Annotated in this window: 49 protein-coding genes and 1 pseudogene (2 of these 50 running past the window's edge); 9 read left to right on the top strand and 41 right to left on the bottom strand. The window is 68.0% G+C overall.

Features of this window, described 5'->3' with window-relative positions:
* On the top strand, positions 1 to 553 hold the 3' portion of the coding sequence (gene dkgB, locus J7J08_RS12940; RefSeq protein ID WP_214906224.1) for a 2,5-didehydrogluconate reductase DkgB. The gene continues 251 nt to the left of window position 1, outside the view; only the last 553 of its 804 coding nucleotides appear in the window; its start codon lies off the left edge, out of view; its stop codon occupies positions 551 to 553.
* A gap of 222 nt (positions 554 to 775) precedes the next feature.
* Here dkgB and J7J08_RS12935 read toward each other — a convergent pair whose 3' ends face one another.
* Entirely contained in the window at positions 776 to 1474 is a 699-nt protein-coding gene (locus tag J7J08_RS12935; RefSeq protein WP_214906222.1) for an alpha/beta fold hydrolase, read from the bottom strand.
* A 176-nt stretch (positions 1475 to 1650) separates the two neighbouring features.
* Between J7J08_RS12935 and J7J08_RS12930 the strand changes: the two genes are divergently transcribed.
* The gene (locus tag J7J08_RS12930) at positions 1651 to 2175 is read left to right on the top strand and encodes a hypothetical protein (protein WP_214906219.1); all 525 of its coding nucleotides are present in this window, start codon (positions 1651 to 1653) and stop codon (positions 2173 to 2175) included.
* Between the two features lie 145 nt (positions 2176 to 2320).
* On the opposite strand, the gene J7J08_RS12925 is transcribed toward J7J08_RS12930, so the two are convergent.
* Positions 2321 to 5089, bottom strand: a complete 2769-nt coding sequence (locus J7J08_RS12925) for a bifunctional acetate--CoA ligase family protein/GNAT family N-acetyltransferase (protein ID WP_251006633.1) — start codon at positions 5087 to 5089, stop codon at positions 2321 to 2323.
* A gap of 247 nt (positions 5090 to 5336) precedes the next feature.
* On the bottom strand, positions 5337 to 6707 hold the full coding sequence (gene mgtE, locus J7J08_RS12920) for a magnesium transporter (RefSeq protein ID WP_214906216.1): 1371 nt from the start codon (positions 6705 to 6707) through the stop codon (positions 5337 to 5339).
* Between the two features lie 325 nt (positions 6708 to 7032).
* Between mgtE and J7J08_RS12915 the strand changes: the two genes are divergently transcribed.
* Positions 7033 to 8835, top strand: coding sequence for a monovalent cation:proton antiporter-2 (CPA2) family protein (locus tag J7J08_RS12915; protein ID WP_214906212.1), 1803 nt, complete (start codon positions 7033 to 7035; stop codon positions 8833 to 8835).
* A gap of 75 nt (positions 8836 to 8910) precedes the next feature.
* Here the strand turns inward: J7J08_RS12915 and J7J08_RS12910 are convergent, their stop codons facing one another.
* From J7J08_RS12910 to J7J08_RS12810, 21 genes and pseudogenes are all read right to left on the bottom strand, one after another.
* Entirely contained in the window at positions 8911 to 12252 is a 3342-nt protein-coding gene (locus tag J7J08_RS12910) for an ankyrin repeat domain-containing protein (protein ID WP_214906210.1), read from the bottom strand.
* Positions 12245 to 12511, bottom strand: coding sequence for a YcgL domain-containing protein (locus tag J7J08_RS12905; RefSeq protein ID WP_214906207.1), 267 nt, complete (start codon positions 12509 to 12511; stop codon positions 12245 to 12247). The genes J7J08_RS12910 and J7J08_RS12905 overlap by 8 nt, the downstream gene beginning before the upstream one ends.
* Positions 12512 to 12750: 239 nt before the next feature.
* Positions 12751 to 13188: an excinuclease ATPase subunit gene (locus J7J08_RS12900; RefSeq protein WP_214906204.1), complete on the bottom strand. Its 438-nt coding sequence runs from the start codon at positions 13186 to 13188 to the stop codon at positions 12751 to 12753.
* A gap of 85 nt (positions 13189 to 13273) precedes the next feature.
* Positions 13274 to 14554 (bottom strand): beta-ketoacyl-ACP synthase, encoded by a 1281-nt coding sequence (locus J7J08_RS12895; RefSeq protein ID WP_214906202.1) that lies wholly within the window; start codon positions 14552 to 14554, stop codon positions 13274 to 13276.
* On the bottom strand, positions 14554 to 15285 hold the full coding sequence (fabG, locus tag J7J08_RS12890; protein WP_214906199.1) for a 3-oxoacyl-ACP reductase FabG: 732 nt from the start codon (positions 15283 to 15285) through the stop codon (positions 14554 to 14556). The genes J7J08_RS12895 and fabG overlap by 1 nt, the downstream gene beginning before the upstream one ends.
* Positions 15282 to 15743 (bottom strand): hotdog family protein, encoded by a 462-nt coding sequence (locus tag J7J08_RS12885; RefSeq protein WP_251006632.1) that lies wholly within the window; start codon positions 15741 to 15743, stop codon positions 15282 to 15284. Before J7J08_RS12885 ends, fabG begins: the two co-directional genes overlap by 4 nt.
* Entirely contained in the window at positions 15740 to 16927 is a 1188-nt protein-coding gene (locus J7J08_RS12880; RefSeq protein ID WP_214906197.1) for a beta-ketoacyl-[acyl-carrier-protein] synthase family protein, read from the bottom strand. The genes J7J08_RS12885 and J7J08_RS12880 overlap by 4 nt, the downstream gene beginning before the upstream one ends.
* Entirely contained in the window at positions 16924 to 17475 is a 552-nt protein-coding gene (locus J7J08_RS12875; protein WP_214906194.1) for a DUF3261 domain-containing protein, read from the bottom strand. Before J7J08_RS12875 ends, J7J08_RS12880 begins: the two co-directional genes overlap by 4 nt.
* On the bottom strand, positions 17463 to 18704 hold the full coding sequence (locus J7J08_RS12870; protein ID WP_214906191.1) for an NAD(P)/FAD-dependent oxidoreductase: 1242 nt from the start codon (positions 18702 to 18704) through the stop codon (positions 17463 to 17465). The genes J7J08_RS12875 and J7J08_RS12870 overlap by 13 nt, the downstream gene beginning before the upstream one ends.
* A 44-nt stretch (positions 18705 to 18748) precedes the next feature.
* Positions 18749 to 21104: pseudogene (locus tag J7J08_RS12865) on the bottom strand (MMPL family transporter).
* Position 21105: 1 nt separating this feature from the next.
* Positions 21106 to 21732 (bottom strand): outer membrane lipoprotein carrier protein LolA, encoded by a 627-nt coding sequence (locus tag J7J08_RS12860; protein ID WP_214906188.1) that lies wholly within the window; start codon positions 21730 to 21732, stop codon positions 21106 to 21108.
* Positions 21729 to 22151, bottom strand: a complete 423-nt coding sequence (locus J7J08_RS12855; RefSeq protein WP_214906185.1) for an acyl-CoA thioesterase — start codon at positions 22149 to 22151, stop codon at positions 21729 to 21731. The genes J7J08_RS12860 and J7J08_RS12855 overlap by 4 nt, the downstream gene beginning before the upstream one ends.
* Positions 22138 to 23700, bottom strand: a complete 1563-nt coding sequence (locus tag J7J08_RS12850) for an aromatic amino acid ammonia-lyase (protein ID WP_214906182.1) — start codon at positions 23698 to 23700, stop codon at positions 22138 to 22140. Before J7J08_RS12850 ends, J7J08_RS12855 begins: the two co-directional genes overlap by 14 nt.
* Entirely contained in the window at positions 23690 to 24637 is a 948-nt protein-coding gene (locus tag J7J08_RS12845; RefSeq protein ID WP_214906179.1) for an acyltransferase, read from the bottom strand. The genes J7J08_RS12850 and J7J08_RS12845 overlap by 11 nt, the downstream gene beginning before the upstream one ends.
* Positions 24634 to 25410 carry a glycosyltransferase family 2 protein gene (locus tag J7J08_RS12840; protein ID WP_214906176.1) on the bottom strand — a complete coding sequence of 259 codons (777 nt, stop codon included), beginning with the start codon at positions 25408 to 25410 and terminating at the stop codon, positions 24634 to 24636. Before J7J08_RS12840 ends, J7J08_RS12845 begins: the two co-directional genes overlap by 4 nt.
* Positions 25403 to 27091, bottom strand: a complete 1689-nt coding sequence (locus J7J08_RS12835; RefSeq protein WP_214906174.1) for an AMP-binding protein — start codon at positions 27089 to 27091, stop codon at positions 25403 to 25405. Before J7J08_RS12835 ends, J7J08_RS12840 begins: the two co-directional genes overlap by 8 nt.
* On the bottom strand, positions 27084 to 27635 hold the full coding sequence (locus J7J08_RS12830; protein ID WP_214906171.1) for a hypothetical protein: 552 nt from the start codon (positions 27633 to 27635) through the stop codon (positions 27084 to 27086). Before J7J08_RS12830 ends, J7J08_RS12835 begins: the two co-directional genes overlap by 8 nt.
* A 22-nt stretch (positions 27636 to 27657) precedes the next feature.
* Positions 27658 to 27915, bottom strand: coding sequence for an acyl carrier protein (locus J7J08_RS12825; RefSeq protein WP_068854458.1), 258 nt, complete (start codon positions 27913 to 27915; stop codon positions 27658 to 27660).
* A gap of 19 nt (positions 27916 to 27934) precedes the next feature.
* Positions 27935 to 28195: a phosphopantetheine-binding protein gene (locus tag J7J08_RS12820; RefSeq protein WP_214906170.1), complete on the bottom strand. Its 261-nt coding sequence runs from the start codon at positions 28193 to 28195 to the stop codon at positions 27935 to 27937.
* Complete coding sequence (locus tag J7J08_RS12815; protein WP_214906168.1) at positions 28182 to 28985, bottom strand: lysophospholipid acyltransferase family protein; 804 nt, start codon at positions 28983 to 28985, stop codon at positions 28182 to 28184. Before J7J08_RS12815 ends, J7J08_RS12820 begins: the two co-directional genes overlap by 14 nt.
* Positions 28978 to 29712 (bottom strand): beta-ketoacyl synthase chain length factor, encoded by a 735-nt coding sequence (locus tag J7J08_RS12810; protein WP_214906165.1) that lies wholly within the window; start codon positions 29710 to 29712, stop codon positions 28978 to 28980. Before J7J08_RS12810 ends, J7J08_RS12815 begins: the two co-directional genes overlap by 8 nt.
* Positions 29713 to 29812: 100 nt before the next feature.
* Here J7J08_RS12810 and J7J08_RS12805 point away from each other — a divergent pair, with 100 nt between their 5' ends.
* Positions 29813 to 30835 carry a pteridine-dependent deoxygenase gene (locus J7J08_RS12805; RefSeq protein ID WP_251006629.1) on the top strand — a complete coding sequence of 341 codons (1023 nt, stop codon included), beginning with the start codon at positions 29813 to 29815 and terminating at the stop codon, positions 30833 to 30835.
* Between the two features lie 58 nt (positions 30836 to 30893).
* On the opposite strand, the gene cydB is transcribed toward J7J08_RS12805, so the two are convergent.
* Positions 30894 to 31907 (bottom strand): cytochrome d ubiquinol oxidase subunit II, encoded by a 1014-nt coding sequence (cydB, locus tag J7J08_RS12800; protein WP_214906162.1) that lies wholly within the window; start codon positions 31905 to 31907, stop codon positions 30894 to 30896.
* 1 nt (position 31908) lies between these two features.
* Positions 31909 to 33306 carry a cytochrome ubiquinol oxidase subunit I gene (locus tag J7J08_RS12795; RefSeq protein ID WP_214906159.1) on the bottom strand — a complete coding sequence of 466 codons (1398 nt, stop codon included), beginning with the start codon at positions 33304 to 33306 and terminating at the stop codon, positions 31909 to 31911.
* Between the two features lie 174 nt (positions 33307 to 33480).
* Here J7J08_RS12795 and J7J08_RS12790 point away from each other — a divergent pair, with 174 nt between their 5' ends.
* The 3 genes from J7J08_RS12790 to hemF all read left to right on the top strand — a co-directional run bounded on the left by J7J08_RS12790 (position 33481) and on the right by hemF (position 37524).
* On the top strand, positions 33481 to 35847 hold the full coding sequence (locus tag J7J08_RS12790; protein ID WP_214906157.1) for a S9 family peptidase: 2367 nt from the start codon (positions 33481 to 33483) through the stop codon (positions 35845 to 35847).
* A gap of 103 nt (positions 35848 to 35950) precedes the next feature.
* A complete protein-coding gene (locus J7J08_RS12785) occupies positions 35951 to 36559 on the top strand; it encodes a tetraspanin family protein (protein ID WP_214906154.1) in 609 nt (202 codons plus the stop codon).
* Between the two features lie 59 nt (positions 36560 to 36618).
* Positions 36619 to 37524 carry an oxygen-dependent coproporphyrinogen oxidase gene (gene hemF / locus J7J08_RS12780; protein WP_214906151.1) on the top strand — a complete coding sequence of 302 codons (906 nt, stop codon included), beginning with the start codon at positions 36619 to 36621 and terminating at the stop codon, positions 37522 to 37524.
* A 39-nt stretch (positions 37525 to 37563) separates the two neighbouring features.
* Here hemF and J7J08_RS12775 read toward each other — a convergent pair whose 3' ends face one another.
* The 3 genes from J7J08_RS12775 to polA form a co-directional block, all read right to left on the bottom strand.
* Positions 37564 to 38115 (bottom strand): hypothetical protein, encoded by a 552-nt coding sequence (locus J7J08_RS12775; RefSeq protein ID WP_214906149.1) that lies wholly within the window; start codon positions 38113 to 38115, stop codon positions 37564 to 37566.
* Between the two features lie 212 nt (positions 38116 to 38327).
* Positions 38328 to 38807, bottom strand: coding sequence for a YetF domain-containing protein (locus J7J08_RS12770; RefSeq protein WP_214906146.1), 480 nt, complete (start codon positions 38805 to 38807; stop codon positions 38328 to 38330).
* Positions 38808 to 39276: 469 nt separating this feature from the next.
* Positions 39277 to 42048 carry a DNA polymerase I gene (polA, locus tag J7J08_RS12765; protein ID WP_214906143.1) on the bottom strand — a complete coding sequence of 924 codons (2772 nt, stop codon included), beginning with the start codon at positions 42046 to 42048 and terminating at the stop codon, positions 39277 to 39279.
* Between the two features lie 95 nt (positions 42049 to 42143).
* Here polA and J7J08_RS12760 point away from each other — a divergent pair, with 95 nt between their 5' ends.
* On the top strand, positions 42144 to 42428 hold the full coding sequence (locus J7J08_RS12760; RefSeq protein WP_214906141.1) for a DUF2782 domain-containing protein: 285 nt from the start codon (positions 42144 to 42146) through the stop codon (positions 42426 to 42428).
* A 129-nt stretch (positions 42429 to 42557) separates the two neighbouring features.
* Here J7J08_RS12760 and J7J08_RS12755 read toward each other — a convergent pair whose 3' ends face one another.
* The 11 genes from J7J08_RS12755 to J7J08_RS12705 form a co-directional block, all read right to left on the bottom strand.
* Complete coding sequence (locus J7J08_RS12755) at positions 42558 to 43004, bottom strand: universal stress protein (RefSeq protein ID WP_214906138.1); 447 nt, start codon at positions 43002 to 43004, stop codon at positions 42558 to 42560.
* 71 nt (positions 43005 to 43075) lie between these two features.
* Positions 43076 to 44272 (bottom strand): hypothetical protein, encoded by a 1197-nt coding sequence (locus J7J08_RS12750; RefSeq protein WP_214906135.1) that lies wholly within the window; start codon positions 44270 to 44272, stop codon positions 43076 to 43078.
* Positions 44273 to 44485: 213 nt separating this feature from the next.
* Positions 44486 to 44767, bottom strand: coding sequence for a hypothetical protein (locus tag J7J08_RS12745; RefSeq protein ID WP_214906298.1), 282 nt, complete (start codon positions 44765 to 44767; stop codon positions 44486 to 44488).
* A 155-nt stretch (positions 44768 to 44922) separates the two neighbouring features.
* Positions 44923 to 45477 carry a hypothetical protein gene (locus J7J08_RS12740; RefSeq protein ID WP_214906133.1) on the bottom strand — a complete coding sequence of 185 codons (555 nt, stop codon included), beginning with the start codon at positions 45475 to 45477 and terminating at the stop codon, positions 44923 to 44925.
* A gap of 92 nt (positions 45478 to 45569) precedes the next feature.
* Complete coding sequence (locus J7J08_RS12735; protein WP_214906131.1) at positions 45570 to 45893, bottom strand: low molecular weight protein tyrosine phosphatase family protein; 324 nt, start codon at positions 45891 to 45893, stop codon at positions 45570 to 45572.
* Positions 45894 to 45908: 15 nt separating this feature from the next.
* Positions 45909 to 48101, bottom strand: coding sequence for a DNA helicase II (gene uvrD / locus J7J08_RS12730; RefSeq protein ID WP_214906129.1), 2193 nt, complete (start codon positions 48099 to 48101; stop codon positions 45909 to 45911).
* Between the two features lie 86 nt (positions 48102 to 48187).
* Positions 48188 to 49600 (bottom strand): FAD/NAD(P)-binding protein, encoded by a 1413-nt coding sequence (locus J7J08_RS12725; protein WP_214906127.1) that lies wholly within the window; start codon positions 49598 to 49600, stop codon positions 48188 to 48190.
* A gap of 21 nt (positions 49601 to 49621) precedes the next feature.
* Positions 49622 to 51040: a cardiolipin synthase gene (gene cls, locus J7J08_RS12720; protein WP_214906125.1), complete on the bottom strand. Its 1419-nt coding sequence runs from the start codon at positions 51038 to 51040 to the stop codon at positions 49622 to 49624.
* Positions 51041 to 51158: 118 nt separating this feature from the next.
* The gene (rpmG, locus tag J7J08_RS12715; RefSeq protein WP_170272460.1) at positions 51159 to 51326 is read right to left on the bottom strand and encodes a 50S ribosomal protein L33; all 168 of its coding nucleotides are present in this window, start codon (positions 51324 to 51326) and stop codon (positions 51159 to 51161) included.
* 10 nt (positions 51327 to 51336) lie between these two features.
* Complete coding sequence (rpmB, locus tag J7J08_RS12710; protein WP_005411638.1) at positions 51337 to 51573, bottom strand: 50S ribosomal protein L28; 237 nt, start codon at positions 51571 to 51573, stop codon at positions 51337 to 51339.
* A 436-nt stretch (positions 51574 to 52009) separates the two neighbouring features.
* The gene (locus tag J7J08_RS12705; RefSeq protein WP_214906123.1) at positions 52010 to 52504 is read right to left on the bottom strand and encodes a hypothetical protein; all 495 of its coding nucleotides are present in this window, start codon (positions 52502 to 52504) and stop codon (positions 52010 to 52012) included.
* 166 nt (positions 52505 to 52670) lie between these two features.
* Here J7J08_RS12705 and J7J08_RS12700 point away from each other — a divergent pair, with 166 nt between their 5' ends.
* Positions 52671 to 53885: a glycosyltransferase gene (locus J7J08_RS12700; protein ID WP_214906121.1), complete on the top strand. Its 1215-nt coding sequence runs from the start codon at positions 52671 to 52673 to the stop codon at positions 53883 to 53885.
* A 158-nt stretch (positions 53886 to 54043) separates the two neighbouring features.
* On the opposite strand, the gene J7J08_RS12695 is transcribed toward J7J08_RS12700, so the two are convergent.
* Positions 54044 to 56721, bottom strand: partial view of a CusA/CzcA family heavy metal efflux RND transporter gene (locus J7J08_RS12695; protein ID WP_214906289.1) — the 3' portion only. 487 nt of this gene lie beyond the right edge of the window; only the last 2678 of its 3165 coding nucleotides appear in the window; the start codon falls outside the window, past its right edge — the gene reads right to left on this strand; its stop codon occupies positions 54044 to 54046.

Genomic DNA, 56721 nt, shown 5'->3' with positions numbered 1-56721 from the left:
CAAGCTGCGCACCGACCACCTCGACCTGACCCTGATCCACTGGCCGTCGCCGGACGATGCGGTGCCGATGGCCGAGTACCTGGGTGCGCTGGCGCAGGCCAAGGCCGAAGGCTTGACCCGACAGATCGGCATTTCCAATTTCACCATCGACCTGACCCGCCAGGCGATTGCGATCCTGGGCGCCGATGCGATTGCGACCAACCAGATCGAGGTACACCCGTACCTGCAGAACCACGCGTTGATTGCATTCCTGCGCGAACAGGGCATCCATGTGACGGCGTACATGAGCCTGGCCTACGGCGAGGTGCTGAAGGACCCGGTGATCCAGGCGATTGCAGCGCGGCATGACGCCACGCCGGCACAGGTGGCACTGGCGTGGGCGTTGCAGCAGGGCTTCGCGGTGATCCCCTCCTCGACCCGGCGCGAGAACCTGGCCAGCAACCTGCTCGCTGCGGACCTGCGCCTGAGCGAGGAGGACATGGCGCAGATCGCCACGTTGGATCGCGGGCAGCGGTTGGCGAATCCCGAAGGGATCGCACCCGCGTGGGATTGATCGGTCGAGGTAACGGCGCTGCGCAATGCAGTGTGGACGCGCGAAATCGGTAGGGTCGGATCCCTATCGACCGCCGACCATGGTAATCGGCGCGACGAACGCATGTCCTCTGCCGAAGCGCGCCTTTCGACGGAGGTCATGCCACAACAGAATGTGGCACCGTTATCGGCAGTCGATTGGGATGCGACCCTACCAACGGTTGCCCCAGTGCGTAAGAGTCGCTCAGGCCAACAACCAATCGCGCATGGCGGCACTTACTTCTTCGGGCTTTTCCATCGGGGCCAGATGCCCGCAATCGGGCATCACGACCAGGGTTGAGCCGGGCACCAGCGCATGCATCTCCTCGCTGATCGCCAGCGGGGTGATGCGGTCGTTGGCACCGCAGACGATCAGGAGTGGATCGCGGTAGCCGTGCAGCACGTCGTGGCCGTCCACGCGGTCCAGCGCGCTCTGGCGCAGGAACACCTCGGCGCCGAGGCGGGCGGTCATGTCGCGCACGCGCTGCACCAGGACGTAGTCGTCCAGCCGCGAGGTGTCGATGTAGCTGCGCATGAGCTTGTCGCCGAAACCGTGGAAGGTGCCGGGCAACCGCACGCTGGAGCGTTGCGACTGGCGTTGGGCGGCACGTTCGGGCGAATCCGCGTGGAAGGAGGTGTCGATCAGCGCCAATCGCAGCACGCGCTCGGGGGCTACGCGCAGGATCTGCTGGGCCACGAACCCGCCCAGCGAGAAGCCCGCCAGCGCAAAACGTTCCGGAGCCTGGGCCAGCACGTCTTCGGCCACCGCCTGCATTGTCTCGCCATGGGTCTGGTCGCCGACGCTGCAGTCGGCGATGTCGGAAAGGGCGGCCACCTGCTCGCGCCACAGTTCGGCGTCGTTGAGCAGGCCAGGCAGCAACAGCAGGGGAATGCGTTCGGTCATGCCGCCATTGTCGGCGATCCCAGCGGCGGTGGCGTGTCGCCTGCGGCCCGGTGTGTTGCAATCGCCCGTTCCGTCGGTACTGTGAAAACAGCGACTTACATGCGCTGCGTGATGCAGTACCCGTGGGTGATGCGCTGCTGACTAGGCTGAAGCGCTTTCAACCACGTGAGCCCTGCATGTACCCCATTTCAGGCACCAACTCCGCCACCGCCGCCGCCGCCCCGCGCTCCCTTGAACCCGCCGCGGTACAGATGCCAGGCGCCAAGGCCGGGACTGCGGACGCCTCCGCAGATGCACCTGCGCCCCGGCCTGCACTGCCGCTGGAGTTCATCGTGCAGAAAGAGCAGGCGTACTTCCGCGCGATCACGCCGGAACTTGAAGTCGCGGTGGCCAAGGCCGGGCTGCAGACCAGCGACAGCCGCGCGGCTGCGCTCGGCAGGCAGCTGATGTACATCACCAACCCCTGTGCGATTGGCGCGCTGTCGCTGTCGCAGTTCCGCCTGCAGCATGTCAGTGCCGATGCGCGGGGCTATGCACTGGTCGCTGCCCTGCCCGCCCCGGGCGAACCGCAGTTCGGGATCGGTTCGCTGGCCTATCAGGTGTTGCTGGGCAATGACTGCGCGCCCAAGGACGACGGCTTGGGCGGCATGCCACTGGCGCACGCCGCCCGCTTCCTGACCCTGGCCACCCAACCCCGGTGAATCGTCGCGCGGCACCCTGCAGACCGCACGGTGCCGCGCGGACGGTAGGATCGGTTCCCGAACGATCGCCTATACCGGTGCGACGTTCTGTAACGCATGACCATGGACGAAGACGCCTCTGCGTTACAGGTCATGCGTTATCGGCTCAATCACCGTGGTCGGCAGTCGTTTGGAAACCGGCTCTACCGAGCGTGTCACCTTCCGGCGGCAGCGCGACGCTGGCGTCCTGCACCGGCAGGGTGACCACCATCACAGTGGGGTCGTCCGGATCCAGCTTGGTCTTGAAGCCCAGGCTCTGGCACATCGCCAGCATGGTGCTGTTCTCGCGCAGTACCTGGCCTTCAACGATGTTCAGGCCCAGCCACTGGGCGTACTCGATCATGATGGTCATCAACCGCCAGCCGATGCCGTGGCCCTTGAGGTCGGAGCGGATCAGGATGCCGTATTCGCCGCGGTCGTAATCCGCATCGGCATGCAGGCGCACCGCGCCGAGCATGTCACCGCTGCGCGGGTCGATCGCCACCAGTGCGATGGAGCGGGCGTAGTCGAGCTGGGTCAACCGGGCAATGAATTCGTGGCTGAAATGCTTCACCGACTGGAAGAAGCGCAGGCGCAGGTCGTCGTCGGTGACCCGGGCAAAGAACGCGCGGAACAGCGCATCGTCCTCCGGCCGCACCGGGCGCACGAACGCGGGCGCGCCGTCAGACAGGGTGATGGTGCGCTCCCACTCCTTGGGATACGGGAACACCGCGAAACGCGGGTGGCCGCGGCCTTTGTGCAGCTTGCGCGAGGGCGCGATGGCCACGCGCGCGTCCAGCGCGGTCACGCCGTCACGGTCGGCCAGCAACGGGTTGATGTCCAGCGTGCGTACTTCGGGAATATCGGCGGCCAACTGGGCCAGCTTCACCAGGATCAGCGCGACGGCGCGTTCGTCGGCGGCCGGGACATCGCGGTAGGCCTTGAGGATGCGCGACACGCGGGTGCGGCCGATCAGCTCGTGGGCCAGCCGCAGGTCCAGCGGCGGCAACGCCAGTGCCTTGTCGTCGATCACTTCCACGGCGGTACCGCCACGGCCGAACACCACCACCGGGCCGAAGGTCGGGTCATCGGCGATGCCGGCGATCAGCTCGCGCGCCTTGGGCCGCACGATCGTGGGCTGCACCAGCACGCCATCGATGCGCGCATTCGGGCGCAGTTCGTGGGCGCGGGCCAGGATCGAGCTGGCGGCGGCCTGCACCGCCTGCAGGCTGCCCAGGTTGAGGCGCACGCCATCGACATCGGACTTGTGCGGAATGTCGGCCGAGAACACTTTCACCGCCACCGTGGCGCCCTGCTCCAGCAGCGGCTGGGCCAGGTCCATGGCTTCATGCGGATCGCGCGCCTGCATGACCGGCGCGGACGGAATGCCGTAGGCCGAGAGCAGCTGGTGGGTGGCGATGGGATCCAGCCACTGCTGGCCGGCGGCGAGTGCGGTATCCACGATGGCGCGCGCGGCGGCGGTATCGACCACGAAATCCTGCGGCAGGCTGGGTGGGGTCTCCATCAGCGCGGCCTGCGCGTCACGGTAGCGCACCAGGTGCTGGAAGCCGCGCACGGCGTCGGCTTCGGTCGGGTAGGTTGGCACGCGGGCGGCGTTGAGGGTGGCGGTGGCGCGGTCGTCGTTGCCCAGCCACACCGCGAACACGGGTTTGTCGCGGTGGTGGCGCGGGCGCAGGCCGAGGGTGCGGGTCAGCGCCTGCGCGGCATCTGCGGACGAGGTGAAGGCGGTGGGCACGTTGACCACCAGTACCGCGTCGTTGCCGGTGTCGGACATCAGTGCATCGATGGCGGCGGCGTAGCGTTCGCCATCGGCGTCGACGATGATGTCGACCGGGTTGCTGCGCGACCAGCCTTCGGGCAGTACCGCATCCAGCGCGGCGATGGTGCCGGGCGAGAGTTCGGCCAGGCTGCCGCGCAGGGCCAGCAACTGGTCCACCGCCAGGCGCCCCACCCCGCCCCCGTTGCTGAGGATGGCCAGCCGGCGGCCCGGGAACGTGCCCAGGCGGCCGAGCGTTTCAGCGGCGGTGAACAGTTCGTCCAGCGCGCTTACCCGCAGCAGGCCGGCGCGGTTGAACGCCGCGCCGTACACCGCATCGGAACTGGCCAGCGCCTGCACGTGGGTGTCGCCATCGGGATCGATGCGGATGTGGCGGCCGGACTTGACCACCACCACCGGTTTGGCGCGCGCGGCGGCGCGGGCAGCGGACATGAACTTGCGCGCGTCGCGGATGTGTTCGACGTAGAGCAGGATGGCGCGGGTGCGGTAATCGGTGGCGAAGTAGTCGAGCAGGTCGCCGAAGTCGACGTCGAGCGCATCGCCGAGTGACACGACGGCGGAAAACCCCACCGAACGCGCCACGCCCCACTCGACCAGCGCCGCGGCAATGGCGCTGGATTCGGAGATCAGGGCGAGGTCGCCCGCCTGTGGGAAGTGCGCGGCGATGCTGGCGTTGAGGCGCGCATGCGGAGCGATCACGCCAAGGCAGTGCGGGCCGAGGATGCGCAGGCCCTTGGGGCGCGCGGCGGCTTCGACCTGTTCGGTGAGCGAACCCGGGCCGTGGCCCAGGTTGGCGGTGAGGATGATGGCGGCGGCCACGCCGCGTTCGGCGGCAGTGGCCACCACCTGCGGCACGATGCTGGCCGGGGCGGTGATGACGATCAGCTCGGGAACCCAATCGAGGTCCTTCAGCCGTTTGACCGTGCTGATGCCGTCGATCTCGCCGTAGCGCGGGTTGATCCAGGCGACCTTGCCGGGAAAGCCGGTGGCGCGCAGGTTGCGCATGACCGCGCGGCCGGCGGAACGTTCGCGCGGACTGCCGCCGACGACGGCCACCGATTGCGGGCGGAACACGGATTGCAGGTGGTAGGTGCTCATGGGGTCGAACAGTCACCGGGACACGTGCTGACACGGTACACGCACGACGGTACCGATGGGAGGACGCCGTGCGTCGCACCGTAGGGTCGGTTCCCAAACGACCGCCGATCGTGGTGATCGGTGCTGGGACGCATGACCCTGCCCGGAGGGACGCCTTCGTTTCAGGTCATGCGTTACTGGGTGTTGCCCTGTTATCGGCGGTCGTTTGGGAACCGACCCTACCCGCCCGGCGTACTGCACGCGGCCGTTACAGCAATGTGCCGCGCAGGATCATCGCCGCGATGCTGAAATAGATCACCAGCCCGGTCACGTCGACCAGGGTGGCCACGAACGGGGCCGAGGCACTGGCCGGATCGAAGCCGAGTCGCTTGAGGATGAAGGGCAGCATCGAACCGGACAGCGAGCCGAAGGTGACGATGCCGACCAGCGCCGCGCCGATGGTGAGCGCCAGCAGCTGCCAGTGTTCGCCGTAATCGTGCAGGCCGAGCAGCTGCCAGGACACGATGCGGATGATCGCCAGCACGCCGAGGATGGCGCCCAGGGTGATGCCGGTGGGCACTTCGCGCAGGGCGACCTTCCACCAGTCGCGCAGGCGCAGTTCGCGCAGGGCCAGGCTGCGGATCAGCAGCGAGGTGGCCTGCGAGCCGGAATTGCCGCCCGAGCTCATGATCAGTGGAATGAACAACGTGAGCACCACGGCGCGGGCCAGTTCCTCCTCGTAATGCTGCATGGCGCTGGCGGTGAGCATTTCGCCCAGGAACAGCACGCTCAACCAACCGGCGCGCTTGCGCAGCATCTCGAAGAAGCCGATCTGCATGTACGGTTTTTCCAACGCCTCCATGCCGCCGAACTTGTGCGCGTCTTCGGTGGATTCTTCGATCAGCGCATCCAGGATGTCATCCACGGTGACGATGCCCAGCACGTGCTGGCGCGCATCGACCACCGGGATCGCCAGCAGGTCATGGCGACGGATGAGCTGGGCCACTTCTTCCTGGTCGAGCATGGCATCGACGGTGACCGGTGGATTGACCTGCGCTACCTCCAGGATCGGCTCGTCGGGTAGGCCGGTGATCAGCCGGCGCATGGTGACCACCTGCTGCAGGGCCTGGCTGCGCGGGTCCAGCACGTAGATGGCGTACACGGTTTCACGGGTGCGCTCGACGTCGCGGATGTGCTGCAGGGTGCGGCCCACGGTCCAGTCCGCGGGGACGCTGACGAATTCGGTGGTCATCAGCGCACCGGCGGTGTGTGCCGGGTAGCTGAGCAGCTGCTGGATGGCCTGGCGCGATTCGGCGCTGAGCAGCGGGATCAGCCGTGCACGTTCGTCCTGGTCCAGCTCATGGACGATGTCGGTGGCACGGTCGTCGGCCATCAGCCCAAGCAGTGCGGCCGCCTTGGCCACCGGCAGGGTGGCGACCAGGTCGCCACTGCGGTTGAGCTCGGGCTGTTCGAGCATTTTCACCGCGCGCGGCAACGGCAACGCGGCCAGGGTGTCGGCAGCGCGCGACAGCTCCAGGGTGTTGAGGTATTCCACCGCGTCGGCGGTGTTGAAGTCCTGCAGGGGTGCGCTCAGGGCGGCGGCATCCGCCACCGGGCGCAGGAGGTCTTTCTGGTTCATGGGGTTCGCCTTGTGGATCGCGATTGCGCGACGCCAATGCTGGCGAACCGTCCCGTGTCAGGCGGTGGCCATCGCTGGCGTCGAGCAAGGTCGACTTCTACTGTCGCTGGACATGGGGTTTGGACTCCGGAGGGGTGTTTGCGCTGCTGGCCGCCCGACCAATGGTCGGGCGCTACCGGACTGCGCCGGCGGAGTCTGGACCCATGGGCAGGCAGGGTCAACCCCCGGCCCGCCCGCGTTCGGGCACGGTTGAAGGTCATTGACGCGCCGGGCCGCATAATGGGCCGCCGGCGACGGGCCGACGCTTCCACACACAGGCTTCCCCATGCAAAGCGGTGCGCTGGAACTGGCCCTGGTGCTGCTGCTGGCCGCAGTGATCGCCGTGCCGGTATTCAAGAAGCTCGGGCTGGGCGCGGTGCTGGGTTACCTGGCCGCCGGCGTGGTGCTGGGCCCGGATGGGCTGGGCTTCGTGCAGGATGCGGACCGGATCCTGGGCGCGGCCGAGATCGGCGTGGTGATGCTGCTGTTCGTGATCGGCCTGGAACTGTCGCCCACGCGGCTGAAGGTGATGCGGCGTTCGGTGTTCGGGGCGGGTACGGCGCAGGTGGCGCTGAGCGCGCTGGTGTTGGGCAGCCTGCTGATGCTGGACCACTTCCAGTGGAAGGCCGCGCTGATCGTGGGCATTGCGCTGGCCTTGTCATCCACCGCCGTAGGCCTGCAGCTGCTGTCCGAGCACAAGGGCATCAGCAGCGATTACGGGCGGCTGGGGTTTGCGATCCTGCTGTTCCAGGACCTGATCGCGATTCCGTTGCTGGCGGCGATTCCGCTGTTGGGGGGCGCCAGGAACGAAACGCTGCACTGGAGCGATGTGGCGCTGGCATTGGGTGCACTGGCGGTGGTGATCCTGTGTGGGCGGCCGGTGCTGCGCTGGCTGTTCAACACCGTGGCGCGCACGCGCAGCCCGGAAGTATTCACCGCGATGGCACTGCTGGTGGTGCTGGGCACGGCGTGGTTCATGCAGAAGGTGGGCCTGAGCCCCAGCCTGGGCGCGTTCCTGGCGGGGGTACTGCTGTCGGACTCGGAATTCCGGCACGAACTTGAATCGCAGATCGAACCGTTCAAGGGCTTGCTGCTCGGCCTGTTCTTCATCGCCGTGGGCATGGGCATCGACCTGGACCGGGTGATCGCCGAGCCGGCTGTCATTGTCATTGGCGTGGCCGTCCTGCTGGTGGTGAAGTTTGGGATGCTGTTCGGCATCGGCAAGCTGGCCAAGCTCAGTACGCGGCACGCGCTGCTGCTCGGCAGCGTGTTGTGGCTGGGCGGCGAGTTCGCGTTCGTGGTGTTCAACGAAGCACAGCGTGCAAACCTGCTGGGCAGCGCCAACCACGACCGGCTCGTGGCGATCGTCGGTGTGTCGATGGCGCTGACGCCGTTGCTGCTGATCGCGTTGCTGCGACTGCTGGGCCGCGAACACGAGCAGACCCATGAACGACCCGCAGCCGACACGATCGACAACGGCGGCACCGAGCCTGCGGTGATGATCGCCGGCATGGGCCGCTTCGGCCAGGTGGTGGCGCGCCTGCTGACCGCACGGAAGATTCCGTTCGTGGCGCTGGAAGCGAACCCGGACACCGTGTCGGACCTGCGCCGGTTCGGCAACAAGCTGTATTACGGCGACCCGACCCGGCCGGAGATCCTGCGCGCGGCCGGCGGCGAAAACGTGCGGGTGTATGTGGTGACGCTGGACGACCCCGACGCGAACCTGCGCGCCACCCGGTTGATCCGGCGCATGTACCCGCAGGCCGTGGTGCTGGTCCGCGCACGCAACCGCCAGCATGCGTGGCGGCTGATGGACATGTCCGCCGAACCGTTCCGCGAGGTGTTCGGCACCAGCCTGGAGCTGAGCGAACGGGTGCTGACCGCATTGGGCATTCCCACCGACACTGCCCGTGCGCACGTGGAGCGTTTCCGCGAACACGATGAAAAATTGCTGCGCGACCAATACCTGGTCTACGACGACGAGGCCGCGGTCATCCAGACTTCACGCGACGCGCGGGCCGACCTGATGCACCTGTTCGAGGCCGATGCCGGCAGCGACGGAAAGGCAGGCACCGAACGTCGCGATTGACCGCGTGACGACCAACGGTCGTCACCTACCGGCGGTAGCGCACGACCGTTGGTCGTGCGCCCCGTGCCGTCGGTATCAACCGTTATCCCGCAGGAACCGCGCCATCGACGACACCCCCGGCACGCGCGGTTCGAATTCCCCGGCCACGTCGATGAAACCGCGCATCACCGCGATCTCGCGCGGGCTGCGGTTGAGCGCATCGCGCACATCCGGGTCGGCGCCGGCGCGCAGCAAACGCTGCACCAGCAACGGCAGGCCGTGCAGGGCGGCCAGGTGCAACGGCCCGAATCCACGCGGATCACGTGCGTCCAGCGAGACTTCCTCGTCCAGCAGCCGCTCCACCGCTGCCAGCACGATCTGCTCATCGCAGGCCGTGCCCGGCTCTGCACGCGCGCCCAGCAACAACAGCAGCGGCGTGACCGAACCGGCCGCGGCCTGATCCGGCTCGGCACCCGCCAACAACAAGGTATCCAGCAGCGCCAGCAGGCGCGACCGATCGCGCGCGCCAAAGCCGTACAATGCCGCACAATGCAGCGGCCCCAACTGCTGCGCATCGCCGGCATGCACGTCGGCACCGGCGGTGAGCAGGCGCGCGGCGATGTCCGGCAAGCCCAGCGCCGAGGCCAGCATCAGTACGGTGACCCCGCCCGGCAGGCGGTATTCAAGTTCCGCACCGGCATCCAGCAGCGCCGAGACGATGTCGATCTGGCGCATGCTCACCGCCGCCGACAGCGGCGTGGCGCCACTGGCGGCAGCGTGCTGCGGGTTGGCGCCACGCGCCAGCAGCAGGTCGACCACGGCCAGGTGACCGCCACCGGCCGCACGCAGCAGCGCGGTGCAGCCTTGCGCATCCACCACGTCCACCGCAAAGCCCAGGTCGTTCAGGCGGCGCACGGCGTCGGCATCGCCGGCCATCGCGGCAGCGGGAAGATCCGCCGCGCGCAGGGCGCGCTGCGGCAACGGCCACACGCGCCAGTCCAGCCAGTCGGCGAGGTCGCGGCGGCCGATCGACAGCGCCACGCCCAGTGGGGTCTGGCCGTCGGCGGCGCGCGCTTCGGGCGAGGCGCCCTGCTGCACCAGCAGCTTCAGGGAGCCTTCGCGGGCCAGCGCGGTGGCCAGGTGCAGCGCGGTCATCCCGTGGCTGTCGCGCGCTTCGCGGTCCACGCCCAGGGTGAGCAGCGCCTGTTGCAGGCGCAGCCAGCCCAGGCGTACGGCCAGCGACAACGGCGGGTCGCCCGCTGGCGAGGCGGCGAAGGGATCGGCACCGCGTTCAAGCAGTTCCAGTGCCATCTGTTCCAGGCCACGCGCGGCCTGGTCGTGCTGGGCGCAGGCACTGAGCAGGCGCGCCAGGCCACCGGCGCCGGCCGGCGACACGCCCCGGCGCAGCAGCACCTGCAGTGCGGGCACCGCATCGATGCCCCGCGCGAGCAGCGCGAACATCGGGGTATCGCCACAGGCATCGAGTACTTCCGGGGCGGCGCCATGCGCCAGCAGCCACTCCACCGCGTGCGGGTCCAGCGCCAGTTCGCCGTCGTGCAGCAGTCCGCCCAGTTCTTCCGGGCTGCACAGGCGGGCAAGCGACGCCATGCCCTCCACGTTGCCGAAGCCCAGCGCTTCGCGCAGCAGGTCCAGCGGCGGGCGGTCCGGCAGTGCCGGGCTGCCCTGCTCCACATCGCCGTCGCCGGCGCTGGCCAGGCCGTCGCTCACCGCGGCGGGCAACGGGTAGCTGCGGTCCAGCAGCGAGACGATCGCCCAGCGGCCGGCGGCGGCGGCGATATCCACCGCGCGACGGCCCTGCGGATCGGGTACGTCGGCGGCAATGCCCAGGTCGAGCAGGCGGCGGACCAGCAACGGCGACACGTTGTCGGCCATGCAGGCCAGCAGCACCGCGTTGCGGCCTTCCACATCGACCGCATGCAGGTCAGGCGTGTGCGGCAGCAGGTGTTCGACCACGCCGGCACGGCCGGCGCGCGCTGCTTCCAGCCACGGCGTGCGCGACAGCGCATCGCGCGATTCGAGGTTGGCGCCCGCCGCCAGCAGCACGTCGATGATGTCCACGTGGCCGGCCAACGCCGCTTCATGCAGGGCGCTGCGGCGCTGGCGATCACGGGCATCGGCCCGCGCCTTGTGCTTGAGCAGCAGCTGCACCCCCGCCGGATCGTCTTCTTCGGTGCCGGCCGCGGCCAGCAGCACGGGCGTGCCATCGGCCGGTTCGGTGCGCGCCCCGCGCTCAAGCAGGAACCGCGCCAGCCGCCAGTTGCCCACCTGGCAGGCCACCGCCAGCGGCGACCAGCCATCCTGGTTCAGCGCATCCACTTCGGCGGCGGCATCGCGCAGCAACGCAGCGACGCCGGGATCGGAACTGCGCGCGGCGTGGTGCAGCGGGGTGTTGCCCTCGCTGTCGACCGCGCGCGAATCGGCGCCGTTGGCCAGCAGGGTCATCACGGCTTCGGGGCGGCCGTGCCAGCTGTCGCGGGTAGCCGCCAACAGCGGGGTCATGCCCTTGTGCGGGGTGTTGACGCCCACGCCACGCGCGATCAGTTCGCGCAGCAGGCGCAGGTCGGGCAGCACGGCGGCCAGCACCACCAGGCTGCGCTGGTCGCGCCAGCCTGGATCGGGCAGGCCCTGCGGGTCGGCACCGGCGGCCAGCAGCTGCAGGGCCCGGTCGACCCGGCCACTGCGCGCGGCTTCGTACAGCGCCGGCAGGCGTTCGTGCTGGGCCAGCCGCTCCAGCGGCTGGGTCGGGTCTTCGTGCTGCGCGGCGGCGGCGAACGGATCGCTGTCCTGGTCGAGCACGCTGCGGTTGCCCAGCGGGTCGGCCGGTGCGATGCGCTGCAGGGCCAGGTGGGCCAGCGGCGAACCGATCAATACCGCCAGCGCGAACGGCCAGCGCATGCCATCCGGTACCAGCCCCGGCCAGGCCGGCAACACCACCAGCGCGCAGATCGCCAACACCAGGGCGGCGACGGTCAGGCCGCGCCACGCGCTGAGGTCGCGTCCGGCCAAGGTGCGCCAGTGGCGGGCGAGGCTGCCATCACTGCGCTCGATGTCGTTCCACAGCGGCCAGGTGCGCCAGACGCCGAGCAGCGCGGCACTGACCGCCACGCTCAGGCCAAGTACGGCGGCCAGGCTGCCGCTGTCGTGCAGGGCGCCGAGCGGCCAGGCCACCAGCAGGGCGAGCAGGGCCGGTCCCAACGACCACAGCGCGAGCAGCGCGGGCAGGTCCTGGCGCCCCAGCTGGGGCAGCGCCGGCACCGCGCGGCTGCGCCGCCACCATGACACGCCGAGCGCGAACGCTGGCTGCGCCAGCCCGGCACCCAGCGCAGCCAGCACGCCGCCCAGCACCACGGCCAGCGACAGCAGGCCGCCCAAGGCGAAGGCGATGGCGGCAGCGCGGGTGCGCGGAATATCAGTCATTGCGGCGCGGCACCTTCACGGGCGCGACCGGCGGCGGTGGCATCTGCAGGTGGAATCCGCGCTCGATGAGATTGGCGCGCACCTGCTCGGCGTCGGCCAGGGCGAGGCGACGGTTGGGGGTCAGGGCGACTTCCAGCACGAATGCGAACGGCGCCAGCGTGGCCTTCAGCGCATCGGGGATGGCATCGAAGGCGTCGCGGGCGGCGAGGTAGACGTAAGTGTCCTGCTTGCGTTGGCTTTTGTAGACGTAGGCTTGCATTGCCCGCGGGGCTTGGCCCTGGGAATAGATACGCTGATTGTGGAGTAAACCAGGCAACTACGAAAGCTGGACAGGCGCCGGGATGTCGGTTGGAGGCGCGCGCGGCAGATTCAGGTTCATCAATGTCGCGATGGTGTTCAGGTAAAGCGGCCACCGTTGATGCGTGGTGACCGCTATGTTCACCGGGTAATGCGTGGGCCGGCCAACGGCCGGCGCTACCCGTGAAATAACGCGTTGCGTTATTTCACTTTTGCGTAGGTGCCCTTCAGGGCGACGCCGGCCAGGATGGCGCCTGCGTAGCATTCATAGTTGGTGGTGCTCTTGAACTCGTTCTTCTTGTAGTAGCTGACGATGTCGACCACGGCATTGGCGCCGCGCGACTTGGCGCCATCCTGCAGGGCCTTCAGCGCCGACAGGGCCACCCAGTTGCAGGCCACGCTATCGCTCTTGTTGGCGGCGTTGGTCTTCTTGTTGGTCACGTCTTCGCCAAGGCGCTGCTGGACGTTGACCTTCTGGCCCGCCAGGAAGAAGCGGACGCTGCCGTCGATGCCGGCATCCTTGGCTTCCTGGGAATGGATCAGGTCGTGCAGCGACTGCTCGACACGGGTATCACGGGCGTGGGCGGTGCTGGCCAGGCTGAGCAGGGCGGCTGCGGCAATCAGGGCAAAACTACGCATTCAACTATCTCCTTGTTGGTGAAGCACAGGGTGCACGGGGAAGCGGTTTTTCCGGGGCTGTCGGGTTGGCGCCAAGGGCAGCCGACTAACCGTCGGCTCTACCGCCGGTTGTTGCGCCGGTCGTGTCGTTTGGCCAGCGGCGGAAGATCAACGAGGTATTGATGCCGCCGAAGGCAAAGTTGTTGCTCATCACGTACTCGGGCTGCATCTGGCGGCCTTCGCCGCGGATGAAGTCGAGCGCGCCGCAGCGCGGGTCCACGTCGTGCAGGTTCAAGGTCGGGGCGAACCAGCCTTCGCGCATCATTTCGATGGTCACCCAGGCTTCGAACGCGCCGCAGGCACCCAGCATGTGGCCGACGTAGCTCTTCAGCGAGCTGATCGGCATGCCCGCGCCGAACACCTGCGCTGTAGCCTGGGTTTCGGCGATGTCGCCGTGTTCGGTGGCGGTGCCGTGCGCGTTGACGTAGCCGATCTGGCCCGGTTCCAGCCCGGCGTCTTCCAGCGCCAGGCGCATGGCCCGGGCCATGGTCTCGGCGGTGGGCTGGGTGACGTGCTGGCCGTCGCTGTTGGTGCCATAGCCGACCACTTCGGCCAGGATGGTGGCACCGCGCGCCTGGGCGTGTTCGAGCTCCTCCAGGATCAGGGTGCCGGCGCCCTCGCCCAGCACCAGGCCATCCCGGTTGGCATCAAACGGGCTGGGCGTGGTCTGCGGCGCATCGTTGCGCACGCTGGTGGCGAACAGGGTGTCGAACACGGCGGCGGCGGTGGCGTCGAGCTGTTCGGCGCCGCCGGTGACCATCACCGTCTGCTTGCCGCTGCGGATGGCTTCGTAACCCGAGCCCACGCCCTGGCTGCCCGAGGTGCAGGCACTGGAGGTGGTATAGACGCGACCCGACAAGCCGAAGAACACGCCGATGTTGACCGGCGAGGTGTGGCTCATCATCTTCAGGTAGGTGGTGGCGCTGATGCCTTCGGTGGTGTGCTCGTGGAGCATGCGGCCGAATTCGGCGGTGGCTTCGTGGCTGCCCGAGGACGAGCCATAGGCCACGCCGGCCAGGCCGCTGCGCAGCACCGGGTGGCCCAGCAGGCCGGCCGCTTCCAGCGCCAGTTCGGTGGCGCGCACCGACATCACCGCGACCTTGCCCATGCTGCGGGTGGTCTTGCGGTTGTAGTTGGAGGGCAGGTCGTAGTCTTCGGCCGGCGCCGCCAGCCGCGTGTTGAGGCCATCGAAGACTTCCCAGCCCGGGATGTAGCGCACCGCGTTCTGCCGTGCATGCAGGCGCGCGCGGATGCTCGGCCAGTCGTGCCCCAGCGGGCTGATGGCCGCTGCACCGGTAACCACGACGCGACGATCGGGTCGGCTCATCAGACCATGCCTCCGTTGACCGAAATCACCTGGCGGGTGATGTACCCGGCCGCTTCAGACAGCAGGAATGAGACCGCATGCGCGACCTCGTCCGGTTGGCCCATGCGCCCGGCGGGAATGAGTTTCAGTGCGTGCTCGAGCACTTCCTCGTTGACCATCTCGGTTTCGATCAGGCCCGGCGCCACGCAGTTGACGGTGATCGCGCGGCTGGCCAGCTCCAGCGCCAGCGCCTTGGTGGCGCCGATGATGCCGGCCTTGGCCGCGCTGTAGTTGGTCTGCCCGCGGTTGCCGACCAGCCCCGATACCGACGACAGGGTGACGATGCGGCCGGGCTTGCGCCGCCGCACCATCGGCATCACCAGCGGGTGCAGCACGTTGTAGAAGCTGTCCAGGTTGGTGTGCACCACGGCATCCCAATCCTCGGCCGGCATGGCCGGGAAGGCGCCATCGCGGGCGATGCCGGCATTGCAGACCACACCGTAATAGGCCCCATGCGCCTCGACATCGGCTTCCAGCGCGGTACGCGCGGCATCGCGGTCGGATACGTCGAACATCAACACCCGGGCCTGCCGACCCAGCGCCTGGATGTCGGCGACCACCGCCTGCGCTTCTTCGATACGGCTGCGGCAATGCACCACCACGTCGAAGCCGTCGCGCGCGATCCGCAGCGCCACGGCGCGGCCGATGCCCCGGCTGGCGCCGGTCACCAGCACCGTCTGATTCCCTGTCATGCCTCTCCACTCTCCAGATAAGCCATCGCATCGCGTGGTTCGAACACCGATACGTTGGCAACCGCCAATTCAACATCGCCTGCCAGGATCCGGCAGGCGAACATGCCCAGCCCATTTTCGCCCATCAGCTCGCACTGTGCCTCCACCCGCAGGCAACTGCCCGGCGTGAAGGCCGGCTGGTGCGCGGTATAGCGGCGCGTGCCCAGCAGGAAACCGATCGACGGCTCGCGCCCTTCGGCGCGCGCGCGGCAACCGGCCCAGGCCGCGATGGCCTGCGCCATGTACTCCACGCCCACCCAGGCCGGCACGCCGTCCGGGGTGGAGAACAGGCCGTGGGGGGGGACATCCACTTCCACCACGATGGATTCGGGCTGCCAGTCGACCACCCGGTCGATCAGGCGCAGGCTGTCACGGTGTGGCAGCACGCTTTCGATGTCGGTGGGCAGTTGCATGCTCATCCCCGCGCCAGCGCCAGCACGGCATTGCTGCCGCCGAAGGCGAACGAGTGGCTTAGCACGTGCTGCAGCGGCCGCGCCGCGCGCGTGCCCGGCGCGACCAGGGCCAACGCCGGCAAGGCCTCGTCGGGCTGACCATCCCACCAGTGGGTGGGCAGGCGCTGGTCGGGGTTGTCGGCCAGGGTCATCCAGCACAGCGCCGCTTCGATTGCACCGGACGCGCCCAGGGTGTGCCCGGTCAGCGGCTTGGTCGAGCTGGCCGGCACCTGCGTACCCAGCACGCTGGCCACCGCCAGGCTTTCCATGGCGTCGTTGTGGCCGGTGGCGGTGCCGTGCAGGTTCACGTAGTCGATCTGGCCGGGCGCCAGCCCGGCGCGGTCCAGCGCCTGCTGCATGGCATCGATGGCGCCGCGCGCCTGCGGGTCCGGCGCGGACATGTGGTGCGCGTCGGACGATTCACCCCAGCCGGACAGCCGCACCGGGCCGGGCTCGCGGGTCATCAGGAACAGCGCCGCGCCCTCGCCGATGTTGATGCCGTTGCGGTACCGCGAGAACGGGTTGCAGCGCGCCGCCGACACCGACTCGAGCGCGCTGAAACCGGCCACGGTGAAGCGGCACAGCGAATCGGCGCCGCCGGCCACCACGGCATCGACCACGCCGGCGCGCAGCAGGCGCGCGGCCGACATCAGCGCCTTGGCGCTGGACGAGCATGCAGTGGAGAGGGTCCAGGCCGGGCCCTCGCTGCCGATCCGCTCGCGCACGAAGCGCGCCGAGGTGCCCATCTCCTGCTGCGCATAATGGAAATCGTCCGGCCAACGGCCCTCGTCAGCCTGCAGGCGCAGCGCGCCTTCGGATTCACCGATACCCGAGGTGCTGGTGCCGATGATCACTGCGACCCGTTCGGCGCCGTACCGCGCGATGGCCGCGTCCACTGCCGGGCGGATCTGCAGCAGGGCGGCTTCCAGCAGCGCGTTGTTGCGCCCGCGCAGCGCCACCGGCAGCGCCGACAGGTCCGGCAGCGGCCCGCTCACTTCGCCCAGCGCCAGGGTGCGGCCGGCGATCATGCGGTCGTTGTCGCGCAGGCCACCGGGCTGGTCGGCGAACAGGCCGTCGCGCACCTGCGCGCGCCCGCTGCCCAATGCGCAGACCACGCCCACTTCATTCAGATATACCGCGGTACTGCTCACTGTCGTGCCGGTCCCATGTCCAACGATTCGATCACCAGTTCATAGCCTTCGGCCAGGTTGCGCAGGCGCAGGCGGCCGCCGTCCAGCGGTTCCAGCACCAGCCACGCCTTGCCGCCCTGCTCCAGGCGGCGGCCACCGTCGGCCTCCACCAGGCGCCAGTCTGCCGGCAGCTTCTCCCGGATGGCATCGGCCGGCCACAACGCGAACTGAAGGTCGTCCAGCACGCGCTCGCCGCGCACCTGCGGCGGCAGCCACGGGGCGCGGGTCTGTTCCAGGGTGTGACCGTCCCAGACCATGCGTACGCCGGTCTGGCCCATGGCCTGCACCGCAAGGCGCACCTGCTCGCCATCGGCTTCGAGCAGCGCATCCAGCTCGCGCTCGTGGCTGCCGAAGCGGAACTGCAGGCGTTGCTGCAGCTGCAGCGGTTCGGCCAGCGCCGACGGTGCCAGCTGCAGGGTCGGCAGCTGCACCCGCGGCGCGGGCATGCGGGTACTGGCGCAGGCGGCCAGCAGCACGCTCAGCAGCAGGGTCGGGATCAGCCGCTGCACAGTTCCTCCAGCACCCGCAGGCGACGGCCGCTGTCATCGGCCACATAAGGGTTGTTGGTGTCCCAGGCATAGCCGGCCAGGATCGAGGAGATCATGCGGCGCACGTCGGGCTGCTGCTGGGGGTGGTAGATGATCTGCTGGAAGCCACCGGCGTACCACGCTTCGACGAAACGGCGGAAGGTCTTCACACCGGCGCGCAGCGGAATGGCGAACTCGTGCTCCCAGTCCACCTGCTCACCCGCATGGCGGCGCGCCAGGCACTCGCTGGCCAGCTGCGCGGACTTGAAGGCGATGGTCACGCCGGAGGAGAACACCGGGTCGAGGAACTCGCCGGCATTGCCGAGCAGTGCGTAGCCTTCGCCCCACAGCGAATTGACGTTGGCCGAATAACCGGTGATGGTGCGCACCGGTAGCACCGCCCATTCGGCGTTCTTCAGCAGGCGGGTCAGGTTCGGATCTTCGCCGACGATGGCCTGCAGCTTTTCCAGGTCGGTGCCTGGGTACTTCTCGAAGAAGCTCGGCTCGGCCACCACGCCCAGCGAGCAGCAGCCGTTGGAGAAGGGAATGGTCCAGTACCACACGTCCACGTGTTCGGGATGGGTGGTGATCAGGATCTTGTTGCGGTCGAAGCCGGCATCGGCCGGAATGCGGTCGCGCACGTGGCAGAAGATCGCGCCGCGCACCGGGAAGTTCGACGGCGATTCCAACTTCAGCAGGCGCGGCAGCAGGCGCGCGAAACCGCTGGCATCGAGGATGAAGCCGGCTTCGATGGTGTACTCGCTGCCGTCCGGGCGGCGTACCTGCACGCGCGCCGGGCTGCCCGGCTCGACCGACAGCACTTCATCGCCAAAGCGCAGGGTGGTGCCCATGCGTTCGGCGCCGCGCGCCAGCACTTCATCGAAGTCGGCGCGCTGCACCTGGTAGGTGGTGCCCCAGCCGGGCGAGAACTTGTCGCGGAAGTCGAACTCGGTGGTGCGCTCGCCGCACACGAAGGCCGCGCCGTTCTTGTACTGGAAACCGGCTTCCACCACGTCCTGCAGCAACCCGGCCGCTTCGATGTATTCCATGCTCTGCGGCAGCAGGCTTTCACCAATGGAGAAGCGCGGGAACTGCTGGCGCTCCAGCATCAGCACCTGGCGGCCCTGCCGGCGCAGCATGGCGGCGGCCACGGACCCGGCGGGGCCGGCACCGATCACCAGGATTTCGGTTGTTTCCAGTGCTGCGTTCATCGATGCATCCTTGATCAGAAAAGGTGGGGGTTCGGCGCGGTCGCTCAGTGCGGTGCGTCGTGCGGTGGCGGGCGGAACAGCGGCGAGATCAACCAGACCAGGCCGATGCCGAACAGCAGGGTGAGACCGAACGCGCGCAGCGCCGGCGTGGCCGACAGGCCAAGCAGGCCGAACGACAGCCAGGTACTGGCCGCGCCCACGCAGACCGCCAGCCAGGCGCTGGCATCGCCACGGTGTTCAATCAGGAAGATGCCGTAGTCGATGCCCATGCCCAACAGCAGCATCAGTGCCAGGATGTTGAACAGCTGCAGCGGCTGCCCGAACAGGCCCAGCAGGCCCAGGGTGAGCGCACCGGCGGCCAGGGTCGGGGCGAACACGCGCCAGGCCTGCGCGCGGTAGCGCCAGTACAGCACCGCGAACACCAGCACGACGCCCACCAGCAGCAGAACGCTCATCAGCTTGCGGTAGTGCTTGAGCAGCGCGGAGAAATCGGCGGTGCGGTCGACCCAGCGCACACCATCGATGCCCTTGGCCTGTGCTTCGAGCAGGGTCAGCGCATCGGCACGGGAGAGATCATCCACCATCACCACCGAGGCCATGCCCTTGCCCACTTCGCCCAGCCACAGGTGGCGGAACGGCATGGCGGCGGGCGATGCAAGGAACGCATCGGCGTGCAGGTCCTGCGCGGCATAGTCCGGGCGCTGCAGGGCTTCGCCCACGGCCTCGCCCACGGCGGCCAGCACCTGCGGTTCGACCCGCGCGGTCAGTGCGGCATCGGCGTGCTGGCGCTGCACCGACGGCAACCACTCGCTGATGGCGCGGTAACCGCCGATCTGCCTGTTGGCCGACAGCGCGCGCAGGCGTTCAATCAGCGCTTCCTCGCGTTCCAGCACCTGTTCGGCGGTGTCGCCCTGCACTAGGTAGAACTGCGCCGGGCTGGGCATGCCCAGCATCTGGCTGATGCGGATCTGCTGGTTGATCAGCGACATCGGTGAGGACTGCAGGCTGCGCAGGTTGTCATCGGCGGTCAGGCGCGCCATGCCCAGCCCCGACACCAGCACCACCACGCCCAGGAACAGGCCCACCGGGCGACGCCCGTGCAGGCGCGGCCAACGCTCCAGGGTGGCGCCCAGCCAGCGCGCGAAGCGGGTGCTGCGGATGTCGCCGCCATCCAGCCACGGGAACCAGAAGATCACGGTCAGGAACGCGGCGGCCAGCCCCACCACCGAGAACAACGCCATCTGGCGCAGGCCGGGGAACGGCGCCAGGCCCAGCGCGAGGTACGCCAGCGCACTGGTCACCAGGGCAAGCCACAGGCCAGGCAGCAGGTGCCGCAGCAGTTTCCAGCGGCGGTCGGCCGGTTCGGCCTGTCGCGAGGCGAACCAGTGGATGCCGTAATCCTCGGCCACGCCAACCAGCGAGGCACCGAACACCAGGGTGAGCACGTGCACCTTGCCGAACACCAGCACCGTCACCGCCAGTGCGACGCCGCAGCCGATCAGCAGCGAGGCGGCCACCAGCAGGATCGGGCGCAGCGAGCGGAACGCCAGCCACACCAGCAGCAGCACCGCCGCCAGCGAGCCCCAGCCGATGGTGTTGATTTCCCGATTGGCCTGCACGGCGGCGGCTTCGGCGTGCAGCGGCACACCGGCGCGCAGCACCTCCAGCCCGGGTGCATGCTTTGCCGCAGCAGCGGCGGCGGCATCGAGCAGCGCCTCGATATGGCGTTCGCCATCGAGCTGGAACGCCGAGCCCAGCGTTTCGTACTGGATGACCGACCAGTGCTTGCCATCAGCCTCGAGCAGGCCGTCGTCGCCCATGCGCAGGCCGGAACCAAGCGCACGTTCCTGCCACCACTGCGGCCACAGCGACAGCGGGTCCTGCCGCCATTCGGTCAGGCGCGGTGCGCCCATCGGGCCGTACAACGCGGCCAATGCGGATTCGGCGAGCGCGTCCGCGGATTCGTCCTGCAGGCGCTGGCGCTGCTGGTCGGTCAGCAGGCGGTTCCGGTACGGCGCGTAGAACGCACGCGCCTGGTCGAACCAGCCTTCGATGGAGCCGCTCTNNGGCAGAGCCCCGCTCTACCGCGTTTGGTGGCGGAGTGATGGTGGCGCGGAAAGCGGCTTCGGCGGCCCTGGTCTGGGCCGCATCGGCGCTGCCCAGCAGCACCACGATCTGCCGCGCATTGGCATCGGCGATGCGCCGGGTCACATCCGACAGCAGGCGGTCGTGCGCGTCCTGCGGCAGCAGCGCCAGGATGTCGGTGTCGATCCGCGACGCCTTCGACCACAGGTGCCACTGCTGCACGCCCAGCCCGACCAGCACCAGCAGCCACGCCACCGCCAGCCAGCGCCAGGCGCGCTGCAGCCGGCCGTTCTCGCGCCAAGCCGAATGCAACATCTCATTCAAACCGGCGGCCCTCGTCGACGCTCAGCTGCGCCGGGGTTTCGCTCAGGGCGGCGAAGTGGATGCGGGTGACATCCTGGTTCGCTTCGGTGATCTGCACCTCGCGCACGTAGCGGTCGCCACTCAGTTCGAGCGCACTGAATACCTTGGCCAGCATCGGCGAGCGCGGGGTGAGGTGCATGCGCCAGCCGTTGTCGGGTAAGGCGTCGACCTTCACCGTGAACTGCGTGGACAGCGCCTGCGCGTCGCCGCTCATCAGCGCGAACATGATCGCGTTGACCGAACGCATCGCCGGCTGCTGGCGGCCATCCAGTTCGACCCGACTGCTGCCGTCGCGCTGGCGGCTGAGGATGCGGTCGCGGGTAACCACCACTTCAGAGGGGAACGGCTTGAGCGTGGTCCAGATCACGCCACGGTCCTGGGCCAGCACGAAGCGGCCCTGCGAGCGCAGCGGGTTCTTGAAACCGGCCACCTGCTTGTCCTGGCTGAACTCGCCGCGCAGCACGTTGACCTTGGCCACGCGCTGCTTGACCAGGTCCACGTCGGCGGCCGGTGCGGCCAGCACCGGGCTGGCCACGGCCAGCAGCATCAACACGCCCAGCGTGCGGAGCAAACGAATCATGGTGCCTGCACTCCCAGCCGTTCCCACAGCACCGACGGGCACAGGTACAGCATTTCGTTGGTGGCCGCGTCGACCGCGACCTGGATGGTGTGGGCGCGGGTGAGCACCTGGCCACTGTCGGCGTCCAGGATCTCGTAGGCGATCTTCAACCGGTTTTCCCACTCGGTGATGGTGGCGCGCACGCGCAGCGCCTGGCCGTACAGCAACGGGCGGATGTACTTCACGCGCGCGTCGACCACCGGCCAGAGGTAGCCGGAATCCCGCATCTGCGGGTAGTCGTAGTCGTAGCGCTGCAGCAGCGCGCAGCGGGCGATCTCGAAATACTTGAAGTAGTTGCCGTGCCACACCACGTGCATGGGATCGCAGTCATGGAAAGTCGGCGACAACGCCACGTCGAAGCTGAGGTCAGGGGCGGTCATACAGGCTCCAGCGCTGGCCACGGATATCGTCGAGCAGGCTGCGCAGCTCGCCGTCCAGCGCGCGGTCTTCCTCGACCAGTGCGATGCGCCCGCACAGGTCCTGGTACATGGCGGCCAGGTCACCGTGCAGGGTGGCATTCATGCCGACCCGCTCGCGCAGGGCCACGCCCTGGCGTGCAGCGATCAGCATGCCGGCCACCACCTGTTCGGTGAGCTCGATCACGCGCAGGCAGTCGCGCGCGGCGATGGTTCCCATGCTGACCTTGTCCTGGTTGTGGCATTCGGTGGAACGCGAGAACACCGAGGCCGGCATGGTCTGCTTGAGCGCTTCGGCGGTCCAGGCCGAGACGCTGATCTGCAGCGCCTTCAGGCCATGGTTGATCGCCGCGCGCTCGCCGGTGGAGGCCGACAGGTTGGCCGGCAGGCCGTGGTTGAAGCGTGCATCCACCACCAGCGCCAGCTGGCGGTCGAGCAGGTCGGCCAGGTTGGCGATGGTGGTCTTCAGCGCATCCATGGCGAAGGCGATGTGGCCGCCGTAGAAATGGCCACCGTGCAGGATGCGTTCGCCATCGGCATCGATCAGCGGGTTGTCGTTGGCGCTGTTGAGTTCGGTTTCGATGAACTGGCGCAGGAATGGCAGCGCGTCCTGGACCACGCCGATCACGTGCGGGGCGCAGCGCAGCGAGTAGCGGTCCTGCAGGCGTTGTTCGTTGCGGGGCGGGCGGTCGCTGTGCAGGTCGTCGCGCAGGCGCGCGGCGATCTGCATCTGGCCCGGATGTGGCTTGGCGGCGAACAGCATTTCATCGAAGTGGTGCGCGTTGCCGTCGCTGGCCAGCACGTTGAACGCGGTCAGGCGGGTGGCGAGCTTTGTCAGGTAATCGGCGCGGTCGTAGGCCAGGCAGGCCAGCGCGGTCATCACCGCGGTGCCGTTCATGATGGCCAGGCCTTCCTTGGGCCGCAGCCGCAGCGGCGCCATGCCGATCTCGGCCAGCACCTCGGCAGCCGGGCGGCGCGCGCCCTGGTACATCACCTCACGCTCGCCACACAGCACCGCGGCCACGTAGGACAGCGGGGTCAGGTCCCCACTGGCGCCAACCGAGCCTTCGGCTGGAATCAGCGGCAGCACGTCGTGGCGCAGCAGCGTGGCCAGGCCCTGCAGCAGCGGATGGCTCACCCCCGACATGCCGCGCACCAGCGAGGCCAGCCGTGCGGTGATCACCGCGCGGGTTTCCTGTTCGTCCAGGAAGCGGCCCAGGCCACAGCCATGATAGGTGAACAGATGGTGCGGCAACTCGGCCACCAGCGCCGGCGGAATGTTCACCGTGCACGAATCGCCGTAGCCGGTGGTCACGCCGTAGATCACCCCGTCCTCGCGCAACAGGCGGTCGAGGAAATCGGCGCCGCGCTGGATGCGCGCGGTGAACGCCGGGTCGTCGCTGACGACGGCTTCGGCCTTGCCCTGCGACAGTGCGACCACGTCTTCGATGGTCAGCGGCGCATCGCCAAAGCGGAGAGTCCGGGCCGGGGTGGAGACTGCATTACGTGCCATGAGATGCCTGATCCCAGAAGGGGAAGAAGTTGAACCAGTCCAAGGGGGCTTCGGTGACCTGGCGTTCCAGCCACCGGGCGAAATGTTCGGCCTGCGCGGTCAGCGCGGCATCGCGCGAGCCACGCGGCAGGGTGATGCGGTCGCTGAAGTGCTCGAAGCGAACGCGGTAACCGCTGGCTTCATGCAGGCAGGCCATGGTGTACACCGGGCATGCCAGTGCCGACGCGAGTACGTAGGCGCCGATCGGGAACTGCGCGGTGTGGCCGAGGAACGGTGCCGGCACGGTGCGCCCACCCCGAAGCGGCACGCGGTCGCCGACGATGGCCACGAAGCCGCCGGCTTCGACGCGGCGCTGCAGCTCCACGGCGGTGGCCGGGCCCATGTCGGTGACCTGCATCAGCTCGACCGAGGCCAGCGGATCCAGCCGCTGCATGAGCCGGTTGAAGCGCTGCGCATGCGCGGTGTGCACCAGCACGGTGATGTGGAAGCCAGGCACCTGCTCGGCCAGCACCTGGCACAGCTCCAGGCAGCCGATGTGCGCGGTAAGGATCAGCCCGCCTTCACGGCGCGCGATTTTTTCCAGCATCAGGTCGCGCTGCAAGTGGATGCGCTCGGGAGGATAGCGCCCCCCCAGGCCAAGCAGCTTGTCCAGCAGCGTATCGGCGAACAGCGCGAAGTGCTTCAGGCTGGTCCAGCGCCCGGGCGTAAAGCCCAGCACCCCCGTATGCGCCTGCAGCCGCTGCAGGTACTGCAGCGAGGCGCGGCGCGCCACGCGATTGCCCAGCCAGTGGCACAGCACCACCGGATACACGCACAGGCGGAACGGCCAGCGCCCGAACCAGCGGTGCACCCAGCACAGGAACAGCACCCCGGCGGCCGAGGTGGTTTCACCCAGGTCGGCCCAGTGCGGGGCGTTGGCCGGTGCCGGCGCGCTCATGCCGCAGCCGCTCCGCTGGCACGGCGCCACAGCAGGCGCGGTGCGCGCCGGAGCATGCCGAAGAACAGCCGGGTATGCATGCGGCTGATGCGTACGTTGTCGCGCCACACATCGAAGTGCGACACGCCATCGCTGGGATAGGTGACCTGGGTGGGCACGCTGATCACCGCCACGTCGCGCCAGAACAGCCGTACCAGGATTTCGCTGTCGAAATCCATGCGCCGGCCGATGGTTTCCTCGCCCACCAGCCGGGTGACGGGGGCGAGCGGATACAGCCGGAAGCCGCACATCGAATCGCGGATCTGCAGCGACAGCGTGTTGATCCAGACCCAGATGTGGGTGGCGTAGCGGCCGTACAGGCGCGCCTTGGGCACGCTGTCGTCATAGGCCGGAATGCCGCAGATCACCGCCGTCGGGTGCTGCGTGGCCAAGGCCACGAAGCGCGGAATGTCGGCAGGATCGTGCTGGCCGTCGGCATCGATCTGCAGCACGTGGGAGTAGCCGCGCCGGTCCGCCTCGGCGAAGCCGGCCAGCATCGCGCCGCCCTTGCCCTGGTTCACCGCCAGGCGCAGCAGCGTGACCTGTGCCGGGTGCGCCTGTACCAGCGCCTGCAGTACCTGCGCGCAGCCCGGGTGCGACCCGTCATCCACCAGCAGGCACGGCAGCCCGCTGGCGCGCACGCCCTGCACCACCGCGCCGATGGCGTGTTCGTGGTCGTAGACCGGAATCACCACCAGCGTGGAAGACGCCGTTACGGACGGCGACTCATGCATCGCCGAACACCACCCGGCCACTGGCATGCACGCCGTGGTCGGATACATAGCGGAAGCTCAGCACCGATTTGAGCGCATCCCAGCCCAGCGTCAACTGCAGCCGGTCGCCCGGCCGTGCCACGTGCTGGAATTTCAGGGCGTCCATCCGCTCGAAGCGTGGCGGCATGGCGAAGGCTTCGCGCGCGTAGTGGATCGCCCAGTCCAGCTGGACCACGCCGGGCAGGATCTTTGCCTGCGGGAAATGGCCGTCGAAGACGATCAGCGCCGGGTCCAGCGGCAGCAGCAGCAGCGCTGCGTCGGCATCGCGCTGCTGCCACTGCGCCGCCGGCAGCAGCGGCCGGAACAGCGCTTCCAGCGAAGCAGCGGTGATCTTGCCCTGTGCGTTGTACGGCAGCTCATCAATGAACCGCCAACGCCGCGGGCGGGTTACCGCGTCATGGCTGTGGGCCAGGTGCGCGCCCAGCCGCTGCGCGTGCTGTCGGCGCTGCGCATCGCTCCACTGCGCCACGCCCCCCCCGTGTGGGACCACCACGGCGGCAAGCTGCTCGCGCGCGCCCGGCAACACCAGCACGCGCACGTCCTGCACCTGCGGGTGTGCGCGCAGCTGCTGTTCCAGCGCGTCGAGCGAGACCCGGCGTTCTTCGATCTTGACGATGCGGTCGGCCCGCCCGAGCAGGCGGAAGCTGCGCCCGGCATCGGCCTCCACGCGGTCCTGGGTCTGCCACCAGGCGTCGTCGGCCAGATGCGGCGAGGACACCGCCAGGCAGCCGTCCTCGATCCGCCAGGACACGCCCGGCAATGGATGCCACTGCGGTTGTTCGGCGCTCCAGCGGCGCCAGGCGATGCCGCCGGTTTCGCTGCTGCCGAACACCTCGGTGGGCGCCACGCCAAGCAGCGCGCGCGCCTGCAGCGCGGCCTCGCTGGGCAGCGGGCCGCCGGAGGAAAACACCGCGCGCAGCCGACCGTTGAGCGACGACCAGTCCAGCTGTTCGGGCAGGCGCTTGAGGTGCGCCGGGGTGGCGACCAGCACCGACGGCTGCTGCGCCAGCGCGCTGACCAGGTCTTCATGGAAGAAACGGCGCGGCTGGATCGCGCGGCCCGACGCCAGCGGCCACAGCACGCGGAACAGCAGGCCATAGATGTGCTGGTGCGAGACGGTGCCGTGCACCTGCGCGCCATCAAGCTGTTCACCGAAGGCGGCCTGCAGTGCATCGACCTCGCGGCTCAGCTGGCGCATGCGCTTGCTGATCGCGCTCGGGGCGCCGGTGCTGCCGGAGGTGAACACCACCAGCTCCAGCACGTCTTCGTCCAGCGTTGCCAGCTCGCCCTGCGGGTCGGCCGCGTCAAGCGGTTGCAGCGGCGCGTAATGCGCCGGCACGTTACCGGCGAAGCCGGCGACGCACGGGCCCAGCCCCTCCAGGGTGGCCGGCAGGTTGTCGCCGCCCAGGAACACCCGCTTGCCGGCATGCCAGGCGCCAAACAGCGCGGCGGCAAAGTCCAGGGTGTCGTCGAAATACAGCGCCCAGTCGCGGCCAGGCGCGGCGGCGAACGCCAGCTGCCAGCGCAGGACCAGGGTGCGGAACTGCGGATGCGGCAGCGCACGGCCATCGGCGTCGAAACCGACGATGCGTTCGGGTTGGGGCAGCTGCACCAACCGGTCCAGCGCGATCCACTCATCCATGCGCATGCGCCGCCTTCACCCGCCGCCGCACCAGCCATTCACCGCCAAACAGGACACCCATCATCACGTACGCCAACAATCCGTTGTAGAGCGCCCAGACCTGGTTGGAGGCCCAGAACGCCGTGAGCAGGGCCAGGCCCCCGTTGAGAACGAAGAAACCGCACCACACCTGGGTGACGCGGCGGGTATAGACCACGGCGAACGGCGGCAGGTCCGGCTCGGTCAACCGCGCCAGCCGTTCCACCGCGCTGGGCGGGAAGCGCAGGCTGGTGGCGAAGATCACCAGCATCACCGCATTCACCAGCGCCGGGTACAGCTTCAACGGCAGGGCCTGGTTGAACGCGGTGGCCAGCAACGCCAGCAGCCCGGCGCCGATCGCTGCGGCCCACCACACCGGCTGGCGGGTGGTCAGCGCGCGCAGCGCGGCCAGGGCGAACAGCAGCAACGCCATCCAGCGCGGCTCGAAGCGGCCCAGCGAGAGGTACACCACCAGCGGGTAGGCCAGCGACAGCACTGCAAACGCCGCGACGCGTACCCGGACCATGGTCGATCTTCAGCGGCGGCCGTCAGGCGGCCGCTTGCCCGGGCAGCAGCCCATGCACCACGTCGACGATGTCCTGCACGGTGCGGACCGCCTTGAAGGCTTCCGGCTGCAGGTTGCGGCCGAGCAACGGCTTGAGCTGCACGATCAGGTCCACGGCATCGATGCTGTCGATGTCCAGGTCGTCGTACAGGCGGGCCTGGGGCGTGATGCGCACCGGTTCGATCTCAAAGCTGTCCTTGAGGATCTTGACGATGCGATCGAAAAGTTCGTTCTTGGTCATGGCAAATCCTGGCACGCCGTTACGACGGCTGACGTGCGGCGACAAACTCGCTCAGTGCACGGACGCTGGAAAAATGGCGGCGGGTTTCTTCCGAATCGGCGGACAGGCTGACACCGTACTTTTTCTGCAGGGCCAAACCAAGTTCAAGCGCGTCGATCGAATCCAGGCCCAGCCCCTCCACGAACAGGGGTGCTGCGGCGTCGATGTCGTCCGGAGTGATGTCTTCCAATGAAAGCGATGAAATGATCAATTCCTTGATCTCGTGCTCAAGTGCCTGCACGGCTTGGTTCTCCAGCGAAGTCAAAGTAGTGGGCAAGGTGATCGGTCACGCGCCGGGCCGCCAAGGCATCCCCCCTGGGCGTGTCGTCGGCCCCCGCCAGGAAGGGGGCGATCGGGAGATCTTCCCCGACTTCCAGCTGAACGTGAAAACGCCGTGATGGCACACGATACCATTTCTGGCCCTTGGTCAGGGTAGGCGGGGTGCAGGTGATCCTGACCGGCGTCATGTCCAGCTGGCCACGGACGGCAATATTGGCGGCCCCGCGCTGCAGCCGCAGCGGCTGGCCCGGCACGGTCCGGGTTCCCTCGGGGAAGATCACCAGGTTGCCCCCGGCGTGGACGGCGGCGATGCAGTCGTCGATCAGCCCGGCCCCGTCGCTATTGGTCACGTAACCGGCCGCGCGGACCGGTCCGCGCATGAACGGGTTGCGGGCGACAGCGTGTTTGACCACGCAGTCGGCATTGGGCAGCTGGGCGATCAGCAGCACCACATCGATCAGCGTGGGATGGTTGGCCAGGATCAGCAGACCGTTGCGCTGCAAGCGTTCCGCGCCCCGGATCTCATAGGTCATGACCCCCAGCCAGCGCATCAGGGCGACGTGGCTGGCGAAACTGAATTGGACCAGCCGGCGCGCCAGGGTGCGCCGCCGGGCTGTATGCCGGACCAGCAAGAGCAACGGAAACAGCAGCCCACCCAGCAGCAGCCCGCCGATCCCGAAGGCGGCAAAGCTCAGACCGGTACCGACCACGCGCCAGGCGTGGTCAAGGCGGGCATGCCAGCGCTCAGCCATGGCGCTGCCAGGACCACTGCTGGCCGTCGGCCTGGAACTGCAGGGCCGGTTCCCCGGACAGCAGGAAGCGCAGCGCCTCCAGGCTGTGCGGCAGCGCGCCGGCCGGGCTGTCCTGCCCGCCCCGGCCCCAGCCCAGCGACAGCCGGGTACCCGGCGCATCGCCGCGGGCGAGCCGCCAGCACCACGCGAAGAAGGGGTCGGGCTCGTCGGCGAACCCGGCGTAGACCGCCGGCAGCGGCGATTCATAGGCGATCACACGCACTTCCGGGGCGCCATCGGCGAGCAGGCCGAAGGCCTCCACGCAGGCGGCCTCCACCGTGCCACGGCCGCCGGCCAGGGCCAGGTAGTTGCCGCGCTGGCCGCGCGCGATCGAGTACAGCGCGGCCACCGCGTTGTGCACCGACAGGCCGAAGCCCGTGGGCGACATCGCGGCGTCCTGGCGCAGGGTGTCCAGCAGTTCCATCGACCGGGCCACGTCGCCATGCCGGGAGGCGAACACCAGCGGCACCTGGCCGGCGTCGTCAGGTTGCTCGCACCAGCAGGCAGCCTGGATCGCCATACGGCCCAGGCGCTCGATGCGCCGGCGCTGCATGGCGGGCACTTCCGGCAACGCGGGCGTGTCGGCGCCGTCAGGCAAGGTTGGTGCCCGTGCCCACGCCTGCCAATCCGATTTCGTGGTCAGTCCCGGTGCCCAGGCCGACCAATCCACAACAGAGAACTCGATCATACGCGCCTGTCTTCGACATCGTCCGGCGTGTTTGGGCACGCCGCGAAAGGAGCGCACGCTATCATGACACCTTCGGCACTGGCAGCTTTCACAATCTGAAATGAGTAGCACGATCCACAGCGTAGCGGCCGCGCAGGTCCTTTCTCCCTCGGCAGACCCCGCGCTGTTCCGTGCGTTTTATGCCCCCGCTGCTGAACGCGACGCCGCCCTGGCCGACCCACGCACCCTGGCGGTGTTCGGGTTCTCGGCCACTGCCGCGCCGTGCGACGACCCGCGCTGGCTGCAGGTGCCGCTGTCCGAACAGGGCCCGGCGCAGATCGAGATCTGGCAGGGCGCCGCCCCGGTACAGCACGGTGCGCGCGAGGGCGTGCACTGGTCGGCCAATGACACGCTGCTGTTCGGCGCGATCGAAATTGACGAGGTCGAGGGCGATATCGAATCCGCTGCGGCAGATGCCTACGCTCGAATGAGTGGTTTTCTGACCAACTGCGGCTTCCCACACCTGTTGCGCACCTGGAATTACCTGGACGCGGTGACCGAAGGCGACGGCGACCAGGAACGCTACCGGCGATTCTGCGTGGGCCGGGTACGCGGCCTGCGCGAGCTGGACGAAGCCGCGCTGCCGGCGGCGACCTGCATCGGGCGTTTCGATGGGGTGCGCCGGCTGCAGGTGTATTGGTTGTCCGCGCGCGAAGCGGGGCTGCCGCTGGAAAACCCGCGCCAGGTCAGCGCCTTCCGCTACCCGCGCCAGTACGGCCCGCAGTCGCCGAGTTTCTCGCGCGCGTTGTTGCCGCCGCTGGCCACCGGGCTGCCGCTGCTGCAGTCGGGCACGGCCGCCATCGTCGGCCATGTCTCGCAGCACACCGGTTCGGTGCAGGAACAGCTGGAAGAGACCTTGACCAACCTGCAGAGCCTGGTGGACGCCGCGCGCCTGCAACGGCCGGCGTTGCCGGCCCGGTTGGGCGCCGGATCACTCTTGAAGGTGTATGTGCGCCGGGCCGGGGACATGCCGGCCATTGCCGCGCGGATGGCGCAGCTGCCGGGCTCACCGGCGTTCGTGGTGCTGCACGCCGAGGTGTGCCGGGCGGAGTTGCTGGTGGAGATCGAAGGCCTGCACGGGTAACGAAAAAGCTGCCGGGCAGAGCCCGGCACTACGCGTGGAGCGGGGCTCTGCCCCGCTGCTAATGGTATCCAACGTCCGCGCGGACCTTGCCGCGGAACACCCGGTACGACCATGCGGTGTAACCCAGGATCACCGGCAGCAGGACCACCAGCCCGACCAGGCTGAAGCCCATCGACGAGGCCGGCGCCGCCGCCTGCCACAAGGTCATGCTGGGCGGCAGCAGGTACGGCCACATGCCCAGCACCAGCCCGATGAAGCCGAGCACGAACAGCGCCAGCGTGAGCAGGAACGGCGGCAGGTCGCGGCGCGGGTGCATGACGCTGCGCCACAAGGCGACCGCCACGCCCAGGGTGAGCAGTGGCACCGGCGACAGCCACCAGAAGTTGCCGTCGCTGAACCAGCGCGCCATCAGGCGCGAATCCAGGAACGGCAGCCAGGCACTGACCAGCCCCATGAACACGATCACCGCGACCACCAGCGGCCGGGTCAGCGCGCGCGCCATGGCCTGTTCGCGGCCTTCGGTCTTCAGGATCAGCCAGGTGCTGCCGAGCAGCGCATAGCCGAACACCACCGCCGCCCCGGTCAGCATCGAGAACGGGCTGAACCAGCCGAACGGCCCGCCCACGTACTGCCCATCCACCACGTGCAGGCCCTGCACCAACGCCCCCAGGATCACGCCCTGGGCAAACGCGGCGAGCAGCGAGCCCAGCCCGAAGGCCACGCTCCACAGCCGCCGCGAGCGGTGCGCCTTGAAGCGGAACTCGAACGCCACCCCACGGAACACCAGCGCCACCACCAGCAGCAGCACCGGCAGGTACAGCGACGACAGCAGCGCGGCATAGGCTTTGGGGAAAGCGGCCATCAGCCCTGCCCCGCCCAGCACCAGCCAGGTTTCGTTGCCATCCCAGATCGGAGCCGCGGTATTCATCATCACATCGAGCTGGTCTTCATCCTCGGCCATCGGCGCCAGGATGCCGATGCCCAGCACGAAGCCATCCAGCACCACGTACATCAGCACGCCAAAGCCGATCACCGCGAACCACGCAACCGGCAGCCAGGTCGTCATCTCCATGTCAGCGCTCCTCCAGCGGTTCGTCGGCAGCGGACAGCGGCCGCGCCGGGGTGTGGCTGCCGTCTTCAATCGGCGGCGGGTGGTCGTGTGGCTTGGGCCCGGTGCGGATGATCTTGACCAGGTACCAGATACCCCAGCCGAACACGAACGCGTAGCCGACGACGTACACGCCCAACGACAGCGCGGTCATCCATGCGCTCTGCGGGCCCACCGCATCGGCGGTGCGCAGCACGCCGTACACCACCCACGGCTGGCGGCCCATTTCGGTGACGAACCAGCCCGAGACCAGCGCGATGAAGCCGCTGGGCAACATCCAGTTCCAGCCGCGCACCAGCCAGCGCGATGCCAGCAACCGGCCGCGCCACCACTGGAACGCCGAGGCCCAGGCCAGCAGCAGCATCAGCGTGCCCAGTCCAACCATGATGCGGAACGCGAAGAAAACCGGCACCACCGGCGGCCGCTCGCTGGCCGGCACCGAGGTGAGCGGATCGAACGTCCCGTCCAGCGAGTGGGTGAGGATCAGGCTGCCCAGGCGCGGAATGGCGATCTCGAAATCGTTGCGCTCTGCCTTTTCGTTGGGCACGGCGAACACCACCAGCGGCACCCCTTCGCCCTCGCCTTCGGCGTGCCAGTGCGCTTCCACCGCGGCGATCTTCATCGGCTGGTGCTTGAGCGTGTTCAGGCCATGCATGTCGCCCACGAAGATCTGTACAGGCACCGTGAGCGCGGCGAAGGCCACCGCCGCCAGCAGCATGGTGCGCCCGGCCTCCACGTGGGTGCCCTTGCGCAGGTACCACGCCCCAACCCCGCCGATCACGAAACAGGTGGTGATGAACGAGCCCAGCGCCATGTGCGCCAGCCGGTACGGGAAGGAGGGGTTGAACACCACCTGCCACCAGTCCTGCGGCACCACGATGCCATCGATGATGGCGTGCCCGGCCGGGGTCTGCAGCCAGCTGTTGGACGACAGGATCCAGAACGTGGACACCAGCGTGCCCAGCGCCACCATGCAGGTGGAGAAGAAATGCAGGCGCGGCGAGACCTTGCCCCAGCCGAACATCATCACGCCCAGGAAGCTGGCTTCCAGGAAGAAGGCGGTAAGCACCTCATAGGTCAGCAGCGGCCCGATCACGCTGCCGGCCACCTGGCTCAGGCGCGGCCAGTTGGTGCCGAACTGGAAGGCCATGACGATGCCGCTGACCACGCCCATGCCGAAGGACACGGCGAAGATTTTCTGCCAGAAGAAGTACAGCTCGCGCCAGATCGGCTTTTTCGTCCGCAGCCATTGGCCCTCGACAAAGGCCAGCCAGCTGGCGGTGCCGATGGTGAAGGCCGGGAACAGCACATGGAAACTGATGACGAACCCGAACTGGATCCGCGACAACAACAACGCGTCCAAGTGACGCCTCCGCACATTCTGGAATCCGCACCAGTCTGGGCCGGTATCCGTGAAAGGCACATGCGACCGGGTGACGCGCTGCATCAATCGGTCGCACCCCATTACCTGTGGCCCCCTCCCGGAACCCGCACGGCTGCTACGCTTGCCGGGTTTTCCTTCACGGTGCTGCCCACAATGCCCAGAATGCTGCCCTTGTCCCTGCTGCTGCTCGCCGCCCTTGGCGGCACGGCCCACGCGGCACCGACGCCGATCACCATCGAACAGGCCATGGCCGACCCGGATTGGATCGGTCCGCCGGTCGAAAGCGCCTGGTGGTCGTGGAACAGCCAGCAGGTGGAGTACCAGCTCAAGCGCACCGGCAGCCCGGTCCGCGATACCTTCCGCCAGCCGGTCAGCGGCGGCACCGCCAGCCAGGTCGCCGATGACCAGCGCGGCAGCCTGGACGTGGAGGCCCCGGTATACGACAGCGCCCGCCAGCGCAGCGTGTTCGTGCGCAACGGTGACGTGTTCCTGCGCGACCTGCGCAGTGGCGCGCTGACCCAGCTCACCCGCAGCTCCGAGAAGGCCAGCGCGGTCAACTTCGCCCGCGACGGCGGGGTGATCTGGCGCACCGGCCAGAACTGGTTCCACTGGACTGCCGCTGCCGGCGCGCAGCAGGTGGCCAGCCTGAAGGCCGAAAAGAACCCGGACGATGCGCCCAAGGCCGACGTGCTGCGCGACCAGCAGCTGCGCACCCTGGCCACGCTGCGCAATGACCGCGCCCAGCGCGATGCGCTGAAGGAACAGGAAGCCAGCTGGCGCCGCGCCGACAACACCCGCGCGCCGGGCCCGGTGTACCTGGGCGCCGAGGTGGAGATCGTCGACAGCGCACTGTCGCCCGACGGCCGCAGCCTGATCGTGGTGACCAAGCCGAAGGGCTTCGATGAAGGCCGCGGCGGCAAGATGCCCAAGTACGTGACCGAATCGGGCTACGAGGAGTTCGAGGACACGCGTACCCGGGTCGGCCGCAACGACCCGGAACCGAACGCGCTGTGGCTGGTCGACGCCGTCACCGGCACGGTCAAGCCGCTGTCGCTGGACAGCCTGCCGGGCATCGGCAGCGACCCGCTGGCCGCGCTGCGCAAGGCCGCCGGCAAGGACGCGCTGAAGGGCAGCCGCCCGGTGCAGGTACTCGGTGGCCCCGGCGCGCCGGGCGTCCGCTGGAGCGCTGACGGCCAGCAGGCCGCGATCCTGCTGCGCGCCAACGACAACAAGGACCGCTGGATCGCCAGCGTGAGCCCGGCCGAAGCCAAGCTGCAGACCCGTCACCGCCTCACCGACGCGGCCTGGATCAACTGGAGCTTCAACGACTTTGGCTGGTCCAACGACAACCGCACGCTGTGGCTGCTGTCCGAAGAATCCGGCTACTCGCATCTGTACACCCAGCAGGGCACGGCCAAGCCGCAGGCGCTGACCGGCGGCAAGTGGGAAACCTCGATGCCGGTGCCCAGCGCCGACGGCCGCGGCTTCTATGTGCTGTGCAACCAGCAGGCGCCCGGCGACTACGAAGTGTGTTCGGTCGACACCGCCTCGAAGCAGGTACGTGAGCTGACCTCGCTCAATGGCGTGGAAGACTTCTCGCTGTCGCCGGACGGCCAGCAACTGCTGGTGCGCTACTCCGGTGCCTACCTGCCGGCGCAGCTGGCGGTGGTGCCCAGCGCCGGTGGCCAGGCCAAGCTGCTGACCGATACCCGCAGCGCCGCCTTCAAGGCCCGCGAATGGATCCAGCCCAAGCTGGTGCAGGTGCCGTCCAGGCACGGCGCGGGCGTGGTCTGGGCCAAGTACTACGCACCGGAGAAGATGGAGCCGGGCAGGAAGTACCCGATCGCCATGTTCGTACACGGCGCCGGCTACCTGCAGAACGTACACCAGCGCTACCCGGCCTATTTCCGCGAGCAGATGTTCCACAACCTGCTGGTCCAGCAGGGCTACATCGTGCTGGACATGGATTACCGCGGCAGCGAAGGCTACGGCCGCGACTGGCGCACCGCGATCTACCGCAACATGGGCCACCCGGAACTGGAAGACTACAAGGACGGCCTGGAGTGGCTGGTGGCCACCCAGCAGGGCGACCGCGACCACGCCGGCATCTACGGCGGCTCCTACGGCGGTTTCATGACCTTCATGGCGCTGTTCCGTTCGCCGGGCACGTTCAAGGCCGGCGCCGCGCTGCGCCCGGTGACGGATTGGCACCAGTACAACCACGGCTACACCGCCAACATCCTCAACACGCCGGACATCGACCCGGAGGCATACCGCATCTCCTCGCCGATCGAGTACGCCGAAGGCCTGCAGGACCACCTGCTGATCGCGCACGGGATGATGGACGACAACGTGTTCTTCCAGGACTCGGTCAACCTCACCCAGAAGCTGATCGAGCTGCACAAGGACAACTGGAGCATCGCGCCCTACCCGCTGGAGCGCCACGGCTACGTGCGCGCCGATTCCTGGCTGGACCAGTACAAGCGCATCCTCAAGCTGTTCGAGGAAAACCTGAAGTGAGCCACGGCGCGGCGACGATACGGATCGTCGCCGCGGTCATCTGCGATGCCGACCGCGTGATCACCTCGGGCTGACCCTACCGCCGCACCTGCCAGGACACCGGATGTCTTCGACCACACCCCCGCTGTTGCCTGTTGCCAATCCGCGCCCGAAGGGCGATGGCACGCCGACCTTCCTGTCCCCGCTGGCCAAATCCGTACTGGTGGTGTGCATCCTGTCGGCCGTGTGCTGGGGCGGTGGCGCGATCTTCGCCGCGCTGCTCACCAACTCCGCATGGCTGAAGGCCCAGCTGCAGGGCGCGGACCTGTCCTGGGTGCCGTCCTCGCTGCGCTGGTTCGGCCGCCATGCGGTCGCGGTGAATGTGGGCATGCTGGTCCTGTCGGTGGTGGGCGCTGCCGCGTGCTGGGGCATCCTCCGGCGCAACCGCTGGGCGTTGTGGACGTTCATCGTGCTGCTGGTGGTCACCGCGCTGCTGAATTTCGTCGGTGCGTGGGTGATCGACGAGGTGTTCCGCCACCTCATCCTGCACCTGCCGGCGAACGTGGATGCGTCCGATGCCGGACAGCTGCGCCGCGACCTGCGCATGCAGCGCGTGCTCTACACCGGCCTGACGGTGCTCACCGCGCTGGCGTTCGCCGCCCTGCACGGCTGGCTGGTGGTACGCGTGCTGCGCCCGGATGTGCGGCGGCTGTTCGCCAAAAACGCACCGTAGAGCGAGGCTCTGCCTCGCTGTGGAGGCCCTGCCTGGCTGCCCTGCGGTAAAGTACCGCCATGAACGAATTCGAGCGCGTACGCAGCTACCTGACCGACCTGCAGGACCGCATCTGCGGCGCGGTCGAGACCGCCGACGGCACGGCGCGTTTCGCCGAAGACCTCTGGCAGCGCCCGGAAGGCGGCGGTGGCCGCACCCGTATCCTGCGCGATGGCGCTGTGTTCGAGCAGGCCGGGATCGGCTTTTCCGACGTGTCCGGCACCCGCCTGCCACCATCCGCCTCGGCCAACCGGCCGGAGCTGGCCGGTGCCTCGTGGCGCGCCACCGGGGTATCGCTGGTGTTCCACCCGCTCAACCCCTACCTGCCCACCACCCACGCCAACGTGCGCTACTTCAGCGCCGAACGCGATGGCGAGCAGGTGGCCGCGTGGTTCGGCGGCGGCTTCGACCTGACCCCGTTCTACCCGTTCGACGCGGATGTGCGGCATTGGCATCAGGTCGCCCACGCCCTGTGCGCGCCCTTCGGCGAGGAACGTTACGCCGCGCACAAGCGCTGGTGCGACGAGTACTTCTTCCTGCGCCATCGCAATGAAACGCGTGGCGTGGGCGGGCTGTTCTTCGACGACCTGCATGGCGACTTCGAACGCGACTTCGCCTACCTGCGCGCGGTCGGCGATGGGTTCCTGGACGCGTACCTGCCGATCGTGGAGCGCCGCAAGGACACCGCCTACGGCGAGCCCGAGCGCGAATTCCAGCTGTACCGCCGGGGCCGCTATGTCGAATTCAACCTCGTCTACGACCGCGGCACCCTGTTCGGCCTGCAGAGCGGCGGACGCAGCGAAAGCATCCTGATGAGCCTGCCGCCGCGCGTGCGCTGGGAATACGGGTTCCAGCCCGAGCCCGGCAGCGCCGAAGCGCGGCTGGGCGATTACCTGGTACCGCGGGAGTGGGTACCGGGGAAGTAAGCGGGCCGGTTTGGATTCGCAGCCACGCAGGGCGTGGCTCTACGTCCGACGGAGCAGCGCGGCGTAGTCGCGTTGCAGCTTCGGCACCTTCTTCACGTAATGCTGGTAATTGCGTTCGGCAACGCAGGTATCGGTGCTTGCGCCGTCATCAAACAAGCCGCTACCGCAGAAGTTGCGCAGTACCTGTCCGCGGGTGTAGCGGTTCACAAATTCTTCCAGCATGGTGTCATAGGCCGCATCCCGCTTGCGCTCGTTGCGTTCGATCCGCTTCAGCAGCATATGCAGCTCACGGGTCTGGACCTGCGGATGTTCGGGCGCTGTGGACGCATACGAGTACGACGGCGATGCACCGGGTTCGTTGGCGACCTGCTGCGGAACGGCGCGGGGGCCCGGCAGTCGCCGCACGGCCGTGCTCTGTCCGGCCACCTCGACGTACGGGGGAGGTGCCGCGTTCTGCCCCAGTACCTGATCATACGTTGGAAGCGTGTCGTCTTCGTGCAGAACGGCGCCCTGTCGCGCCATGTAGATGGCGACCCACGGCCGCGTGGTAGCGACGGGCCGGTGGGTAGCAGTGGGGGCTTCGAGGGGCATGGCAGGCATCTCCGTTGCGTGGGCCACGCGGGCGGCGGGCCCTGATCCGCCCCATTGCAGCAGGGTGGGTGACAATGCGCTTTCAGGTTTCGATCTGTCGCGGCCGTGGGGATCCGCGCGTGGACGCACCGCCTGGGCCGGCCAACGGCCGGCGCTACCGCCCAGGTTGGCTTCAACCGGTAGCGCCGGCCGTTGGCCGGCCCACGCACCGCCTAGGTCGGCGTGCGCGGCACGATGGTGATGTGACCGTTGATTTCCAGCAGCGCCATGGACACTTCGCTGATGTGGGTGCAGCCCTGCTGGCGCATGGCGGCTTCGAGGTCGCCACGGGTGACCAGTTCACGCTTGAGCACGGAGGCCAGTACTTCGCCGTCGCGTGCGATCAGCACCGGCTCGCCTTCCACCAGGGTTTCGATGCGGCGGCTGCGCTGGCTCAACCAGCCCACCGCATAGTTGATCGCGATCAGGGTGGCCGCCAACAGCAGGCCGCCGCCCAACGAGGTGTCCTGGCCCAGCAGCGCGTTCTGTACCGCATTGCCCAGCAGCACGATCAGCAGCACGTCGAAGGGAGTGATCTGGCCCAGCGCCCGCTTGCCCGACAGGCGCACCATGCCCAGCACCACCACGTACACCACCACCGCGCGCAGGATGAACTCCCACCACGGCATGGCCAGGTCAAACAGATCGCTCATGGGAGCGTCCCGGTTGGAGAGGCATGCAGCATGGTGCGAGGGCGCGACGGAGGCAACAGAGACGTGCGGTTGCCAACATGCCGGTAGCGCCGGCCGTTGGCCGGGGCAGGGGGTCCGTGGGCCGGCCAACGGCCGGCGCTACCGGGAGATCACCAACACCGCGAACCAGAGGCGCCGTAACCACGGGCAATTCGGGGGCCCAAAATAAAAAGCCCCGCCGACCAGGGGGAGGTCAGCGGGGCCGGGGAACGGGCGCTTGGGGAGTAGCCCCCGTTCCGAGATCTGCTCCAGGGGATGGGAGAGATCCACAACAGGCATTGCGCCTGTCGAGGTCTATAAAAGCACCTCGAACATTGATAGTTCGTGAAGGACGCCAATTAATCCGGGGGTACCACCGGAAATATTCATCCAAGAGTCAGTTTTTTGGGCCCCACTGAACCAATTCAGCTTATTCAACGTGATTCGGGTCTCAATGCGCCTCATCCCAGTTATCGCCTACGCCGGCATCCACCACCAACGGCACACGCAATTTAGCTGAAGACGACATCAGGTCGACCACCTGCGTGCGCAAGGTTTCCAGAAACTCGCTTTCGGTTTCAAATACCAGTTCATCGTGCACCTGCAGAATCATGCGCGCGCGGCCGCCCTGGCCCTGCAGCCAGTCGTCCACCTTCACCATGGCGCGCTTGATGATGTCCGCGGCCGTGCCCTGCATGGGTGCATTGATGGCCGCCCGCTCGGCACCGGCGCGCAGGCCCTGGTTGCGCGCGTGAATATCGTTCAGATAAAGCCGGCGCCCTTCGATGGTTTCCACATAACCCTGGTCGCGGGCCTGCTGGCGCATGCGTTCCATGAAATCGCGCACGCCCGGGTAACGGCTGAAGTACAGCGCCACGTAATCCTGCGCCTGGCCGCGGTCGATACCCAGGTTGCGGGCCAACCCGAATGCGCTCATGCCGTACATCAGGCCGAAGTTGATCGCCTTGGCGGCGCGGCGCTCGTTCGGGGTGACCTCATCCAGGGCGCGGTTGAACACCTCGGCCGCGGTCGCCCGGTGGACGTCCACGCCCTGCTCGAAGGCGCGCACCAGGCCCGGGTCTTCGGACAGGTGGGCCATGATCCGCAGTTCGATCTGCGAGTAATCGCAGGCCAGCAGTTTGTGCCCCGGCGGCGCCACGAAGGCGCGGCGGATGCGACGGCCGTCTTCGGTGCGGATCGGGATGTTCTGCAGGTTCGGGTCCGACGAGGACAGCCGACCCGTGGCCGCGCCGGACTGGTGGTAGCTGGTATGGACCCGGCCGGTGTCCGGGTTGACCATCTCCGGCAGCTTGTCGGTATAGGTGCTGCGCAGCTTGGCCAGGCCCCGGTACTCCAGGATCACCCGGGGCAGCTCGTGCTGCTCGGCAATCGCCTCCAGCGCTTCTTCATTGGTGCTGGGCTGGCCCTTGGGGGTCTTCACCAGCGCCGGCAGCTTCAGTTCGTCGAACAGCACCGCCTGCAGCTGTTTGGGCGAGTCCAGGCTGAAGGTGCGCCCGGCCAGCGCGGTGGCCTTCTGCTGGGCGGCCAGCATGCGCGCCCCCAGGTCCTGGCTCTGCCGGCGCAGCTCGGCGCTGTCGATGTACACGCCGTTGGCCTCGATCCGGGTCAGCACCGGCACCAGTGGCATCTCGATGCTGCGGTACACGTTGTCCAGCGCGGTCGATTCCAGCAACTGCGGCTGCAGCACACGGTGCAGGCGCAGGGTGATGTCGGCATCTTCGGCGGCATAGCGGCTGGCTTCGTCCAACCCCACCTGCGAGAACGGGATCTGCTTGGCGCCCTTGCCAGCCACGTCCTCGAACTTGATGGTGCTGTAGCCGAGGTAACGCATCGCCAGCGAATCCATGTCGTGCCGGGTAGCGGTGGAATTGAGCACGAAGCTCTCGAGCATGGTGTCGTCGTGATAGCCCTGCACGTCCACACCGTGGCGGCGCAGCACATGCAGGTCGTACTTGCCGTGCTGGCCCAGCTTCTTCTTTTCCGGGTTCTCCAGCACCGGGCGCAGCGCGTCCAGCACCTGCTGGCGCGGCAGCTGGGCCGGGGCGCCGGGATAGTCATGCCCGACCGGGATGTAGGCGGCCTTGCCAGGCTCCACGGCCAGGCTGATGCCGACCAGGTTGGCGCGCATGGCGTCGAGCGCGTCGGTTTCGGTGTCGAAGGCGACCAGCTCGGCGGCTTCGGCGCGGGCCACCCAGGCCTGCAGCTGTTCGGTGGTGAGTACCGTTTCGTACTCGCCGGGCGCCGACAGCGCCGGGTCGGCCGTGGCGGCCGGCTCGCTGGCCGCGCCGCGCGCATAGCCGGCCGCGGTGCCGCGCAGGCTCACCGGGGCGTCGCTGGCGGCCGTTGGGGCCGGCACCGGGCCACCCAGTTCCTTCAGCGCCTGGGTGAAGCCATAGCGCAGATACAGTTCGCCCAGCGTAGGCACGTCCGGGTCACGCAGCGCCAGGCTCTGCGGGCCGGCATCCAGCGCCACGTCGGTGCGGATGGTGACCAGCTCACGGTTGAGCGGCAGGCGTTCCAGTGCCGCGCGCAGGTTCTCGCCGATCTTTCCCTTCATGCCGGGCGCGGCGGCCATCACCCCGTCCAAGTTCTGGTATTCGGCCAGCCATTTGGCGGCGGTCTTGGGGCCGCACTTCTCCACACCGGGCACGTTGTCCACCGTGTCGCCCATCAGCGCCAGCAGGTCGACGATCTGGTCGGCGCGCACGCCGAACTTGTCCATCACTGCCGCATCCGAATCCATGCGGCTGCCGGTCATGGTGTTGACCAGCTCGATGCCCGGGCGGACCAGCTGGGCGAAGTCCTTGTCGCCGGTGGAAATGGTGACCGTCATCCCGTCACGGTGGCCCTGCAGGGCCAGGGTACCGATCACATCGTCGGCTTCCACCCCGGGAACGCGCAGGATGCTCAGGCCAAGCGCTTCGACGATCCGGCACATCGGCTCGACCTGCGGGCGCAGGTCGTCGGGCATCGGCGGGCGGTTGGCCTTGTAGTCGGCGTACAGGTCGTCACGGAAGGTCTTGCCGGGCGCATCGACCACGAAGGCCACGTACTCGGGGCGCTCCTTCAAGGTGGCGCGCAGCATGTTGACCACGCCGAACAAGGCGCCGGTCGGTTCACCGGCAGCGTTGGTCAGCGGCGGAAGCGCGTGGAACGCGCGATACAGGTAACTGGACCCGTCAATCAGGACTAATCGGCTCATGCGACGATTCTACGCGCCCCGCCATGGCCGGTTGCGGCACCGGCGTCACGGGGCATCGGGCATAATCAAGGCCCCCTGACCCGGAACCTTGGCCCATGAAAACTCTGCTGCTGGCTGGCCTGCTCGTGTTGGCTGGTTGTGCGACCACCGGGGGTGCGGGCGTGCCTCCGGTCGATGTGAGGGGGGCCGATGTCGCCAAGCGCGTGATGGGCAATGGCGACACCATCGAAGAGTACCGCGTGGCCGGACAGCTCCGCATGGTCAAGGTCACGCCGTCGCGCGGCGCGCCGTATTACATGTACGAAGGCAGCCCGCAGGGCGGTGTGGACCGGAGCAAGGATGGCGTCTCGCCGGTTTACTGGAAGCTCTACAGCTGGTGAGCAGGCTGCGCGCCTGCCCTGCGCCCACGCTGGAAGGCCGTAGAGCGGGGCTCTGCCCCGCTGGTTGGAAGGCCGTAGAGCGGGGCTCTGCCCCGCTGGCGCGGTGATGCAGCCGGGCAGAGCCCGGCTCTACCGGATGACCAGCACCGGCACCGTACTGCGCGCCAGGACTTCGGCGGTCTGGCTGCCGAGCAGTACCCGGGTCACCCCGCGACGGCCATGCGAGGTCATCACGATCAGATCGCTGTTGCGTTCCACGGCGGTGTCGATGATGCCGTCGGCGGCATAGCGGTCCAGTACGTGCACGGTGGTGGCGCGCACGCCCTGTGCCTCGCAGGCGGCCTTGGCCGGGGCGAGCACCTTCTCTGCAGTCTCTTCGCGGTCGGCCTTGTACTCGGGGCTGTTCATGTAGCCCACGCTCCAACCCATCGCGTCATACATGCCAACCGCCCAGGGCTCTGAAACGGTGACGATATCGATCTCGGCGTTGAGGTCGCGGGCCAGCTCCAGCCCTTTGAGCAGGCCCTTTCCGGACAGCTCGGAGCCATCGGTGGCAATCAGGATCCGCTTGTACATGGCACGCTCCTTGGCGAGGCAGTAAGGACCACCATTGCACACCCGGCGTGGAGACGGTGCCTTGAGCCGGATCAATCGGGCCGGTCGGCCGGGGCACCGAGTACGGCCTGCGTGGCGCTGGTGATCTCCTGCTGGATCCTGACCGCGCGGTCGGAATCGGCCTGCACCCAATCGGCGATCTGCGCCGGATCGAAGCGGGCCAGCAGGGCGCCGCGGCGGCTGAGCAGTTGCCCGGTCAATTCCGCTGCCGTGGGCCAGCTCTGCCCTGCCCCGCCAGGCAGCACCGGCCAATGGCGGTGGATCACAGCGCTGATCGCCGACACCGGCAGCAGCCCCAGCCGGTAGCCCATTTCGGCCAGGGTATCGGCCACGTCAGGGTCAGGGACCACGGGCGGGCGGAACAGGGCGGCGATGCTGTCGGACTGGAAACCATAGGGCCACGCAGTGACATCGTGCAGTGGGCCGGGATCACCGCACATTGCATCGAAATGGCCGACGTTGGCCACATATGCCAAAGGAATCGGGAACAGTGAAGGCGGCCGCTGGGCGATGGCCACCTCACCGCTGTGCGGTTTGGTGAGCATCGCGCCCGTCTGCAAGTCGCGGAACCCGAGCGGCCCGCAGGAACCGAAATCCAGCGACATGCCCACCCGGGCTCCCTCACGGACGGTGTAACCGAAATTCTCCAGCCGGTAGTTGAGATGGTCCCAGTTACCCAGCCAGCGGGAGACGATGAAATGGCGCAGTTGTTCGCAGCGCAATGGCCCGGGCAGCATGCGGTTCATGGTGTCCAGCGCATTGAACCGGCGCTGGTCGTTGGCGGCGTGGTGTTCGGCGTCGTCCCCGCGCAGGGCCCACCATTCGAGCCCGGCATGCTTCAACAGGCGGGCGTTGTCAGATACAGCCTTTGCATGGCCTGCCCGCAATGCCTCGTAGGCACTGCGTAATGAAGGATTGGCCGCGGCGACCAGATCCACGGCCACGCCGCTGACGAGGAAGTCGCCCAGATCCTGGAAGCCCGCCTCGAAGCGGGAGCCCACATGTTCGCCTGGCGCCGGCAGGCCATCAACAGCCGCCACCCGTTCGGTGTCGGGAGCGACCAGCCCGGTGAGCTGGAACAGCTTGCCCAGCGTGACTTCCATGGCGCTGCTGTTGGCGTCGGCCGTTACCTTGACCCGCCAGCGCTCGTGGCCTCGTGTCACGATCACCGCCGGTTGGCTGCCCGGTCCCTGCCAGGGCCTGGCCGGGCAATCGGCCAGGTCGAGCATGTGCCGCGTTTGAGGCGGCGCAGTGTGGAGATGTGACAAGAGCAACGCCGGAAGCGACCTGCGCGGCGCGCGGCCATCATCAGGAATGCCGGGAAGGGACGGAAACGAAGACGTCCGCTGGATCGCGCTGGTGATCAAGGCCGGTGCCGGTGCAGAAGTGCGCACGGACACTAACAGGGTTCCGCTTGCCCACCGATCGGACTGGTTGCAAAGCTAATGTGGGATGGACGAACGCCGCCGCGGCAGGTGCGTTCGGGTCACCACGGTCGCCACCGCCGCAACAGCGGCAGCCGTCAGCCAGAAGCCCCACCCGCCAAGCAGCAGGTCGGTCGCAGCGCCAGGCGGGACGCAGCGCATGCGCAGCAGGTCCAGGCTGCCACCCCCGTCCAGGCAGGCGGCCACGTGCTCGAACAGGGCCAGCACCGGTGCCGCCCAGCCTGCCGACAGCGTCAGCGCGACCAGTGCAGCCATCAGGTACGGGATTCCCTTGTTCATGTGCGCGCTCCCAGCAGACAGCGCCAGACTCTGGGCGCATGCCCAAGGGGCTACAAGGAGCAGGCGACGAACCGTGTGAAATCCGGGATGAGTCGCGTTTCACCGGGAACGAAGCGGACGCGCCGGGGCGGGGATGGCCCCACCCCGCGCCGGACTCAGGCGATCTGGACCACCCGCGCGCCCTGGCACGACGGATAGGTTGCCACCAGCTCGGCGATGCGCTCGCGCAGGGTCTCGAACGAAGCGCCATAGAGATACAGCGCGGTTTCGCTTGGGCCCTGCCACCAGCTGCAGATTTCACCGTGGCCGTCGATGCGCTCCACGATCTGGTCGAACACGTAGTTCGAATCGCACTGCTCGTAGACCTCGTCGGGCAGGTCGGTGCCGTTGAGATACAGGCCCAGGCCTTCGGTGATGCCGAACAGAACGTTGGCCTCGCCTTCGCGCTGGATCAACGAGCCCTTCGGGGCACCGAGCTGTTCGAGCAATTCGATGACCTGGGGAAGCCCAGCGGCGTCGTGCAGCTGGATCTCCAGATCGCCGTATTCCACTTCGCCCTCGTCGGACAGCGCCGTGCCGCCGCCCATGATTTCACCGATGCCGGCGGCTTCAAGCATCGCGTCGAGCGGATCCTCGAACAGCTGCAGGCGGTGCTCGGGCTGCAGGCGGGCGTTGAGCTTGACGTTGATGGAGACGGGGGTGGTGGACATGGGGAGTCTGGGGAAAAGGGGTGGACCATTGTAGAGCCACGCCATGCGTGGCTGAGGTGCCCGTCGACCGCGCAGCCACGCATCGCGTGGCCCTACAGGTGCGGAACCACCTTCTTTTTCAGCAGTTCGACCAGCGCCGGCTCCATGAACGCGTAGTCGTCGGGGATGTCCAGGCAGACCACCCGCTTCCCGTTCAACCACTGCCGGTAGCGGCTGGCGAGCCGCGTGCGGTGCGCCCGCTCCATCACGAAGATCGTGTCGGCCCACTGCAGCAGCTCCGGGCTCACCGGCACATCGGCCTCGGCCAGCACGCCGGCCGAGGCGGTTTCCACGCCCGGCCAGTCGGCGAACACCTGCTCGGCCGTGGGGCTGCGCAGGCGGTTCTGGCTGCAGATGAAAAGCACGTGGCGGGTCATCCGCGACACGCCCGGTCAGATCACGGTGAGGTTGGCGTAGGCCATCACCAGCCACTTGCTGCCCGCTTCGGCGAATTCCACCTGCACGCGCGCGTGCGCGCCGCTGCCTTCGTAGTCGGTGACCATGCCTTCGCCGAAGCGGGCGTGGGTGACCATGGCGCCCAGCTTGAGCGGCGGCGCTTCCAGCGTGGCGTGGCCGGCCGGGCGGCTGGCGCCGAGCGAAGCGCCACGCGAGACCTGCACCTTCGGGCGCACTTCATTGAGCAGCTCGCGCGGAATCTCGCGCAGGAAGCGCGAGGGCACGTTGTAGTTTTCCTGGCCGTGGATGCGGCGCGATTCGGCGTAGCTGAGCACCAGCTTCTGGCGCGCGCGGGTGATGCCCACGTAGGCCAGGCGGCGCTCTTCTTCCAACCGCCCGCTTTCTTCCAGCGAGCGCGCGCTCGGGAACAGGCCGTCTTCCATGCCGGCCAGGAACACCAGCGGGAACTCCAGGCCCTTGGCCGAATGCAGTGTCATCAGCTGCACGCCCTCCTCGCCCGCCTGGGCCTGGCCTTCGCCGGCCTCCAGCGAGGCATAGGACAGGAAGGCCACCAGCTCGCTCATGGTCTCGCCGGTTTCCTCGATGTCGTCTTCGCGCCGGGTGAAGCGCGAGGCCACCGACACCAGTTCGTCCAGGTTGTCCGCGCGCGATTCCGAATCCAGCGCATTGCGGCTTTCCTTGGACCAGTGTTCACGCAGCCCCGAACGGATCAGCACATGGTCGATGCGTTCGGCCAGGGTCATCTCGCCGGCTTCGGCGTGCAGCTGGTTGACCAGGGTAAGGAAGCCGGCCAGCGCATTGCGCGCGCGCGCCGCCAGCTCGTTCCCCTGGGTGGTGAGCATGGTGGCTTCCCACAGCGAGATCGCCTGGGTACGCGCCAGCCGGCGCACTTCGTCCAGGGTACGGTCGCCGATACCGCGGGTGGGCGTGTTGACCGCGCGCTCGAAGGCGGCGTCATCGTTGCGGTTGGTCATCAACCGCAGGTAGGCCAGCGCGTCCTTGATCTCGGCGCGCTCGAAGAAGCGCATGCCGCCGTACACGCGGTAAGGCACCTGCTCGGAGAGCAGTGCTTCTTCGAATGCACGCGATTGGGCGTTGCTGCGGTAGAGCACCGCCGCATCGCCATAGCTGCCGCCGTCGCGCACCCACTGGCGCGTGCGCTCGACCACGTAACGCGCCTCGTCCATTTCGTTGTAGGCCGCGTACAGGTCGATCGGGTCGCCATCGCCACTGTCGGTCCACAGCTCCTTGCCGATCCGGTCCGGGTTGTGCGCGATCACCGCGTTGGCCGCGCCGAGGATGTTGGCGCTGGAGCGGTAGTTCTGCTCCAGGCGCACGGTCTGCGCGCCGGGGAAATCCTTCAGGAAGCGCTGTACGTTCTCGACCTTGGCACCGCGCCAGCCGTAGATGGCCTGGTCATCGTCGCCGACCACGAACACGTGGCCGCTGTCGCCGGCCAGCACGCGCACGAAGGCGTACTGGATGGCGTTGGTGTCCTGGAACTCGTCCACCAGGATTTCGCGGAAACGCGAACGGTAATGGGCCAGCAGCGCCGGGTTGTCGCGCAGCAGCTCGTGCGCGCGCAGCAGCAGCTCGGCGAAGTCGACCAGACCGGCGCGGTCGCAGCGTTCCTGGTAGGCCGCGTACGCCTGGCGCATGGTGTCCAGCCAGGCGTCATTCGGCTCGGGCTGGATGTGCTGCGGGCGGCGGCCTTCGTCCTTCTGCTCGTTGATCCACCAGGCAATCTGCTTGGGCGGGTGCTTGCTGTCGTCGATCTCCAGCTGCTGCACCACCCGCTTGACCAGCCGCAGCTGGTCGTCCGAATCCAGCACCTGGAAGCTGTCGGGCAGCTTGGCTTCCTGGTAGTGCAGGCGCAGCAGGCGATGGGCCAGGCCGTGGAAGGTGCCGATCCACGCGCCACGGCTGCCCTGCGGCAGCTGCACGTCGATGCGGTGGCGCATTTCGCCGGCGGCCTTGTTGGTGAAGGTCACCGCGAAAATGCCGTGGGTGGGCACGCCGCAGACTTCGTTGAGCCAGGCGATGCGGTGGATCAGTACGCGGGTCTTGCCGGAACCGGCACCGGCAAGCACCAGATGGTGGCCGGGCGGGGCGGACACAGCTTCGCGCTGAGCGGGGTTGAGCCCGTCGAGCAGGTGGGAGACATCCATGCGCTCATTTTACCCCGGCCGCCGCCGCACGGGGGCGGGCCGGGGTCACCGCTTCGGGCATTCGCGCAACCGGTTCAGCCGGTAGGTCACGACCGTTGGTCGTGACCCGACGCGGCCACTGCCGCCTGCTGCGCCTGCCCCCGCAACTCCGGAATGGCCAGGCTTTCCCACAACGTCCCGATGCGCAGGCTGCCCACCACCTGCACGCCCGGCTGCGCCTGCCCCTGCGCATCGCGCAGGACGCCGGCATCGTCGCTGTCCAGGCCCAGCCCATGCGGACCGGGGCGCGCATGACCATCGGCCAGCAACTGCTGCAGCAGCGGATTGCGCATGGACAGTGCGCGGGTTTCCACACCGGTGGCGTTGATCACCGCGCCCACGTTCAGCGGGGGCATGCCCCCGTGCGCGCCCTGCGCATGCAGCTGCAGGGTGCTGTCGAGCACCAGCAACGCATCCAGCCGTGCGCGGTGGCGCTGCAGCTGTCCCGACTGCTCCAGCGCCGCCAGCTGCGCATGCACCACGTCAGCAATGCGGTGGCGGTGCACGTCCCAGTAGCGCACCACGTGGCGCAGGAAACGGCGCTGGTCGGCGGCGTCCAGGCTCTTCCACAGCGCCTGGCCCAGTGGACGGATGCGGTCCATCACGCCCTGCCACGGAATGCCCTTTGCCGCCGCATCCCGCACATGGCCGCGCAGCGCGCGCATGCGCGCCCGCAAGGGCATGCCCAGCAGCGGCTGGGGATCGAACTTGGCGATGCCACCGTGCGCGTGTGGCAAGGGCAGCAGCGCATGCCGCGACAGCACATGGATGCGCCCGCGATGGCCGGCATTGGCCAGCGCCACCACGCTGTCGGCCATGCTCAGGCCCGAGCCAATGATGGCCAGGTCGCCGTCGCCGGCCAGCATGCGCACGCCGTCGTAATCCCATGCATCGACCACGCGGCCCGGCGGCAAGGCCTCGGCACCGGGCGCGGGCAACGGACGCATGCTGTTGCCACAGGCCAGTACCACCTGCGGTGCGTGCCACTGCCCGCCATCGGCGAGCACCATGGCGTGCAACGGCACACCCGGCACCAGTGAAACGACCGGCGCGTGCACCACCTGCAGGTGCGCCGGGCTCTGCGCCTCGGCTTCCGCAAGGCGATGCTGCAGGTATTCCGCGTAATGGCGGCGGGGAACGAAGGTCTCGGCCAGTGCGTCGCGCGACAGACCCGGCAACGCATCGCCCTGCAGCAGGTAATCCACGAAATCGCCGGGCTGCTCGGGCAGGCCGCTCATCTTGCCGGCCGGCACGTTGAGCAGGTGCTCGGGCCACGGCGTGGCGTAGGCGATGCCCTGTGCCAGCGTGGAGGCCGATTCGAACAGGACCACCTGCACGGGTGACGTGGCGCTGCGCAGCGCGTTGAGCGCGACCAGCACACCGGCCGCACCGCCGCCGATGATGGCCAGGTCGGCCTGGAACAGGGGTTTGGATGCAGTCATGGCGGCATTGTAGGCCATGCGGTTGCGGCGCTCCGTGCGCTACATCAGCGCATCGGCCAGCCGCGCGATGCCCTCGCGGCTGCGCCGCCACGCGGGCCGCTGCCGCCACGCCTTCAGGTCCAGCTGGCGCGACTGCCGCAGGTAGTCGTCTTCGATCCCGATCAGCTGTCTCACCAGCCCTGGGTCATAGCAGAGCATGCCGATCTCGGCATTGAGCGCGAACGAACGGATGTCCAGGTTGATCGAGCCGACCAGCGCGATGTCCTCGTCCACGGTGAGATGCTTGGCGTGCAGGAAATGCGGTTCATACAGCGCAACGCGCACGCCGGCGCGCAGCAGCTCGTCGTAGTACGCCTCCTGCGCCCATGCCGTGAGGCGCTGGTTGTTGCTGGCCGACAGGATCAGCTGCACCTGCACACCGGACAGCGCGGCGATGCGCAGCGCGCTCAGCGTGGCTTCGTCGGGCACGAAGTACGGGGTGACCAGCACGATACGGCGGCGCGCCAGATGGATCAGCGCGTTGACCGCATCGCGCGCGTTGCTGAAGGGGTACGCCGGGCCGCTGGGCAGCAGTTGGGTCGGCACGTCGTCGGCGCAGACCGGCTCGACCATCATCACCTCCAGGCGCTGGCCGGTTTCCATGTACCAGTCGCTGGCGAACACCGCCTCCAGGTGCGCCACCGTCGGACCGCGCACCCGCGCCACCAGTTCGCGATTGGGGAAGCCCGGCACGAATTCGGCTCTGGCCAGGTTCTGCGAACCGATGTAACCCACCCGGTTGTCGATGACGGCGATCTTGCGATGATTGCGCAGGTCCATGCGCCCGCTACGGCGCCAGCGCAGCCCGCCCGGCAGCATCGCGCGCACGTCCACGCCAAGTGCCTGCAGGCGGTGGCGATAGCGGCGCAGGCCGCGCTTGGCGCCCACCGCGTCCAGCAGCAGGCGGCAGTGCACGCCGCGCGCGGCGGCGCGCTGCAGCGCCTGCACGATGGCGTCGCCGACCGCATCGTCGAACATCAGGTAATACAGCAGGTGCACGCGGTCGCGCGCCTGGTCGATGTCGTCCAGCAGCGACTGCAGCGAGGCGTCGTAATCGGTCAGGAGCTCCACCGTGTTGCCATGCACCGGCATGAAGTCACCCTGGCGTTCGATCAGCGGTACCATCTCGGCGGTGGCGGTATCGGCCACGGGGGTAAAGCGCAGCGGTGGCTGCAGCGCCTGTTCCTCACGGATGACCTGCGAGGCCTCGGCCTGGCGCTGCACGCGCTGGCGCGACAGCCAGGGGTGGCCGAACAGCAGGTACAGCGGCAGCCCAAGCAGCGGCACGAAACCGACCAGCAGCAGCCAGCTGCGGGCGGCGCCAGGCGTGGTGCGGCTGGGAATCCAGAACAGCGCGGCCAGCCGGATCAGCCAGTCCAGCATCAGCAACCATGAACCCAGCAGCCATTCGAACAGCATCGGTTCGCCCGTTTGGGGTGTGCCGGCATTCTGCCACGGGCGGCGTGCACGGCCACGGAAACGAAAAAACCCGCCGTGAGGCGGGTTCTTCGTTGGCATCGAGCAACCCCGTGAGGGATTACTTGATCTTGCCTTCCTTGTACGGGACGTGCTTGCGCACGACCGGATCGTACTTCGAGAATTCCATCTTCCCGGGGGTGTTCTTCTTGTTCTTGTCGGTCGTGTAGAAGTGACCGGTACCGGCGGTCGAAATCATACGGACCTTATCGCGCTTGCCTGCCATGATCGTCTACTCCTCAGACCTTTTCGCCGCGCGCACGCAGCTCAGCCAGAACGGAATCGATGCCGTTCTTGTCGATGGTGCGCAGTGCATGCGCGGAAACACGAAGCTTGACCCAGCGGTTCTCGCTGGCAACCCAGAAGCGGCGCTCGTGCAGGTTGGGCAGGAAACGACGACGGGTCTTGTTGTTGGCGTGCGAGACGTTGTTACCCGTCTGCACTCGCTTGCCGGAAACTTGGCATACGCGGGACATTGCGCACCTCGATGAAAGTATGTGTCAGCCCATAGCCCGGGCGACGGCGGCCTCGACGGTTTCCCGCCACACGTCATGAGAATCAAAGGGTTACGCTGACGAGGGCAGGCCGGATGACGTGTTCCCGGCCGCCAATCCGGACAAATCCAGACACAGCGAGCCGCGCATTATGCACGTCTGGCATTCGCAAGGCAAGGGGTTATCCACAGGTGGAACCTGAACGTTGGCGCTCTTGCCCCTGTACGGAGGAGAGTGCTCGTGACATGATTTTATCAAGCGCTGCTGATCGGGACCCGGAAACGGGATAGTAGCGCTGCGAAGACGGACCCGGTCCGTACTTTCCTCAGCCATTGGCGGGATAGGCGCAAGCCGACGCGCTCCACCCTACCGAGATCGTAGTTCAAAGGCACCCCAGTGATGGGGTGCTTTTTTTTGTTCAGGGTGAGGAAATACCGAGCTTGTTTGCCAGTACCTTCTGCACGCGGAACAACCCCTGCCCACGCGGTAGCACCATGCCGTGCCAGTCGCGGTTGTAGGCGCTGACAACCCAGACCCGCGCGCGATTCTGCCGCTCCCGTCGCGATATCCGCGTCCAGATGATGTCGCCGTGGCCAAGATCGGTGCAGAAGTACTGCTCACGGGGTTCACCCGCTACGATGCGAACATGCCTACGCACCGAGGCGTCGAAAAATGGGCCGCGCATGAAGTCCGCCACCGCGTGGCTGAGCTGATATCGCGACATGCAGAAGTACCGTTCCTCGGCATGATGCGGGAAACGCGCTCCCCTGCCTTTCTGATCGGTGAAGACATGGAAACTGAAACTCACGTCCACATCGACCCGCACGCCATGGACCATCACCTCTACGGAAAATGGATCGAGATGACTGAGGTCATATCGAACCGCGCCTGCGATGAAAGTGCCATACGACAACGTCTACTACCTTGAGCGCAGTTCTGGCCGATGCTCAGGAGACTAGCCGTCGGCCATTGCTGAAAGGTTTGACACGCTTATCAGATCTGAAGATGACGGCGGCGGGATAGACCCGTTCTGCACACCGCATCCGGATACTTCAACTTTTCAATCATCGGATGCGTCCATGCGACTTCTCGCCGTGACCTATGGAACCGAAGGCGATACCCGGCCGTTGGTGATGCTGTGCCACGGGCTGCAGGCGGCCGGGCATGAGGTGATGCTGCTGGCCGAAGGCGGCACCTTGGGCAGCGCGCAGGCGCTGGGGGTTCCGCAGGCGGCGCTGGAGGGCGACATCCATGATGAAGTGGTGGCGCTTGTATCGCGGGGGAACGACATGGCGGCGGCGACGCGGGGCCTGGCGCGGATGGCGCGGCGGCATGTGCCGGCATGGATGCGCCAGGCCGATGCGGCGGCGGCCGGGTGCGATGCCGTGCTGACCGGCGGGCTGGCCGCGTTCGTGGGCATGACGGTGGCCGAACACCACGGCGTGCCGGCCATCGGTGCCGGGATGATTCCGTTGACCCCAACCCGTGCGTTCGCCTCGCCGTTCCTGCCACGTTTGCGCCTGCCTGGCGCGCTCAACCGGCTCACTTACGGGTTGGTCAACCAGGCGGTGTGGCGGACGTTCCGCGCGCCAATCAACGATGCCCGGCGTGCGCTGGGCATGCCCGCGCGACGCTCGCTTTGGCGCGATCTTCCGATGCTGTATGGCATCTCGCCCAGTCTGGTTCCACCCCCTGCGGACTGGCCGGCGAATCATCACATCTGCGGGCAGTGGCGCGCGCCCGATGCGCCCTGGCAACCAACGCCGGAACTGCAGGCGTTCCTCGATGCCGGCCCGCCCCCGGTGTACGTGGGCTTTGGCAGCATGATGGGGTTTGAGCGCGACACCGTGCTGCCCGCGCTGCTGCAGGCGCTGGCACCACGCCGGGTACTGTTGTTCCCCGGCTGGGCAGGCATTCCGGACGCTCCGCTGCCGCCGGACGTGTTTGTCGTCGGCCCTGCTCCGCACGAAGCGCTGTTCCCACGCTGCGCGTTGGTGATCCACCACGGCGGCAGTGGGACCACGCATTCCGCGTGCCGGGCGGGCGTGCCGTCGTTGGTGATGCCGTTCGCGGCAGACCAGTTCTTCTGGGCCGCGCGATTGCAGGAGTTGCAGGTAGCGCCTGCACCGCTATCGCCCAAGCGGCTTGATGCCGGCACCTTGGGCCTCTCGATCGCGTTCGCCGAAGGGCAGGAGGTGCGCGCGCGGGCTGCCGCGCTCGGGCGTGCCATGGCGCGGGAGGACGGTGTCGCAACGGCGGTCAACCTCATCACGACGTTGCGCCGGACCCGGTAGCGCCGGCCGTTGGCCGGCCCTTGAGAAACGTCATCGAGATGCGATGGGCGGGCCACCCGGAACGGGTCATGCATCCCGAGGGCCGGCCAACGGCCGGCGCTACCGGCGTTTGGTTACATCCGGACCCGCGTTCAGTTACGTCCGGACCGGTGTTGTGATCAGGTCCGGCGGGTGTGCAGCCACCGGTACAACACCGGCAGCACCAGCAGGGTGAGCAGCGTGGAGGAGACGATGCCGCCAATCACCACGGTGGCCAGCGGGCGCTGCACTTCCGCGCCGGCGCCGACGTTGAAGGCCATCGGCACGAAGCCGAGCGAGGCCACCAGTGCGGTCATCAATACCGGACGCAGGCGGCCCAGTGCGCCTTCGCGTACGGCCTCGGCCAGCGGCAGGCCGGCGTCACGCAGGCTGCGCATGAAGCTGATCATCACCAGGCCATTGAGCACGGCAACGCCCGATAGCGCGATGAAACCAACACCGGCCGAGATCGACAACGGAATACCGCGCGCGGCCAGCGCCAGCACGCCACCGGTCAGGGCCAGCGGCACGCCGCTGAACACGATCGCCGCGTCCTTGACCGACCCGAACGCCCAGAACAGCAGGGCGAAGATCAGGATCAGGGTGACCGGGACCACGATCGCCAGACGCTGGCTGGCCGAGATCAGCTGCTCGAAGCTGCCGCCATACTCGATCCAGTAGCCGTTGGGTACCTGCACATCGCGGTTGATCGCCTGCTGCAGGTCGCTGACGAAACTGCCCAGGTCGCGATCACGCACATTGGCGGTAACCACGATGCGGCGCTTGCCGTTTTCGCGGTTGATCTGGTTCGGTCCCTCGCTGTTGGCCAGCGTGGCCAGCTCACGCAGCGGTACCGTACGCGCGGTGCCGCTGGTCCAGCCGCCGGCCTGGCTGGATTCATCGGCGTCCCCCGCCAGTGCCGGGGCGAGCGATACCGGCAGGTCGGCCAGTGCGGCCGGGTCCTGGCGCAGCACCTCAGGCAGGCGCACCACGATGTCGAAACGGCGGTCGCCCTCGAACAACTGGCCGGCCACCTGCCCACCCACGGCAGTGGCCACGGTGGACTGCACCTGCCCCGGGTTGAGCCCATAACCAGCAAGCGCGCTGCGGTTGGGGGTGACGGTGAGCAGCGGCAGGCCGCTGGTTTCCTCCACGCGCACATCCGCCGCACCCGGCACGCTGCCGGCCACGCTGGCAATGCGCTTGCCCACCTTCAGCAACGTATCCAGGTCGTCGCCGAACAGCATCACCGCCACGTCGGCCCGCACGCCGGAGATGAGCTCGTTGGTGCGCATCTGGATCGGCTGGGTGAACTCGTAGTTGTTGCCGGGCAGCTGCTCCACCGCCGCTTGCAGTTCTGCGAGCAGCGCCGCGCGCGGCTTGCGCGGGTCGGGCCAGTCGTTGCGCGGCTTCATCATGATGAAGGTGTCGGCCACCGACGGCGGCATCGGGTCGGAGGCAACCTCGGGCGTGCCGATCTTGGAGAATACCTTGCTCACTTCAGGGAACTGCACCAGGCGGTTTTCGATCCCCTTCTGCATCGCGATCGATTGGCTCAGGCTGGTGCCCGGAATGCGCATGGCATGCATGGCCACGTCGCCTTCGTCCAGGTTGGGCACGAACTCGCTGCCCAGCCGGGTGGCAAGCAGGCCGCAGCCGACCACCAGCACCAGCGCGCCACCGACCATCCAGCGCCCACGCCGCAGCGAGAACGCCAGCAGTGGCTCGTAGCGGCAGCGCACCCAGGCCATGAGCCGGTTTTCCCGTTCCTGCACGCGGCCGCCCAGGAACAAGGCGATGGCCGCCGGCACGAAGGTCAACGCCAGCACCATGGCACCGCTCAGGGCCAGCACTACGGTGATGGCCATGGGGTGGAACATTTTTCCTTCCACGCCCGACAACGCGAAGATCGGCAGGTACACCGCGGTGATGATGCCCAGCCCGAACAGGCTGGGGCGGATCACTTCGGCGGTGGCGCTGGCGGTTTCGGCAAAGCGCTCCTGGCGGGTCATGTCACGGCCGAGTGCGTGCTGGCGCTCACCGAAGCGGCGCAGGCAATTCTCGATGATGATCACCGCGCCATCCACGATCAGGCCGAAGTCCAGCGCGCCCAGGCTCATCAGGTTGGCCGAGACACCGCCGCGCGCCATGCCGGTCAGCGTGAACAGCATCGCCAGCGGAATCACCGCCGCCGTGATCAACGCCGCACGGAAGTTGCCCAGCAGCAGGAACAGCACCACGATCACCAGCAGCGCACCTTCGAGCAGGTTTTTGGCCACGGTCTGGATGGTGCGGTCCACCAGGGTAGTGCGGTCGTAACTGGCGGTGACGGTGACGCCGGCAGGCAGGCTGCGCTGGGCCTGTTCCAGCCGCGCTGCCGCGGCCTGGGCGACGTCGCGGCTGTTGGCGCCGATCAGCATGACCACCGTGCCCATCACCACTTCATGGCCGTTCTGGGTGGCTGCGCCACTGCGTAATTCGGGGCCGTCGGCAACATCGGCCACGTCGTGCACGTGGATGGGCACTCCTTCGCGCCGGGCCAGTACGATGTTGCCGATGTCCTCCAGGTTGGCCACCTGGCCGGGAACGCGCACCAGGAACTGCTGGCCGTTGCGTTCGATGTAGCCGGCACCGACATTCTGGTTGTTGCTTTCCACCGCCTGGGCCACGTCTTCCAGGGTGAAGCCCAGCGCGCGCAGTCGCGCCGGATCGGGGGTGATGTGCACCTGCCGCTGGAAGCCACCAATGGTGTTGACCTCGGTTACCCCGGGCACGTTGCGCAGCTGCGGACGGATCACCCAGTCCTGCATCGTGCGCA

The organism is Stenotrophomonas sp. ISL-67 (assembly GCF_018612915.1).
Taxonomy (GTDB): domain Bacteria; phylum Pseudomonadota; class Gammaproteobacteria; order Xanthomonadales; family Xanthomonadaceae; genus Stenotrophomonas.
Note: the sequence above shows the minus strand (reverse complement) of the source record. Positions and strands in the feature narration are given on the sequence as shown.

What these genes read in the sequence shown, in the direction of transcription:
- J7J08_RS12935 (WP_214906222.1), bottom strand. Translation starts at nt 1,474, where the DNA reads ATGACCGAACGCATTCCCCTGCTGTTGCTGCCTGGCCTGCTCAACGAC.
- J7J08_RS12930 (WP_214906219.1), top strand. Translation starts at nt 1,651, where the DNA reads ATGTACCCCATTTCAGGCACCAACTCCGCCACCGCCGCCGCCGCCCCG.
- J7J08_RS12925 (WP_251006633.1), bottom strand. Translation starts at nt 5,089, where the DNA reads ATGAGCACCTACCACCTGCAATCCGTGTTCCGCCCGCAATCGGTGGCC.
- mgtE (WP_214906216.1), bottom strand. Translation starts at nt 6,707, where the DNA reads ATGAACCAGAAAGACCTCCTGCGCCCGGTGGCGGATGCCGCCGCCCTG.
- J7J08_RS12915 (WP_214906212.1), top strand. Translation starts at nt 7,033, where the DNA reads ATGCAAAGCGGTGCGCTGGAACTGGCCCTGGTGCTGCTGCTGGCCGCA.
- J7J08_RS12910 (WP_214906210.1), bottom strand. Translation starts at nt 12,252, where the DNA reads ATGACTGATATTCCGCGCACCCGCGCTGCCGCCATCGCCTTCGCCTTG.
- J7J08_RS12905 (WP_214906207.1), bottom strand. Translation starts at nt 12,511, where the DNA reads ATGCAAGCCTACGTCTACAAAAGCCAACGCAAGCAGGACACTTACGTC.
- J7J08_RS12900 (WP_214906204.1), bottom strand. Translation starts at nt 13,188, where the DNA reads ATGCGTAGTTTTGCCCTGATTGCCGCAGCCGCCCTGCTCAGCCTGGCC.
- J7J08_RS12895 (WP_214906202.1), bottom strand. Translation starts at nt 14,554, where the DNA reads ATGAGCCGACCCGATCGTCGCGTCGTGGTTACCGGTGCAGCGGCCATC.
- fabG (WP_214906199.1), bottom strand. Translation starts at nt 15,285, where the DNA reads ATGACAGGGAATCAGACGGTGCTGGTGACCGGCGCCAGCCGGGGCATC.
- J7J08_RS12885 (WP_251006632.1), bottom strand. Translation starts at nt 15,743, where the DNA reads ATGAGCATGCAACTGCCCACCGACATCGAAAGCGTGCTGCCACACCGT.
- J7J08_RS12870 (WP_214906191.1), bottom strand. Translation starts at nt 18,704, where the DNA reads ATGAACGCAGCACTGGAAACAACCGAAATCCTGGTGATCGGTGCCGGC.
- J7J08_RS12860 (WP_214906188.1), bottom strand. Translation starts at nt 21,732, where the DNA reads ATGATTCGTTTGCTCCGCACGCTGGGCGTGTTGATGCTGCTGGCCGTG.
- J7J08_RS12855 (WP_214906185.1), bottom strand. Translation starts at nt 22,151, where the DNA reads ATGACCGCCCCTGACCTCAGCTTCGACGTGGCGTTGTCGCCGACTTTC.
- J7J08_RS12850 (WP_214906182.1), bottom strand. Translation starts at nt 23,700, where the DNA reads ATGGCACGTAATGCAGTCTCCACCCCGGCCCGGACTCTCCGCTTTGGC.
- J7J08_RS12845 (WP_214906179.1), bottom strand. Translation starts at nt 24,637, where the DNA reads ATGAGCGCGCCGGCACCGGCCAACGCCCCGCACTGGGCCGACCTGGGT.
- J7J08_RS12840 (WP_214906176.1), bottom strand. Translation starts at nt 25,410, where the DNA reads ATGCATGAGTCGCCGTCCGTAACGGCGTCTTCCACGCTGGTGGTGATT.
- J7J08_RS12835 (WP_214906174.1), bottom strand. Translation starts at nt 27,091, where the DNA reads ATGGATGAGTGGATCGCGCTGGACCGGTTGGTGCAGCTGCCCCAACCC.
- J7J08_RS12830 (WP_214906171.1), bottom strand. Translation starts at nt 27,635, where the DNA reads ATGGTCCGGGTACGCGTCGCGGCGTTTGCAGTGCTGTCGCTGGCCTAC.
- J7J08_RS12825 (WP_068854458.1), bottom strand. Translation starts at nt 27,915, where the DNA reads ATGACCAAGAACGAACTTTTCGATCGCATCGTCAAGATCCTCAAGGAC.
- J7J08_RS12815 (WP_214906168.1), bottom strand. Translation starts at nt 28,985, where the DNA reads ATGGCTGAGCGCTGGCATGCCCGCCTTGACCACGCCTGGCGCGTGGTC.
- J7J08_RS12810 (WP_214906165.1), bottom strand. Translation starts at nt 29,712, where the DNA reads ATGATCGAGTTCTCTGTTGTGGATTGGTCGGCCTGGGCACCGGGACTG.
- J7J08_RS12805 (WP_251006629.1), top strand. Translation starts at nt 29,813, where the DNA reads ATGAGTAGCACGATCCACAGCGTAGCGGCCGCGCAGGTCCTTTCTCCC.
- cydB (WP_214906162.1), bottom strand. Translation starts at nt 31,907, where the DNA reads ATGGAGATGACGACCTGGCTGCCGGTTGCGTGGTTCGCGGTGATCGGC.
- J7J08_RS12790 (WP_214906157.1), top strand. Translation starts at nt 33,481, where the DNA reads ATGCCCAGAATGCTGCCCTTGTCCCTGCTGCTGCTCGCCGCCCTTGGC.
- J7J08_RS12785 (WP_214906154.1), top strand. Translation starts at nt 35,951, where the DNA reads ATGTCTTCGACCACACCCCCGCTGTTGCCTGTTGCCAATCCGCGCCCG.
- hemF (WP_214906151.1), top strand. Translation starts at nt 36,619, where the DNA reads ATGAACGAATTCGAGCGCGTACGCAGCTACCTGACCGACCTGCAGGAC.
- J7J08_RS12775 (WP_214906149.1), bottom strand. Translation starts at nt 38,115, where the DNA reads ATGCCCCTCGAAGCCCCCACTGCTACCCACCGGCCCGTCGCTACCACG.
- J7J08_RS12770 (WP_214906146.1), bottom strand. Translation starts at nt 38,807, where the DNA reads ATGAGCGATCTGTTTGACCTGGCCATGCCGTGGTGGGAGTTCATCCTG.
- polA (WP_214906143.1), bottom strand. Translation starts at nt 42,048, where the DNA reads ATGAGCCGATTAGTCCTGATTGACGGGTCCAGTTACCTGTATCGCGCG.
- J7J08_RS12760 (WP_214906141.1), top strand. Translation starts at nt 42,144, where the DNA reads ATGAAAACTCTGCTGCTGGCTGGCCTGCTCGTGTTGGCTGGTTGTGCG.
- J7J08_RS12755 (WP_214906138.1), bottom strand. Translation starts at nt 43,004, where the DNA reads ATGTACAAGCGGATCCTGATTGCCACCGATGGCTCCGAGCTGTCCGGA.
- J7J08_RS12750 (WP_214906135.1), bottom strand. Translation starts at nt 44,272, where the DNA reads ATGCTCGACCTGGCCGATTGCCCGGCCAGGCCCTGGCAGGGACCGGGC.
- J7J08_RS12745 (WP_214906298.1), bottom strand. Translation starts at nt 44,767, where the DNA reads ATGAACAAGGGAATCCCGTACCTGATGGCTGCACTGGTCGCGCTGACG.
- J7J08_RS12740 (WP_214906133.1), bottom strand. Translation starts at nt 45,477, where the DNA reads ATGTCCACCACCCCCGTCTCCATCAACGTCAAGCTCAACGCCCGCCTG.
- J7J08_RS12735 (WP_214906131.1), bottom strand. Translation starts at nt 45,893, where the DNA reads ATGACCCGCCACGTGCTTTTCATCTGCAGCCAGAACCGCCTGCGCAGC.
- uvrD (WP_214906129.1), bottom strand. Translation starts at nt 48,101, where the DNA reads ATGGATGTCTCCCACCTGCTCGACGGGCTCAACCCCGCTCAGCGCGAA.
- J7J08_RS12725 (WP_214906127.1), bottom strand. Translation starts at nt 49,600, where the DNA reads ATGGCCTACAATGCCGCCATGACTGCATCCAAACCCCTGTTCCAGGCC.
- cls (WP_214906125.1), bottom strand. Translation starts at nt 51,040, where the DNA reads ATGCTGTTCGAATGGCTGCTGGGTTCATGGTTGCTGATGCTGGACTGG.
- rpmB (WP_005411638.1), bottom strand. Translation starts at nt 51,573, where the DNA reads ATGTCCCGCGTATGCCAAGTTTCCGGCAAGCGAGTGCAGACGGGTAAC.
- J7J08_RS12700 (WP_214906121.1), top strand. Translation starts at nt 52,671, where the DNA reads ATGCGACTTCTCGCCGTGACCTATGGAACCGAAGGCGATACCCGGCCG.